Genomic DNA, 47500 nt, shown 5'->3' with positions numbered 1-47500 from the left:
CACATTCGCAAGGTCTTCCCGTGTGTTACAAGCATTAATACCATTACGTACACTCGCATTACCACGAACACCTTTTAAATACCAAGCTGCATGTTTTCTCATCTCTCTTACAGCGACACTTTCGTTCTTTAAGTCAATAAGACGATCTAGATGTAACATACATACATCAATTTTCTCGCGCACTGTTGGTTCCGGCATTAATTCACCTGTCTCCAAATACTTTACCGTACGATAAATCATCCACGGATCTCCAAGAGCCGCACGACCAATCATAACACCATCTACACCAATTTCATCAAGCATACGCTTTGCATCTTGCGGCGTTGCGACATCACCATTTCCGATAACCGGGATATTTACAGATTGTTTTACTTGTTTAATAATATCCCAATCCGCTTTTCCTTCATACATTTGCACTCGTGTACGTCCGTGAACCGCCACAGCTTGGCCACCAGCACGCTCAACAGCCCTAGCATTTTCTATTGCGAAAATATGTTCTTCATCCCAACCGATACGCATTTTAACTGTAACCGGCTTTTCTACAGCATCTACAACCGCTGCTACCATTTCATATATTTTATTCGGATCTAAAAGCCACCTTGCCCCCGCATCACATTTAACGATTTTCGGCACTGGACAACCCATATTAATATCAATTATGTCTGCTGTCGTATATTTATCTACATATTTCGCAGCATCTACAAGAGTTTCTTTCTCTCCACCAAAAATTTGTAAACTTAATGGCTTTTCTCTCTCGTCGATATATAACATATCTAAAGTTCTTTTATTATTAAGTAATATTGCCTTATCACTTACCATTTCAGCACAAACTAAGCCGGCACCAAATTCTTTTACTGTTAAACGGAATGCAGAGTTACACACTCCCGCCATCGGTGCTAGTACAACCGGATTTTTCATCTCGATATTTGCAATCTTTAACAATCAACCTACTCCTTCCTGTACAATCACTTTGGCATTAATTCCTCTATCGAAACATTTAATGCCTTAGCAACTTCTACTACAAAATCTTGAGAAGGCGATCTATTCCCTCTCTCAACTTCACCTAAAACAGATACAGATACCCCTAGTTCTTTAGCAAAACCTTCTTGTGTATAGCCTTTTAGCTTTCGAAAAGCACGAATGCGTCTTCCCCATTTTTCTGCTTCCATACCGTTACTCCCTCTCGCCTTTTCATTTCTTCTACTTGTGAACATGAAATGTTTTGTTTTATGTCTTGATTAATCTCTAACAACGGAACGATAACAAAAGCTCTTTCAAACATCCGCGGATGCGGAACAATAAGATTCTCTGCTTCAATATTCTCTTGATTATAAAGTAAAATGTCAAGGTCGATAGTCCTCGGCCCCCACCTAATTTCCCTTTTTCTTCCTAGGTCATTTTCTACTTTTTGTGTTACTTTCAATAACTCTTGTGGTGATAAATTGGTAGAAATTTTTATAACTAAATTTAAAAAGCAACTTTGGTCAGTATAGCCAACTGGCTCAGTTTCATATACAGATGAAATATCATCAACCTGAATATAAGGATTTTTATTTAAAAACTGAATCGCTTCAGTTAGATACGTATAACGCTCTCCAATATTTGACCCTAATGCAATGTAAGCTATATTGTTCATGGACGTTCTCTCGTAATTTCTACTGCTACAGCACGATAATGACCCGGTATCGGTGGATCCGGCTTAATTACCTTAATTGTACAGCGTGAAATACTTTCATATTGTTTTAATATATCTGCAGCAATATTTTCAGCGATACTCTCCACAAGCTTATACTTTCTATCCTCAACAACTTTTCTACATAATTCGAAAAGCTCTCCATAATTGACCGAATGCTCTAAGTCATCACTTTCCCCTGCACGCTTTAAATCCAACTCCACCGTTAAGTCAACTTTAAATCTCTGACCTAATTTATTCTCCTCTGGGAACACACCATGATAACCATAAAACTCCATATCATGGATATAAATTTTATCCAATTACCTTACCCCCTTACCAATCATCGCATCCATCATTTTAGCCATACGCGCCATTTCTTTCACATCATGGACACGAACAAACTCACAGCCCTTTTCAATACCAAGACAAACGGTAGCTCCTGTTCCCTCAAGGCGTTCCTCCACTGGCAAATCTAATACGTGCCCAATAAAGGACTTTCTCGAAGTACCTAAGAGAACTGGATAACCTAGCACATTTAACTGTTCTAAATTACGCATCGCCTCTAAGTTCTGCTCAGGTGTTTTAGCAAAACCGATACCTGGATCTAAAATAATATTCTCATCTGGCACACCAGCATTTTTAGCAATTTTAATACTGTCATACAAATCAGCAATCATATCCGCCATTAAATTACGATAATTCATATTATCGCGGTTATGCATTAAAATGATGGGTACATCATAATGAGCTGCGACTTCAGCAATTTTTGGCTCCGCCTTCGCTCCCCAAATATCATTAATAATATGAGCACCAGCCTCAATTGCTTGCTTTGCAACTTCAGCTTTATATGTATCGATGGATATAGGCAATTTTACTTCTTTTGAAACTGCTTGAATCATCGGGACAACTCGCTTTATTTCTTCTTCTACTGATACTTTAGCAAAACCTGGGCGAGTAGATTCGCCACCAATATCAATAATATGAGCACCTTGACCTTGCATTTCTTTTGCGTGACGTACCGCAGCATCTACCTCGTTGTAACTCCCACCATCAGAAAACGAATCTGGTGTTACATTTAAAATCCCCATAATTAATGTTTTTTCATTTAAATTCAATGTATATTCGCCGCAGCGCAAATCATAATCCCACTTCAAACTACACATCTCCTCTTCGTAGTTCATTTCTGCTCCATAATTTCTCTCTTTGCATTCCATAAAGGTACATTAAACTTTTTGTAACCACTCCTACTTTACCCGGGAAATCCTGCGCTTCTATACGATAAAGCGGAACAATTTCTTGAATGGAGTTTGTTACGAAGACTTCATCCGCTGAAAGTAGCTCATCTTTTGTAAAGAAACCTTCCTTTACTTCTATATTTAATTCTTCAGCACTCTTTATAATAAACGCACGAGTGATACCATTTAAAATCCCTGTCTCTAACGAAGGTGTATATAAAACATCACCTTTCACAAAAAATAGATTCGAAACAATGCCCTCTGCAACATAACCTGCTTCAGTGAGGAAAATACCTTCCTTACTCACAACATTTCCAATTTCACGCTTCCCTAAAATATTATTTAAATAGTGATGAGACTTCAGGCGAAATGTCCCTTCCGGTGTATTTCGCACTTGTTTTAGAATAACACCTTCTTTTTCCACTACATCCCCTGGAGCTGTTAAAGGTTTTATAAAAACAATAACAGAAGGCTCTTCATACATTTCCGTTTGTAATCCTATTTCATCTATACCCGCCGATACATTAAAACGTACATATGCATGCTTCAATTCATTCTTAGCAAGTAAATCTTTCAAAATAAGCATCACATCATTTTTTGTCATTGTCCATTTAATTTGCAATGTATCCAGCGCCTCTATTAAACGGTTATAATGATCATCCAATAAGAAAGGATGACCATTATAAATACGAAACGTTTCAAAAACTCCAAGACCATATAAATAACCATGATCATAAGGAGAAATTCTCGCTTCACTTGCTTCTACATACTGACCATTTACGTAAATTAACATAATGTCGCACTTGGACTGTATTTACGAATGAAATTCTGCAACAGCTCTTTCCCATGAGAAGTCATAATAGATTCTGGATGGAATTGCACACCCTCTATCGGCAATGTCTTATGACGAAGTGCCATAATTTCCCCTTCCTCTGTCCAAGATGTTACCTCTAAGCAATCGGGTAACGTCTCTTTCTTAACAATAAGGGAATGATAGCGCGTCGCAGTAAACGGATTAGGAATATCCGAAAAAATCGTCTTTCCATCATGATGCATAAGCGACGTTTTTCCATGCATTAATCGCTCTGCACGGACAACCTCTCCACCAAACACTTGTGCAATGGATTGATGCCCTAGACAAACACCAAAAATCGGAATCTTTCCAGCAAAGTATTTAATAACTTCCATACTAATCCCAGCTTCATTAGGACTGCACGGACCTGGAGAAATCATTAGAAAATCTGGTTTCATATTCTCAATATCTGAAATGGTCACTTCATCGTTACGTTTAACAACGAGCTCTTGTCCAAGTTCTCCAAGAAACTGCACTAAATTAAATGTAAAAGAATCATAATTATCAATCATTAATATCATTTCTCTCACCTAACCGTTTCTTCACTACGTTCTTTTGCACGCCATAAAGCAATCGCCTTTTTTAACGACTCTTTATATTCATTTTCCGGATTTGAATCAATTACAATTCCCGCCCCTGCTTGTACATGAGCTTTTCCATCTTTAGCAAGAAGTGTTCTAATTACAATATTCAATTCTGTATCTCCAGAATAACCAATCCAACCGATTGACCCTGTATAAATCCCTCTTCGAACAGGTTCTAATTCCTCAATAATTTCCATCGTACGTATTTTTGGGGCACCAGTAATTGTTCCCCCAGGGAATACAGCCTTCACTAAATCAAAAGCATCTTTATCTTCTTCCACCTCACCACGCACATTAGAAACAATATGCATAACATGTGAGTATTTCTCAATTACCATAAATTCATCTACTTCTACAGTGCCATATTTACAAACACGTCCTAAATCATTTCTTTCTAAATCCACAAGCATTACATGCTCTGCTCTTTCTTTTTCGTTCTCAATTAATTCTCTTGCTAATTCTTCATCCTCTTGCTCATCCGCGCCTCTAGATCTCGTTCCAGCAATCGGTCTTGTACTTACTTCAGTTCCTTGTTTCTTAATTAACAACTCTGGCGATCCACTAACGATTTGAAAATCCCCAAGCTCCAGGTAACCCATATATGGAGATGGATTAATTTCACGAAGACTTGTATAAATTTCTAGTGGGTGTGTCTGTAACGTTCTTTCTTGTCTCGTCGACAAGTTTACTTGGAACACATCACCCGCTCCAATATATTCTTGAATACATTCAACTGCCTTCATAAAGCCAGCTTCAGTAAAAGCAACTGCTTCACTTTTCTTTTCAGGACTTTCAAAGGGCACGGTCACTTCAGGCGCTTCTGTCATCCAAAGACTCTTCCACTCATTTAGCCGTTCTTTCGCCTCTTCATATTTATCTACATAATGCGTAATAACCCATAACACTTGTTCTTTTTGATCATAGACAAATACGTCATCAAATAATAAAAAGAAGATGTCAGGTATATCAATATCATCTTCCGCAAGAGAAGGCAGCTTTTCAATATAACGGATACAGTCATAACTGAAATAGCCAATTGCACCACCTTGAAAAGGCGGATACTCTGGGTTATAGTCCGTCTTCCATTGTTCCATATATTCTTGCATTAAATCTAACGGATTCCCTCGTTTTATTGTTCCCTTACCACTTTCACTTATATGTAACGTTTCATCCTTCCCTCGGATTACCGCTACTGGGTTCAGCCCTACAATGTTATAACGACCGCCACGGCCGCTTTCTAACAAAATATGTTGCGATTTACCCTGAGAAAGAAATTTATATTGCTTAAAGAAATCTAACTGATATGGAATAGAAAGCGCTAAAGATTTTCTTCGTTGCATATCAACACCCCGTCTTCTTTTATCCCACCCTCTTAGATAAACCAGCTCAAACTACATAAGTTATTTATATAGAGATTGATTATACTCGAAGGCTAGTGAAAATAATTTAATTATACTACCTCTTATTTTACATGAAGTTTTCTAGTCATTCACTCTTTTCCTATTTCCAATCCCAAAAGAAAAAGCACCCTTTTTCAAGGATGCTTTTTCAATCGCGTTTAATTAGGATTCAAATTGATAAAGTGGTGTACTTAAATAACGTTCACCGTTACTCGGGATAATAACAAGTACCTTTTTCCCTTTACCTAACTTTTTCGCAACCTCTGTTGCTGCATAAATAACTGCGCCTGAAGAGATACCAACTAAAATACCTTCCTCTTTAGCCACTCTTCTCGCATATTCAAATGCTTGCTCTGTTTTCACTTGAATAATTTCATCATATACTTCTACATCCAACGTCTCCGGAACAAATCCCGCCCCAATTCCTTGGATTTTATGTGGACCTGGCTTCCCACCAGATAATACTGGTGAATCTGCAGGTTCTACTGCATAAATTTTAATATCTTTATACGCTTCCTTCAGTACTTCACCAGCACCAGTAATCGTTCCACCTGTACCAATACCTGCAATAAACGCATCTAATTGGTCGCCCATTTGTTCAATAATTTCTGGACCTGTTGTTAAACGGTGAATTTCTGGATTCGATTGGTTTTTGAACTGTTGTGGTATAAAGTAGCCATGTTCTTTTGCTAATTCAGTCGCTTTACGAATTGCTCCACCCATTCCTTCAGGCCCTGGAGTCAATACTAATTCCGCACCGTAAGCACGTAATAAATTACGACGCTCAATACTCATTGTTTCTGGCATTACTAAGATTGCATTATATCCTTTAGCAGCCGCTACCATCGCTAAACCAATTCCTGTGTTACCACTTGTCGGCTCAATGATTGTATCGCCCTCTTTTAATAATCCCTTTTTTTCAGCATCTTCAATCATAGCTAATGCGATACGATCTTTAACACTACTCCCCGGATTCATAAATTCTAATTTTAAGTATATATCTGCGCTGTCTGATTCTACGATGCGGTTCAACTTAACGATCGGCGTTTTCCCGATTAATTCTGAAACTGATTGTGCCACTCGCATTCCTGTCACTCCTAACACCGAGTATTTTTATTGGTTTTATCTATATTTAGATTTTGTCAGAAAATTCCCTGTTTGTCAATTCATTTGGAGGATTGCTCCTCTTAATTCCCTTATTACAAATTCTCGATTAAATTTGTAATATCTTCTTTAGAGAACTTGTATCGTTCATTACAGAAATGACAGTGAACTTCTGTCTCTTCCTCTTCTTCACGAACTTGCTCTAACTCTGTTTTACCTAAACTAATTAATACACTCTCAATACGCTCGCGTGAGCATGTGCAATTAAATTGAACATCCATTGTTTCTAATACTTTTACTTTATCTTCTCCAAGAACTGCATATAGTAGCTCTTCCGGAGAAAGACCTTGTTCAATCAACGTTGATACAGGTGGAATCTTTTGTAAACGGTCTTCAATAAATGAAATCGTTTCATCTTGCGCACCCGGCATAATTTGAAGGATGAATCCACCTGCCGCTAATATGCTATCATCTCCATTTACAAGAACACCAACACCTACAGAAGAAGGCGTTTGTTCAGAAACTGCAAAATAATACGTAAAGTCTTCTCCTAATTCTCCTGAAACGATTGGAGATTGACCAATAAACGGCTCACGCATTCCAATATCTTTAATTACAGTTACAAACCCCTCTGTACCTACCGCTTGATATACACGTAACTTCCCTTGTTCTGTTCCTTCAAAATCAACATGCGGATTCGTTACATAACCACGTACATCTCCATTTGCATGAGCATCTACTAAGATAGGGCCAATTGGACCGTTACCTTCTACCTTAATCGTTAACTTTTGCTCACCCTTTAACATTGCGCCCATCATTGTACCCGCAGTCAAAGAACGCCCTAGTGCCGCTGAAGCTGTTCTCCATGTATCATGACGTCTTTGCGCCTCACTTACTGTATTTGTTGTACGTACACTATACGCACGCACTTCTCCATCAAATGCTAACGCTTTTACTAAATAATCTTTCATACGTATTTATTCACCTTTCTCATGCTGTAAATTTGCATTACGTTCATATAACATATACAAACCTTTTAACGTTAAAAACGGATCTACAATATCAATTACATTCGATTCTTCGGAAATTAATTTTGCCAATCCACCTGTTGCAATAACTTTAGGTTCTTGTCTAGCTTCTTCTTTCATACGCTTAACAATACCTTCCACTTGTCCAACATAACCATAAAGAATACCAGATTGCATCGCACTTACTGTATTTTTCCCAACAACACTGCTTGGTTTTGTAATTTCGATACGAGGAAGTTTTGCTGCTCTGCTATATAAAGCCTCTGCTGAAATCATAATTCCTGGCGTAATAACTCCACCCATATAATGTTTTTCTTCGTTAATATAACAATATGTAGTAGCCGTACCAAAATCAACAATAATGAGCGGACTTCCATATAAGTGGATTCCTGCTACTGCATTTACAATTCGGTCTGCGCCTACTTCACGCGGATTTTCATATTTAATATTTAGTCCTGTTTTTATCCCAGGCCCTACTACAAGCGGTTTAATTTTAAAATATTTTTCACACATGCGCTCTAAAGCAAACATAATTGGTGGTACGACTGAAGACACAATAATACCTTTCACATCTTCAAACGAAAGACCCTCATGCTCAAGCAATTGCTTTACAAGCATTCCATATTCATCTTCTGTCTTATGACGATCTGTTTCCATGCGCCAATGCTGACGAAGTTCCCCCTCTTCAAACACACCTAGTACAGCATTTGTGTTCCCTACATCCAATACAAAAATCATATTCTCACCACTTATCTTATTTAATCTATATTTGTGCAGTATGTATAAAACTTATAAAAACATCATATCACACATACTTATATAATCAGCTTTCCTATCCTCATCATTTTACAAAAAGATTGCTCTCTATTTCAATTTTTAATACTAGTTTTACTTAAATTACTTTATCCACTAAGTTCTCAATAGTAATTAACAAAGATTTTAACAAACAAAAAAGGAGTGACGATAGTCACTCCTTCACTTCTTACTTATCTTCTTTATCTTCATCGTCTTTCTTCATGTTGATGTTTACTTTCACATCATCTGAAGATGTTGGACGTTCTGGCAATCTGCCGTAATCACATAAATGATTGATTTGCTCTGCATCTAACGTTTCTACTTCAAGTAACGTTTGTGCGATAATATCTAGTTTATCACGGTTTTCAGTAAGAATTTGTTTTGCACGAGCATAACATTCTTTCATAATTGATTGCATTTCCATATCGATTTCATGTGCAATCGCATCACTATAGTTTTGTTCTGAGTGGAAGTCTCTTCCTAAGAACACTTGACCACCTTGCGAGCTACCAAATTGCATCGGTCCAAGTTTGTCACTCATACCAAATTCCGTAACCATACGTCTTGCAATACCAGTCGCACGTTGGAAGTCATTATGAGCACCTGTACTCACTTCACCAAATACAATCTCCTCAGCTACTCGGCCACCAAGTAAACCAGTGATTTTATCAAGTAACTCTGGTTTCGTCATGAAGTAACGATCTTCTTTCGGAAGCATTACCGCATATCCACCAGCCTGACCACGAGGGACAATTGTTACTTTATGAACGACATCTGCTTCATCAAGAACAACACCAATTACAGTATGACCTGCTTCATGGAAAGCAACGATATTACGTTCTTTTTCAGAGATAACACGACTTTTCTTAGCTGGACCTGCAATAACACGATCCGTCGCTTCATCGATATCACTCATATCAATTTTCTTCTTATCTTGACGTGCAGCTACTAAAGCAGCTTCGTTTAATAAGTTTTCAAGATCCGCACCAGAGAATCCTGGTGTACGAGTCGCAATTGCTCTTAAATTAATATGCTCATCAAGTGGTTTATTACGCGCATGTACTTTCAGTACAGCTTCACGGCCATTTACATCTGGACGATCTACTGTAATTTGACGGTCAAAACGACCTGGACGTAATAACGCTGGGTCAAGAATGTCTGGACGGTTTGTCGCAGCAACGATAATAATACCTTCGTTTGCACCGAATCCATCCATTTCAACAAGTAATTGGTTCAATGTTTGCTCACGCTCATCATGACCACCACCAAGACCTGCGCCACGTTGACGACCTACTGCATCAATTTCATCAATGAAAATGATACAAGGAGCATTTTTCTTTGCATTTTCAAATAAATCACGTACACGTGATGCACCGACACCGACAAACATCTCTACGAAGTCAGAACCACTGATAGAGAAGAATGGAACGCCAGCCTCACCTGCAACAGCACGTGCTAATAAAGTTTTACCTGTACCTGGAGGTCCAACTAATAGGACACCCTTTGGAATACGAGCACCAACTTCAGAGAACTTACGAGGGTCTTTCAAGAATTCAACTACCTCAACAAGTTCTTGTTTCTCTTCATCCGCACCCGCAACATCTCTGAAACGAACTTTTTTCTTTTCATCATTATATAACTTCGCCTTACTTTTCCCGAAGTTCATAACACGGCTACCGCCGCCTTGAGCTTGGTTTAATAAGAAGAAGAATAAAATGAAGATGATGACAAATGGAATGATTGAAGTAAAGAATGTTACCCAAGCACTTGTTTCTTCTGCTGGTTGATACTTAACTTCGGCACCTTTCGCTTTATCATTAATTTTCTTTTGTAATTCCTCAGTATTTGGTGCATAAGTAACAAATTGTTCTCCTTGGCTAGAGTTATTAAATTGTCCTTTTACCTCAAATACACCATTTTTCGGTTGAAGTTGCACATTACGCACTTCACCGCTTTCTAGTTTAGTAATGAATTTGTCGTAGCTAACTGATGTCGTTTTTTGTGTCGAACCATTAAAATAGCTCACGATTCCAATTACTACTAAGAATATCAGTAAATAAAAGATGGTATTACGGAAGATACGATTCATTCCTAACCTCCTCTCACGGCATAAACACTATAGTAAATCGTAACATAGAAAAACTTTCCTATACAATTGTGAAGCCCATATTTAATTAATTTGAGTAAACGCTTGGTTTTAATACGCCTACATAAGGAAGATTACGGTATTGCTCTTTATAATCTAATCCATATCCTACTACAAATTCATGTGGAACAGTAAATCCAACATAATCCGCTTTCAGATCAACCTTACGGCCTGTTGGCTTATCTAATAATGTAACAATTTTTACAGACTTCGCTTTACGATATTTGAATAAGTCTACTAAGTAGCTTAGTGTAAGACCACTATCAATAATATCTTCGACGATTAAAATATCGCGACCTTCTACAGAAGTATCAAGATCTTTTAAAATTTTCACTTCGCCTGTTGAAACTGTAGAGTGACCGTAACTAGATACAGCCATAAAATCCATTTCAAGATATGTATCTGTTCTCTTTAATAAATCTGCCATGAATGGCATTGCGCCTTTTAATACACCAATTGCAAGAGGTACTGTGTTTTTATAATCCTCTGCAATAATTGCACCTAGTTCGCGCACCTTTTCTTGTATTTGCTCTTCAGAAATTAATACTTTTTCGATATCTTGATTCATCATTTCATTATCCTCCCGGAAGACTCCTTGCTTTTGTAGTGAATAATCATATATTTATCCTTCTTTGCCATCTCTTTCGAAATTGCAAATGCAGATCGTTTCAACAAGGGTACCCAAATAATAGTCCCACTTGCATCACAAACGACCGGCCATTCTTCTCTTTTTTCTTTCGGTACTTTCGCTTCGATAAAAATAGCTTTTATCTTTTTCGTGCCATTCATACCTTGTATTGACATGCGATCTCCATTTTCTCTAGAACGAATACGAAGTGGATATGATATATCATTATACTTAGCAACAAATACTGTTTCATTCATGTTACTTGGTATATCTTCGCTCACCTCTGTTACAAATTCATCCCCGTTCAATAGCGTAATGGTCCCGGGTACTAATAAATCTTGTGAAAAAGGAGAGACAATCTCTTGTTTAAATCTAAAGCTACACTCCTCGTATGAACGAACAATTTTCAAATCACCCGGAAAATCAAGTGAACCTGAAGGTTGTGTCCGCTTAAAAAACTCAATCAACTTGTCAATATGTATAGAAGAAAGAGAAGATGGAATCTTATATTCATAAAGATAGTTTAATATTAGTTGAATCCCTCTTCTTTGTAAAGGCATAGACATGGATTCAAAGGCAGGAATTGATAAGCTAATTTGTTTATCACTTTTTTTTGTAATTACTTTATTCATTTTCTCAAAAGCTAATTCCTGCAAATAAGCCTCATCCTCTTGCATCTGCACGCTAAATTTTTGGAATTTCTCATGCATTTGTGGATTTTCTTCTTTCAAATGAGGAAGGACATATTTACGTAATCGATTCCTTGTATATACTTCCTTTTTATTACTCGGATCTATACGTGGCATTAAATTTAGCTTATTACAGTAATCAACAATTTCTTCCTTCGTTACGCCAAGTAACGGCCTAATTAAATATCCATTATGAAAAGGACGCTTCACTGCAATTCCTGCATATCCTTTCGGAGTACTCCCTCTTACAAGACGCATTAAAATTGTCTCGACTTGATCATCTCCATGATGTCCAAGAGCAACATATCTCGCATCATATTTCTTCATTATTCTTTCCAAAAATGCATATCTGCATTCTCTCGCAGCAACCTGTGCATTCATTCCGTATTGCTGTTGATATTGTGATACATTAATCCTTATCGTTTCACAAATAATTCCCAGTTCTTCACAAAGGCCCTGCACAAACTGTAAATCCTCATAAGATTCATCACCTCTAAACATATGATCCACATGAGCAACTACAATTTCCAACTGTTTTTCCGCTCTTTTTTCTAATAAATAATATAAAAGCGCTAACGAGTCAGGACCACCAGAAACTCCCACAACAATTGTTGAATCATTCTTTAATACATCATGCTGCTTTACAAAGTCATCTACTTTTTCAACAAATGTATCTTTCAACTTCGCAATCACCTTTCATTAAACAAGAACAGCAACCTTAGTCACCTTGTCTACAATGGTACAACTTTTACAAACATTGTGCAAAAAAAAGATATACAAAAATTACATTTTTATCTTACATCCTCCGTGTATATTCACAAAATTAATAACATTACCTTTTCCCACAAAAAAACCTAGGTATTCACCTAGGTTTTTAAAATCAAATTATAGATAAACATTCCACTTACATTTTACTGCGCTTGCATTCCTACAATCGGAATCGTAGCCCACTTCGGCATATTTTTCTTCACTTTTGCCACTACAATAGTCATATCATCATTTATATAACCATCACAAGAGCGAATCACTTCTTCCATAATGATATCAGCAATTTCTTGCGGGTCTTCGGTTTGCAATTCTTTAATTTTTCGTTTCATCCACAATTCATGATTCTCCACATGCTGTGCTCCTTCAAAAATCCCATCACTCATCATAATAAGAATATCGCCCGTTTTTAATTGTTCACCCACCACATCAACTTCAACATCTTCGATGATTCCCATCGGCAAATTACTTGCTTCAATTTTCAAAATATTATTTGCGCGTTTAACAAAACTCGGCGTTGATCCAATCTTTAAAAACCTTGCACTCGCATCCCGCAAATCTACCATAGCTAAATCTAATGTCGTAAACATTTCTTCTGTCGTTCTCAAAGAAAGAATTGAATTGATAGACTTAATTGCTATTTCTTCATCAATGCCTGATTGGAGTATTTTTTGTAATAATTTCACCGTTTCCTTACTTTCCATATGAGCTCTTTGCCCATTACCCATACCATCACTAATCGCAAGTGCATATTTACCAACACTTAAATCCATCATCGCATAAGAGTCACCCGAAACAAATCCACCGCCTTTTGCAGCTGTAGCCAATCCTGTATCAAGAGAATACGTCTTCGCCGAACCAAATGATATTAAACTATGGCCATTTGGATAAGAAGACTTTTCTTCATGTTTAACGACAATATTTTCTTTAAGGATATCTGAAAGCATCGGTGCAACTAACTTTTCACACTCACCATGTTCATTAGATGCAACTGGAATTAACATTTCAATATCAATACTTCCTCTATCTAAACAATAAATATCAACATGCTCTACTTCGACACCAAAATCTCGGAACGCTTGCATAATCTGTTCTTCCTGCACTTGATGATTTTCACGTTCTCGTTGTATCTCCTTAGCAAAATCCTCCATAACCTTTGATACACCTAATAGTTGCTCCGCTACTATTCTACGATTTTCCTTCATTTGTTTTCGTAATTTTTGTCCCTCATAGAAGTGATCTAATTCACCGGCTACTAAATCCGTCACTTTTTTCCCTCTCACACAATGCTTGTCCCACTCACGAACTAATTTACGATTATGTTGCAGGGTTCCTTCTTCCGTTTCATTCATTATTTGTTTCATATAATCGTACGTTTTATCAAAATTCACTACCCAGCATTGATCCTTTTTAAAGCATGTTTGACATGTTTTCGCAGTAATTGTACTCAAAAACAAATCTGCTTCTGTCTCTTTATCTTCTTCCTCTACATACCCATATACAGAAAAGCTATTAGATAAAGCAGCAAATACATTTGCAAATTGGTTGATTTTATTTGCTGTAACATCACGCATCCTTCTTAAATATTGTTGTTGATCTTGCGAATGCTCTTGTGTACCTGGCATAAATTTAGCAATACGATCCAAAACAAGCTTCGGTGTTAATAAGAAGATAACAATCGCTACACCTGACTCAATTAAAGTTGTTACAATATTTGTCTGTTTGTCTACATATAATGTAATTAAGCTTGTCCCAATTAATAAACCTAAACTAACACCTAAACGCTTTCCTTCTTTTAACAATCCACCAAGCAATCCAGAAAAAGCAAGAAGGCTAAGCTGAGACAAGCTAGACACATTTGCTAAACTTAATATTAGTCCTGTTACAACCCCCACTGTAGACCCTGTGGCAGCACCCGCAATAAATGCAAATACTAGCACTAAATACCTTGTAAAAATATGTTGAATAGAAGCATCATATACAAACCAATCTGTTGTACCCGTTAAAACAGATGCTAGTAATATAATCAAACAAACAATTTCTTCCGTCTCTAATGCCTGTTGTTTTCCTTTCCTTTCCACTAAAAGTGGGACACTTTGTAAAAATATCATAGTTAATACAAAACTAAGCCCAGCCTCAATGGTACTAACGAGTAAATCGTACATGGTGACAGTTTGTTGTGCAAAATATACAACAACTAAGTGTGCGGTTAATGCGGAGATAAATACTTGAAATGGAACAAGTCCAACAGTTTTACGTGTAAATCGACTAAAGAAGATATTATAAATGAAGAAGGTAAAGATAGATGCAAAGGTAAAAAACAAATTATCTATCGATACTGAAAGAGCTCCTCCCATTAGAGCTAAAAATGCTAGCGGCATCTTATCCCGCTTCATAACATAAACAGCAGCAAAAAATGGCAGTGCAAACGGTAAAATATTTGTTAATATATATGCTCGTCCCAAAAGAAAACCAATAACAACAATAATAAATCCCCATCTAAAGAAAACTTGCTCAAATTTTATTCGCAACTTACTCGTCCACTTTATTCCATCAAGCTGACTCTCATTCATTGCCAATGCACTTGTATTCATAGTATTCCTTCCTGCTTTAGGCATATTTTTAACACCACCTGCATAGTTTAATTACTGTCATTATAAAAGATGATTGTTGGTTTTTTTGTCAAAACAACAGTTTTCACTTTTATAATCGTTCGACTTTTTATTCGAAATAACTCTACAGATATACAGGGTATGTAAGTTATTTTCGAGATTTTAATTAAACATTCAGAAAATATAGGGTGATTTTGTAGAAGTGTTGTATATCTTAATTTATTTAACAAAAAAAGATCATGCAAATTTGCATGATCTTTTTAGATGACCCGTACGGGATTCGAACCCGTGTTACCGCCGTGAAAGGGCGGTGTCTTAACCACTTGACCAACGGGCCGTTAAATTAAATATAGCGGCGGAGGGGATCGAACCCCCGACCTCACGGGTATGAACCGTACGCTCTAGCCAGCTGAGCTACACCGCCATGTCGTCTTATTTAACGGACAATTAGTATCTTACATCAGATACTAATTAAAGTCAACACATCTCAAAAACTTTTTTGAAAATATTTTTTACATATAAAAAAGCACCCTGAGACATTACTCTGGGTACCTCTCTATATGTTAAAAACTAAACGTCCTTATTATCCGCGACGCGCGCCACGGCCACCACGTTTAGACTCTGTGTTACGCTTTAAAGAAGTTAAACGATCTTCGCTATCTTTTAAGAAGCGTGCCATCTTTTGCTCAAATGTTTCTTTCGGAGCTCGGTCGTTACCGCCACCGCGATTATCTCTGTTGAAAGAGCGATTATTACGTTGTGGACGTCCAGAACGTTGTTGATCACCACCGCGTTGGTATTCACCACGTGGACGATCTCCTTCTGTTTTTTCACGTTCTTTCGCTTTTTTGATAGATAAACCAATCTTTCCATCTTTTTCAACATTAATAACTTTTACTTCTACTTGGTCGCCCACTTTTAAGTGATCGTTAATATCTTTTACATAGTTATCAGCAACTTCACTAATATGAACAAGACCCGTTAAGCCCTCTGGCAGCTCCACAAAAGCCCCAAAATTTGTAATACCTGTTACTTTACCCTGTAACTTGCTGCCTACCTCGATTGACATAAAAAAAATGCTCCTCCTTAGTGGTTAAAAAGTCAAATTTTACTTTATTATATATAATCCTAAAATATAGTGTCAATAAGACATACTCTACTTAGAAACAGGAAAAATTATCTCCCCTTTACCAGAGAAGAAATAATCCCTTCTAGCAATCTTTAATACGTACTCTTCATCATTTAACTTTTGAACTTCGTCTTTTAGACTTTTTTCTTTATTCGTTAATGAATCCAGTTCTTTTTTCATGTCCTTAACTTTTGCTTCTTTTGCTTTAATGGAACTGTTTTGTTGATAAAACGTTACACTAATACTCGCAATAATTGTAAAAGTAAAGACAAGAAAAACCGCTAAACGGCGATAAAGTCGCTTCCTGTTCTCATCCGTTTGTATTATATGCTCTTTAACAGGATTTGGACTCTGTTTTTCGATTGTTCTTTGTCTCAGTTCCCTCATTTCCGAGGTCCCCCTAACTTCTTTTTTATATGCTCCCATAGTTGGAAGATATGTCCCTTCAATTTTGCTATATATTGCAGGAACCCTATATGTTTCACTATAAAAAGTTTAACACGATTAGGGAGAAGTTTCCATATGAGCGAAGCAATAAATCGAACAGGCCAGAAAAAAACTTTCCATATGAAAAGTAATATCCAAATCACCATTTTCCATAACACATGTCCAATTGAAAGCAGTATACGAAATAAGAATAATATAAATGCAATAAATAGCTGCGCTATAATAATAACAGGTTTTATCATGAGTAGCTGTATAATTCGAACAAAAAAATATGTTGTTTGCATAAAAATATAGATGAGAAAATTTAACAGCTTCATGTATAGTGCCTTCAATAAGCTTTGATATGCCGCAAAACCACATAATAATGCCAAAAACACATATATACGTAGCTCAGCTTCATTTACGAGAAGCAATACATAAAAGACGAATAATGCTTGGACAATCCAAAATAATATATCATGTATAAATACAAGCCAACGTTTACGTTCTTGGCGCTTTAAAAAACGTTGATATGTATCTAAAGACGCTCCAATCCAAGCACCCATCCCAATCATTGAAAGCATTGTATACAACTGAATTGTTAAGCTCATTTAAACAACTTACTAAAGAAACCTTTAGTTTTTTCCCCTTGATTTTCATCAATATACAGCATCTCATTAACTTTCCCTTTAATCGACACAATACCTTTTTCCACATCTAAATTTTTCATTTGTAAATTTTGACCACGAATCGTTAAAAAACCCATTACGGTCTCTAGTAAAAACTCTTCGCTATCAAAACTCTCTACCTGCTTCACACCGGTAATATCGATTATACGCCTGCCACGCATAATAATGTCATGCTCTACAGAAACATTTTGTTGATTAGAAGACGTAGGTGAGTAACCATTATTCACGTAAATCCCCCCATAGGTTTTTACTAGCTAATAGTAATGTATGAGGGGATACATGATTTTAGAACAAGCCTTCTTCCGCTTTTACTTTTTCTTCACGAACTAAGCTATACATATTTGCTGCATCTTCTTTTTTAGTTGTTTCTTTTAATTCATTTATTTTCACAGTCACTATTTTTTGACCAAAACGAATTGTTAATTCATCAGCTACTTTCACATCAGAACTCGCTTTTGCCACTTGACCATTAATAGATATTCTTCCTTGATCAGCTACTTCTTTCGCTAATGTTCTTCTTTTAATTAAACGTGATACTTTTAAAAACTTATCTAGACGCATATCAAATCCCCCTATTAACGCTCTGTTTGTTTCGCTTCTTCCCATAAAACATCTAACTGTTCTAATGATAAATCTTTCATCTCTTTATTCATTTCAGCTACTTTTGCCTCCATGTATAAAAAACGACCAGTAAATTTCTCATTAGTTGAACGTAACGCCTCTTCTGGATCTATTTTGTAATGACGAGCTATATTAACAAATGCAAATAGTAAATCACCAAACTCACCCAGCATCTTTTCCTCATCCATATTTGTAACCTCTTGTTGGAACTCTTGCCATTCTTCCAAAGCTTTCTCTATCATCGGTTGCACATCAACCCAATCAAATCCAACCTTACCAGCTTTCTTCTGAATTTCATAGGCGCGTAGTAACTGCGGCAAACTTTTTGGAACGCCATTTAAAACAGATTCTTTCACGAATCCTTTTTCTTGTTTTTTAATTTCTTCCCAATTTGCAATCACTTCATCAGCGCTGTTTACATCCGTATTTCCAAACACATGCGGATGGCGACGAACCATTTTCTCAGATAGAGTTCGAATGATATCATCTATAGAGAACCAACCTTCATCTTCTCCGATTTGAGCATGAAGCATAACTTGTAATAATATATCACCTAATTCTTCTACTAAGTGATCATCATCCTCTTCATCGATTGCTTCCAACACTTCATAAGCTTCCTCAATTAAATATTTCTTTAATGATTGATGTGTTTGCTTTTTATCCCACGGACAACCATTTGGACCACGAAGTTCCGCAATAATTTCTCTAAGAACATCAAACTGTTGATACAAGGACGCACGCTCCTGAACTGGCGGCACGTACACACTCGTTAAATTATTCAATTCCGTTTCATGATCTAACATGTACAACGGTACCTTCTTTACTTGTTCAAATGAAGTTCCTGCAGCTGTTACGATATACACTTCATAATCATCTGGTAACATCTCCATTAATGTTAATTTCACATCAGATGCAACGAATGCATCATATACTTGGCAAAAGATTAAATGTTGACGCAGTTCTAATTGCCCTCTTTCAAATGATGTAGCATCAAGTAATTGGAATCCTTCAATCGGATCAATCTTTAGACTTGCAAACATAGGATCAAGGAAACTTTGTCCACCCTCAATTCGCACTTCAACATTTGAAACTTCTCCTTTTTCTAACAGTAGCTGAACTGTTCTTTCTGCTACAAGTGGATGCCCGGGAACAGCATAGATAATTTCTGTACCTTCAGCTTGTTCTAGCAATTTATTCGCAATTGTTTCATATACAATTTCAAACGTATCATGCGCTTCATATACAGCATCAAAAGACGTATATTGTACGCCTTCTTTCTCCAATTCTTCTATAACTGGATGTTCCTTCGTTCTAACAAACAGATGGTCTGCTTCTTTTATTTTTCGATATACACCCATCGTTAGCTGATCTAATTCACCAGCTCCTAAACCTAAAATAGTAATGATTCCACTCACAACCAGTCACCTCTATCCACTCTTCTTCAATGAACCTTCTTTTTTCTCTTGTTTCATAACGGTTCCTAATTCTTTTTTTGTAAATACACGTAATTTCAAAATAAAAAACATATATGTCAATCCGCCGATGGCTACACCTAACAACGCTTCAAGCGTCGCGCTTCCTCTATGTTCCGTATTAATTACTAATCCAGACATCTGTAACACACGTGTGAACATCATTAATACAAACCCCATACAGATACCACTAATTACTATCCCTAACATATTTCGCTTATTGATAAGTGACCCTGATACAGCTCTCGTAAGCAACAAACTATTTAATCCAGAGATTATAATTAACGCACATAAAGTCGCAAAAGCTGCACCTTTCACACCAAAATAAGGCATGAATATATAATTTAACGCTAACTTTAAGCAACCTCCAAATACAACAAATAACGCTGGCTTAAACGTTTGCCCTAATCCTTGTAAAATAGAAGCTGTCGTAATTGACAATGAACTAAATAAAATAGATAACGATAAAATAGATAAAACATCTGATCCATCACTGTTTTCAAACAACATAATATTGGTAGGTTGAATAATACAAGTTAGTCCAATAGCTGCTGCAAGTCCAATAACAAATGTTATTTTCATTGCTAACTTTACCTTTTCTTGAATAAAGGAAAGATCTCCTCTTTCCTTCGCCGCTGTAATAATCGGAATAAGTGACAACGAGAAAGAAGTCGTCACAACAGTACCTAATTGCATTAGCGGAATACTTCTATCATAAACACCCTTTAATACCTTTGCATTTTCAACCTGTTCTCCCGCACCAATAAGTAAGCTGTAAAAGGACACTGAATCAGCCATCTGTATAAAAATAAGCACTAAATTACTAACACAAATCGCTAACCCCTGCCAAAAAAGGATTTTAACTATCTTCCTTTTACCCTTAATTCTCGCTGCACTTTTGAAGAATATAGAACGAAAATCTTGACGCATATACAATATAAGTACAATAATCCCAATAAGTCCACCCGCAATTGAGCCTAACATAGCCCCTGAACCAACTGTATATAAATCAAATCCGTGAGCAATTAGGAATAGCGATAAAAATACAATAATAGAAACTCGAATTGTTTGTTCTATTACTTGCGAAACAGCCGTTGGCATCATATTATTGAATCCTTGAAAATACCCTCTTGCTACAGACAAAAATGGCATCAATAAGAATGAAAATGAAATAACACGTAGTAACTTATCTAAGTGTATATCGCCCATAGCTACCGCAATTGTTTCGGCCCCAAAAAACAGTGTAAAGAAGCCTATAAAACCAATCCCTAATAAGAACCAAAAAGATACACAAATAATTTCTTCTGCTTCTTTTTGTTTTCCCCGCTCTAGTCGTTCTGCAACCATTTTCGAAATGATAACAGGAAATCCATAAGTAGCTAAAATTAAACAAAATCCATAAAACGGGTAAATTTGTTGGTAAATATAAAACCCAATATCCCCCGCTATATTTTGATATGGAATACGGTAAAAAGCGCTTAATACTTTTGTAACGAAACTTGCAATCGTTAATATAATAGCCCCACGCCAAAAGGCTTGATACTTCTTCGCTTCCATACAAGAAAACTCCTTTTTCTATTCTCACCTCTCGTATTATATCATAAAGAAAAGAACAAACTCCCTTACCAACACGGGTAATAATGAGTTCCTAAATGTTAAAAATATTCAACGAAAAAAGGTAGCAAAGTGCTACCTTCATTCAATATACATATATTTCCAAATAATTGATTTCTCAAAAAGAAAGATCATAATTAGGAAAGATTGCTACTTCTAAAATCAATATACCCTTACTGTTCCATTTGTTTCGCTAAGAAACTGGCAGCAGTATTAACCGCTTTATGCTCGATCTCGCTTATAATGGCTTCTTTTGAAAAAATAATGACGGCTCCAATCGGATCTCCGTTTGCAACAATCGGTCCAACTGTATAAGAATGAACCTTTTCTGTTACACCATCAATAATGGAAATATCACTTTCATCCGTCATAATAACAGACTTTCGTTCTTCCATCGTTTTTTCAATTAGATCGCCAACACTTTTATTTAAGTATTCTTTTTTCGATACGCCTGATACTGCGATGATAGAATCTCGATCACACACAAGCACATTATGTCCTAAGCTGTCATATAAAGCATCAGCATATTCTTTCGCAAAATCACCTAGCTCACTAATTGGAGAATACTTCTTTAAAATTACCTCTCCATCGCGATCAACAAATATTTCTAGTGGGTCTCCTTCTCGAATACGTAAAGTTCTACGAATTTCCTTCGGGATTACTACCCTGCCTAAATCATCAATTCGACGTACGATTCCAGTTGCTTTCATTCTAATGCTGCCTCACTTTCTACTGATGATCAAAGTGGTGAATTTACCTGTTCATGTAAAAATCACCAACTGTTAGACATAGTATTTTACACATTAGTTCTTCTATGCACGTCGAATTGTATTTTTTTATCTTATTTTAGGCATTTATTACTTCTTTTTTTACATCTGGTAAGCCTTTTAATAAATTTTCAGCAATTGTTAACCACTTCGATGTCTCTAAGCCATTTGTTTTCATAACAATTTTCAATTGTGATCCTTCCATTCCTAAACCGATCATACGTCCAAAACTATTTCCGAGCATGAATAATTTTCCACCATCAATATTTTGACTTGCTTGTTCAGAAAATAGGAATGTTACTTCAAATTTATTCTGCTTAATTAATTCAATTTGTTCTTTCATTGCCAACACTTTAATATTTGCAATTTGTAATAAATAACCAACTTCTTGTGGATAATCGCCAAATCTATCGATCATTTCTTCCTGCAATTCTTCAATATCCTCAATTGCAGAAACACCTCTAAATTGTTTATACATCATAATTTTTTGCTTACTATCTGAAATATAAGCATCTGGTAAATATGCATCTACCTCTAAGTCAATTTCAACATTAACTATATTTTCAGCCCCATCTGTTCCTCTACGCTGTTCAATTGCATCTTTTAACATTTGCGAATATAGATCAAATCCGACAGAATCAATAAATCCATGCTGTTCTGCCCCTAACAAATTACCTGCTCCACGAATAGATAAATCTCTCATCGCAATTTTGAAACCAGATCCAAGTTCCGTGAACTCTTTAATTGCTTGTAGACGCTTCTCTGCAACCTCTGACAGCACTTTGTCACGTTTATATGCAAAGTATGCATACGCAACACGATTAGAACGTCCAACACGCCCACGAAGCTGATACAACTGTGATAATCCCATACGATCTGCATCAAATACAATTAACGTATTTACATTCGGAATATCTACACCCGTCTCAATAATTGTTGTACTTACAAGAACATCATGCTGTCCTTCTAAAAATGATAGCATAACAGACTCTAATTCGCTTTCGTTCATTTTCCCATGTGCGTACGTTACGCGGGCATCTGGAACTAACATCGAAATTTCATCTGCTTTTCTTTCAATATCCTCTACACGGTTATATAGGAAGTAAACTTGACCACCTCTTGCAAGCTCTCGCTCTATTGCCTCTCGCATTAACGCTGGATTATACTCTACTACATACGTTTGGACTGGGAAACGATTTTCTGGTGGTGTCTCAATAACAGATAAGTCGCGCACACCAAGCATAGACATATGAAGCGTCCGCGGAATCGGAGTTGCCGTTAATGTTAATACGTCAACATTTGCCTTCAATTGTTTAATTTTTTCTTTATGTGTTACACCAAATCTTTGTTCTTCATCAATAATAAGAAGCCCTAAATCTTTATACGTAACATCTTTAGATAAAATACGATGTGTTCCGATTACGATATCTACTGTTCCATCCTTTAAGCCCTTAATTGTTTCATTTTGTTGTTTTCTCGTACGGAATCTACTTAATAAGCCTATATTGATCGGATAATCTTGAAAACGCTCTCGAATTGTTTCATAGTGTTGCTGCGCAAGAATCGTTGTCGGTACTAAAATTGCAACTTGTTTTTCATCCATAATTGCTTTAAATGCCGCACGAATAGCCACTTCAGTCTTTCCATACCCTACGTCACCACAAAGGAGCCTATCCATCGGGCGTCCGCGTTCCATATCTTTTTTAATCTCGTCAATAGAACGTAACTGATCCTCTGTCTCTTGATATGGGAAAGAGGATTCGAACTCTTGTTGTTCTGCCGTATCTGGCGTATATGCATAGCCTTTTGAAGCTTCGCGCTCAGCATATAGTTTAATTAGGTCATCCGCAATGTCTTGTACAGATTTTTCAACTTTCGTTTTAACCTTTTTCCAATCATTACCGCCTAATTTATAAACTTTCGGATCCTTACCTTCAGATCCTACATATTTTTGGACTTGATCAATTTGTTCAATTGGAACGTATAGCTTATCATTACCTTGATATTTAATATTTAAATAATCTTTGTGAACACCATTAATCTCTAATGTCTCAATACCTAAAAATTTACCTATACCATGATTTACGTGAACTACATAATCTCCAACTTTTAATTCCGAATAACTTTTAATACGTTCAGCATTCGATAACTTTTGTTTACGTTGTGATTTTTTAACTTTCTTATGAAAAAGCTCCTTTTCAGTAATGACAACAAGCTTTTGCATCGGCATTTCAAATCCTGCATGTAAATCACCTACAGCAATTTGTAACCTTCCAGGCAATAAGATATCTGTACCTTCTACAATATCTGCCTCAATATCATAATCACTTAAAATATGTTGTAATTTTTTCACACGTTCATCATCTGTTCCAAGTACAACAGTCGTAAAATGCCCTTCATTCCATCTATCAATTTCTGTTTTTAACAAATTCATCTGTCCATGGAAATCTTGCATTGTTTTACATGTTACATTAACAATATTTTGCGGATGTGTGTGTGCGATATGACGCAAGAATAACGTTAAATATACAAAACTTCTTTTTTTATGATGAAGAAACCCCTCGAATGGGTGAGAGAAAGATAAATCTTGAATAATTGTTCCTTCACCAAGAAGTGATATATACCATTCCGCCTCTTCTGTTTCAAGATGCGATGCTGTTTCTTGAATACGGGAAATCTCGTCTAAAATTACAACACCGTCTTCTGGTAAATAATCTATCAGACTAGCAGGTTCTTTATAGAAAATAGATAAGTATTTAAACATCTGTTCTATACTTTGCCCGTTTTTCAACATCTCAATTTCATGACTTACCGTCTCAAGCACTGTAGTCTTTAGTTTATCATCAGAAAGTTTTTGCATCGTCTTAGTTAAACCTTCTTCAAGATGCTGAATTCCTGATTTTAATTCTTCCTGTGAAAATAAAAACTCTGTTGCCGGACCAAACCTAACGCTTTCTTTTTTACCTTGAGAACGCTGTTCATCCACATCAAATAATCGAATAGAATCGACTTCTGTATCAAAGAATTCAATACGAAATGGTAGTTCTTCAGTTAAAGGATAAATATCTAATATTCCCCCACGCAAACTGAACTCCCCTGGAGCTTCTACCATCGACTTACGTTCATAGCCAATATGATGTAAAGTATGCAAGAGCGCATCTAAATCAATCTCTTGCCCTAGATTGATTTCAACTTGCTTTTGCTTCCACAATTCTTTTATTGGTAAAAATCTACGCAATCCTGCCACTGGCGCTACAATGATTCCATTCTCTCCCGCAGCCAAGCGATTTAACACTTCTATACGTTGCGCCTTCAATTCTGGACTTGCAACCCCAATTTCCGATGCTATCAGTTCATTCACTGGATATAGCCACACATCTTTTTCACCAAGTAACGCCACTAAATCTTCATGTACTTTTTGTGCTTGGTATAAGTTATGTGTCACGATTAATTGTGATTTTTTTGTTTTTTTATATAAAGCCGCCATTAATAACGAACGAGAAGACGTTGCCATCCCTGATATAAGTTGTTCTTTTAACCCATCTTCTAATCCATTAATAACCGATTGTATCTCTTCATTTTTATAAAATTGCTCTAATAAACCTATCATTTTTAAAACTCCTCTCAACATAAAGAGCAAGTCATTCTATTTTATGCAAATATTTCGGAAAAGGAAAACAGAAAAATGCTTTGGACATGCCAAAGCGACAACATTTTATTGCAGAAATTTTTCATACTCATAATACTCAGGATAAGATGCGAGCGTTTCTTGACACGATTCACAAATCGTTTTTATATATATATTTCCATTCTCATGAAAATGAATCATTTCTACTACTTCTTGCTCTGTTAGTTGAAATAAAACGTCGCTATATACTTTTTCTGCGTTAATGGAGCCTACATTACCTCCGCAGTGTCTGCAATAATAATACCCTTCCATACTAGCCTCCTAAAAATTCAATTACTACTAGTATGGGTAAAACAAAAGAGAAATATTCCCAATCTCATTTTTAACTATTGAAAGTATTCATGATTTGGAGAAAAGGCTTATTTAGCCACTCTTCACATGCATCCGCTGCTTTTTCAATAGAATGGTTAACATCCGGAATCTCTTCAGATGTAAAGCGTCCTAATACATAATCGACTACCTTCATTCCATTTTTCGGGCGATCGATTCCCATACGGATACGTTGAAATTCTTGTGTTCCTAGGTGCGAAATCGTTGACTTTACACCATTATGTCCACCAGCACTACCTTTCATGCGAAGACGCAATTTACCTACAGGAATGTCCAAATCGTCGTACATAACAACGAAGTCCTCAACATCAATTTTATAATAATCCATGAGTGGACGAATACTTTCCCCAGATAAGTTCATGTATGTTAGCGGCTTTAATAAGATTACCTTTTCTCCATTAACAAACCCTGCACCAAATACACCTTTAAATTTTTGTTCATTCAAAGAAATGTTCCAACGCTTCGCAAGTTCATCAATGGCCATAAATCCAATATTATGCCTTGTTAATTCATATTCTCTACCTGGGTTCCCAAGTCCTACTATCAATTTCATTCTTGTACCACTACTTTCTTTTTTCGATACGAAAAGACGTAACCAATTTTGGTTACGTCTCATTCTATCCAATTAATTGAATAATACACTCACAGATTCTTCTTCGTATACACGAATGATTGCTTCTCCGATTAATGGAGCAACTGAAAGTTCATGTACTTTGTCGATTTTCTTCTCTTCTGGTAATACGATAGAGTTCGTTACAACTAACTCTTTAATATTTGAATTTTGAATACGCTCAATTGCTGGACCAGATAATACTGGGTGTGTACAGCAAGCATATACTTCAGAAGCACCGTTCTCAACAAGAGCGTTTGCTGCTAATGTAATTGTACCAGCTGTATCAATGATGTCATCAATTAAAATCGCTGTTTTACCTTCAATATTACCGATAATGTTCATTACCTCTGATACGTTCGGGCGAGGACGACGCTTATCAATAATAGCGATTGGCGCTTTTAGACGATCTGCCATTTTTCTTGCACGAGTTACACCACCATGGTCAGGAGACACGATTACGATATCTTTAAGACCTTTTGTTTCAAAGTAATCTGAAAGAATCGGTACACCCATTAAGTGGTCGATTGGGATATCAAAGAATCCTTGAATTTGTGGAGCATGTAAATCTAGAGTGATTACACGAGTTGCACCTGCTGTTTCAAGCAAGTTTGCTACAAGTTTCGATGTAATTGGTTCACGAGAACGCGCTTTACGGTCTTGACGCGCATAACCATAGTAAGGAATAACAATATTAATTGTTTTCGCAGATGCACGTTTTAATGCATCAATCATAATAAGTAATTCCATGATATGTTCGTTTACTGGGAAGCTTGTAGATTGAATAATGAATACATCGCAACCACGGATACTTTCTTCAATGTTAATTTGAACTTCTCCATCACTAAAACGATCAACAGAACATTTTCCTAGCCCTACTCCAATATGCTTTGCAATCTGCTCAGCAAGTTCCTTATTAGAGTTTAAAGAGAATACTTTCAAATTAGAATTTAGATATTGAGTCGACATCTAGATTAACCCTCCACATTATGATTTTTTCTTATTCAGCAATTGATCAACATAGTCTTCTTTGTTAACTTGACGTGCACGTGCTACCGATAATGCTTTTGATGGAACATTCTCTGTAATTGTAGAGCCTGCTGCCACATAAGCACCATCTTCAACTGTTACTGGAGCAACAAGGTTTGAATTACATCCAATAAATACCCCATTACCAATCACAGTTTTGAATTTATTCTTACCGTCATAGTTCACCGTAATTGAACCACAACCAAGATTCACGTCTTCTCCAACTTGTGCATCCCCGATATAACTCAAGTGTGAAGCTTTACTTCTATTACCAAAGACAGTTTTTTTGATTTCCACGAAGTTTCCAACCCGTACTTCGTCTCCAATAACTGAATCTGGGCGAATATGTGCAAATGGACCAGCCGATACTTCTGTACCAAGCTTACTATCATGTACAGTAGATTGTCGAATTGTCGTACGATCTCCAATTTCACTATCGCGAATTACTGTATGCGGTCCAATTTCACAATCAGAGCCAATTACAGTGTTCCCCTCAATAATTGTTCCTGGATGAAGAACTGTATCACTACCGATAACTGCATCAGCAGAAATATAAGTGTTACTTGGATCAATAATTGTAACACCGTTTACCATGTTCTTTCGGTTGATACGGTTTTTCATAATAATTTCCGCTTGCGATAGAGCGACTCTGTCGTTAACACCTAACGTTTCGTCGAACTGCTCTGTTTGATAAGCTGATACGATATGACCTTCATTTTTTAAAATCTCAATAACATCTGGAAGGTAATATTCACCTTGCACGTTATCATTTGAAACTTTAGAAAGTGAAGCAAATAAAGCCTTATTATCAAAACAATACGTACCTGTATTGATTTCTTTAATAGCTAATTCTTTCTCATTTGCATCTTTATGCTCAACAATCTTTTCAACATGACCATTCTCATTACGAACAATACGGCCATATCCAGCAGGCTCTTCTATGTATGCTGTTAGCACCGTCGCCATTGCTCCTGCTTCTTTATGTTGCTGAAGTAATGCTTCCATTGTTTCAGCAGTTATTAGAGGCGTATCACCACAAATAACTAAAGTTGTTCCTTCTTCATTTGCAAGTACACTTGCAGCTTGATCTACAGCATGTGCTGTACCAAGTTGTTCTGCTTGTAATGCAAATTCACTTACGTTCCCTAGCTGTTCTTGTACCATTTCAGCACCATGTCCAACAACCGTTACAAGTTTCTGCAATCCTAATTGAGATACTTGATCGACTACGTGTTGTACCATAGGTTTCCCACATACAGGATGCAGCACTTTGTATAGCTTAGACTTCATACGTGTGCCTTTACCTGCAGCTAGAATCACTGCAAATCTGTTTGACATATAGACCCTCCATCGCAACCTATTTATCCATTAAAGATATTATCCTAAATCATCATATATTTCAAGAAACACATTTTAACTATTAAATTTTACCATAATTCTTATAAGATGTTTTACTCTTTAGTATCTTTTTTAAGAAATAAGCTATACTATTTAAAATGATTTTGAAAAAATTAGTAGTTTCTTCTTTTTATGTTAATAAATTATGCAGTTTCCAAATATAAAGCAAAAAAAACAAACCCCTGTAAATGCTTACAGGAGTTTGCTACAAAATTATAAGGCTTTTTGTCAAAAGCCCTTTTCATTCGAATTTTACGAAGCACCTGCTTCTTCAAACTCAACCTCTTCTAACTCGCCTAAACGATGATACTCTGTTAAAACCGCATCTTGAATTTTAGAGCGTGTACCAGAATTAATTGGATGTGCAATGTCACGGAACTCTCCATCTGGAGTACGTTTACTTGGCATTGCTACAAATAATCCATTATTACCATCAATTACACGAATATCATGAACAACAAATTCATGGTCTAGAGTAATAGAGGCAATTGCTCTCATGCGGCCTTCTGTGTTTACGCGGCGTAATCTTACGTCAGTCACTTCCATCTTGTGTTCACCACCCTTTTCTAAATAAGCGATATATTTGTATAAATTCCACAAATTTTCTATTTTCCCTTTAATTTTTTAAAAATTTTTAAGATAAAAATTTTTAAAGTAGTTGAATATAGAGATTAGTGGAGGTTATCGCTTACAAAAGGTTACTTAACTAGGGCGATTACTTCAATTTCAACGGAAACATCTTTCGGTAATTTTGCTACTTGCACACAAGATCGAGCTGGTTTATGAGTAGAGAAATAAGAGCTATACACTTCATTCACAGCATTAAAATCATCCATGTCCTTTAAAAATACTGTTGTTTTTACGACTGTATCAAATGAAGCACCTGCTTCCTCTAATACCGCTTGTAAATTTTGAAATACTTGTTCTGTTTGTACTGTTACATCTCCTGTTACAAGCTCCCCATTTGCCGTCAATGGAATTTGTCCTGAGCTATAGAACATGTTATTTACAATAATCCCCTGTGAATAAGGTCCAATTGCTTGTGGTGCCTTGCTTGTTTGAACAACTTTCATACTTTTCACCCTTTTATTATTTATTTTACTCTTTAAAAATAGTGTACGAAAGGCAGTTTGTCCATCTATTTTATAATCTATAAATAAAATAAAAAAAGATAGAGCTATCTGCTCTATCTTTTATTCCGCCTCTACAAGCCCTTCATCAAATGGCGCAAGAGAATAATTCCCTTTTTCCACTTGAATCGTTTTTTCTTTCACATCAACTTCCGATAGACGAATTAATGATACAAAATTATTAATTAGTCGTTCTTCAATATCTGTGGATTCTACTAATACACCAATACCAACAACATTAGCCTTGAACTCTTCTAACATACTCATCATACCTTGAATTGTTCCGCCAGCTTTCATGAAGTCATCAATAATTAAAACATTCGACCCTTCTGGAAGACTGCGTTTTGCTAACGTCATTGTTTGAATTCGTTTAGAAGAACCCGACACATAGTTAATACTAACAGTCGGACCTTCTGTTACCTTATTATCTTTCCTTGCAATTACAACTGGTACATCTAAGTAATTTGCCACTGCATAAGCAAGTGGAATCCCCTTCGTTGCCACCGTCATAACTGCATCAATTGGTTGCCTAGCAAAAACAGAAGCAAACAAACGACCTGCGCCATTAATATGGCGAGGATTACTCAATAAATCTGTCATGTATAAGTAACCGCCAGGCAAAATACGATCTGGGTTTTCAAATAAGCCACAAAGCTCATCAATAATTAGATCTGCCTCTTCTTCACTTATATACGGTATATATTTCACTCCTCCTGCTGCTCCTGGTATCGTTTGCAATGTGCCGACCCCTTGTTGTTCAAACGTTTGCTTAATAATAACTAAATCTTCACTAATGGAAGACTTAGCCGATTGATACCTTTCAGCAAAAAAAGTGAGAGATACTAGCTGACGAGGGTTTTGTAGCAAGTAATAAGTCATATCGACTAATCTTGTACTTCTTCTAATTTTCATACTCTCACCTCAAATCACGAATATTCTAAACAAATCATAACGTATTATACGTCTTTATTCAAGCGTTTCTCGCTCTCCTAATAAACGTACCGCATAGACTTGTTCACAAAATCCTTTTAATCCGTTATAAATGCGATGCATTCGTGAATCATGGTGTACAAGTCCAAATACAGTTGGACCACTTCCACTCATTAATACAGCATCCGCTCCAAATCGCTTCATCTGTGATTTAATACGGGCAACTTCAGGATGCATTCCAAATGTTACATCTTCTAAAACGTTACCAACAGTATCACAAATTCCTTTATAATCACCAGAATTTATGACATCAACCATTTTATCTACATTCGGATGTGTAACTCGATTTAACTTTAAATTTCCATACACATCAGCAGTAGATACACCTATATGTGGTTTCGCTAAAATAACCCAACAAGAAGGCGGAGTCTTTATATGCTCAATTTTCTCTCCTCTTCCAGTGGCAATTGCTGTGCCTCCGTATACACAGAACGATACATCTGATCCAATTTCTGCGCCAAGCTCTGCTAACTCATCAATTGTAAGCCCTAAATTCCATAATTTATTAAGACCACGTAATGTGGCTGCTGCATCACTACTTCCACCTGCTAATCCAGCTGCTACTGGAATCGTTTTTTCAATAGTAATAGATACACCTTTTTTTACATTAAACTTCTCTTTTAATAATTTCGCTGCCTGATAAGCTAAATTTCGTTGGTCGTCTGGGACATACCGATTATGGGATAAAATTTCAATACGGTCTTCTGCTAATTCCGTTAGTTCTAGACGATCTGCTAAATCAATGGTTGTCATAATCATTTTCACTTCATGATATCCGTCTTGTCTTTTTCCCAGTACATCTAACGACAGATTAATCTTTGCTGGTGCTTTCACTAGTAGCTTCAATCTATTCACCCACTCTATGTACTCAATCTTTTATCGTTTATTTTACCATAAATTTATAGTAAGACGATGACACTTCCCTAATTATAACGAAAAGCATTCAGAATGAAACTACTTATGTAAAATGATGGCACCTTTTAGAGTACAAAAAGCCGAGGAATGTCTCCTCGGCTACCGTAGCATAGAAAGTATCTTACAACTACTGGTTTCGTTTCATTAATTGCTGTTCTGCAATTTCTATAGCACGTTTCACCATGTTACCAGCATCTTTCGCACGAATTCCGCCCCATCCTTCTTTCTGAACAACATCATAAAAGCCAAGCTCTTTTGCTAGCTCTTCTTTAAATTGGTTTGACATGACACCTCTTCGTCTACTCAATGCAGAGTCCCTCCTTATTTTGCTACGGTATAGTTAGTATGCAAAATAATATAGCTTTTCATTTATGGGAATATATGTAATGATATACGGATTATAAAATGACCTCATTATGAGGGTCTCCATAAAATGTTAACTCTACTGTCTCTGTTAAAACATCTGCATAACTATAAGATACACGTTGCAACGCATCTTCTTGTTGATCTAATTGTACAACAAAAACGGAACGGTATGTTTCTGCTAGTACACCTGATTGCTCCACAGTTTTTCTTCTTCCACTATTTGCTTTTAACATAAGTCGCTGTCCAAGATGGTGATCTAATTCGCTTTTAATTTCATCTAAACGTTTTGACATATACTTCGCTACACCTCGCTGTAATTTAGATTGAACACTTAAAGCACGATATATCTATCCTAATTATTAACCGCGATTCACAGCTAATATCATCCTGCGTTTGAATAGATAGAAGAAATACTATATTGTAAAAGTATCATTACGTAGTCTGCACGTTCTTACCTCTTTTTATCCAAATTCATTTAAATCCTTCCATACAAAAAAGCAAGATACATATGTATCCTGCTTACTCTTCGTAATGTTGAAAAGGTAATCCCGTTCGTAAAATCCCTCTCGTTTCAATTCCACCTAGTCCCTTTTCACCAGTAATTGTATTACGTACGACATCCCATACATTGACTCTCTCCATAAATGAAGTAAAACTAATTTTACCAACTACATATACAGGATCTAGTGCATGAATATTAATTCTAGATGGTGAACTAGCGAAATTGGCCCCTGCACGAATTAGTGCCTCAAAATGTGATTGACATGCCCCAGCAAAAATAACAAGTTGATCCAATGATGGATATTTTTTTCGCACTTCACGAACAGCCTGTACAAAATGTCTTGAATGCCTATATGCCGCTAAATCTCCCTTCACTCCTTTTGATTTTGTATATGCATCATGCCCTGTAATAACGAGAATGTCTGGGCGAAAGTGATCTATTAAGTCTACTACTTTTTCATGCATCTCCGTTTCTTTACAATGAATACCTTGAACAGGAACGCCAATTTTATTATATAAATCTAAGCACTTGCGCAAATATAAAGGGTCTCCATCTATATGCAATACACGTCCCGGCATTTGAAAATAATTCACCTCACTTGTGTATCCACCCGTTGAAGTATGTTCATGCCTTTGTTTCATCAGTACATAATCTTGTTGAAACAAACGATACGTGCGCTCCATTGTTTCTTTCTCACGCTTCACCCTTTTTTTATGTTCTCTTTGATCTATACTAATTAAATCTTCAAGTGGCGCATCCGCCACCAGTCTAATTTCCTCTCCAAACAATATAGCTATCTCGCCTTTTATTTCTATAATACGAAAAAGAATATCCCTCTTATGAGAATATCGTTCCACTAATTCTCCAACATGTAAAACCATTCTCCTACCTCCAAACTCATTAGGCCATCTTACCTGTTTTTAAAGTATGAATTTAAAGAGAGAAAGGTGACAAAAGGGACAGTTCAAGTTGAACTGTCCCTTTCATATTCTTATGATAATTTATGAAGAACTAATGCATTACTTAATGTTGCAAACTCTTCAATAGATAGCGTTTCGCCTCTTCGCTTTGGATCAATTCCTACTTCTGTTAAAATTCGATCCAATAATTCCTTATCTTTCGGGAAACCATTTAAATTATTTGATAAATTATTCATCAAAGTTTTACGGCGCTGTGCGAAACTTGCTCGTACTACTTCAAAGAAGAATGTTTCATCTGTCACCTCTACAACCGGTTTCGGACGCTTTAGAAGGCGAATAATTGCAGAATCAACATTTGGCTGTGGTACAAACACTGTACGCGGTACAGTCATAACTGTTTCAACTTCTGTATAATACTGAATAGCAATCGATAAAGAACCATACTCTTTCGTTCCAGGTTTAGCAGCTAAACGATCTCCAACTTCTTTTTGCATCATAACAACAAATCCACGAACTGGTAACTTTTCTTCAAGCAATTTAAATAAAATTGGCGTTGTAATATAGTATGGTAAGTTAGCTACTACCATTACATCTTGCCCTTCTTCAAATTGCTCATTAAATACTTCATGTACATCTGCTTTTAGTACGTCTTTATTAATAACTGTAACGTTACCATATGGCGCTAACGTCTCATCTAAAATTGGTAATAGTCTTTGATCAATTTCAAAAGCCACTACTTTTTTAGCACGCTTTGCTAATTGCTCTGTTAATGCACCAATACCTGGTCCAATTTCAATTGCACCACTTTCTGAACCAATTTCTGCATGATCGACAATACGATTTAATACATTTGTATCAATTAAAAAGTTTTGTCCTAAACTTTTTTTGAATGAAAATCCATACTTTTCAACAATGTCTTTTGTACGATTTGGCGTTGCGATATCCTTCATTTTTTTTCCTCCTGTATTACTTGCTTATAAGCTTCTGCAAATGATTCCTTTGAAACTTGAAACATCTGTAATCGTTTATGTAACTGTTTTGCATTTGTATAACCAATCTTTAATAGCTTACCCATTCTTTCTCTGCGGCTCTTTGCCATTTCTCCGCCCACTAAGCCTGCATCGACTAAATCACTCCAACTAATTTCACTTGTGTAAGCTTCCATTTCTTCATGTATATTCTCTAGAGCGCGGCGAATCGACTCATTAGAAGCGTGTTCGATCCCAACACCCTTTTTCCTTTTAGCAAGCGCTTCTTCCTTCGGTAAAAAGGCATGCTTACAGCCAGGAACCTTGTCAGAAATAATTTTTCGAATACGCTCTCCAGGATAATCCGGATCTGTGAAAATAATAACGCCCCTTTTTTGCTGCGCTAATTTAACTTGCTCAATAACATGATCACCGATTGCTGAACCGTTCGTTTCAATTGTATCCGCATCAACAGCACGCTTAATCGCAACTGTATCATCTTTACCTTCTACAACGATAATCTCTTTTATTTTCATGCTTGCCTCCACACTCATTTCGTCTCTACTTAGTAAAACAAAAAAATGACGACTTTTCCATTATTATTTTCCCCATTCTTATATTTTAAAAAATAGAATAGAAAAATCTTTGTTCTCTGTCCTTATTGTAACACTTCATCATTCACATTTATTTTCTTCATCACTTCTACTAGTTTTTCTCAAAATAAAAAAGAACAGGTTTCCCCATTCTTTTTTATTCAACACCAAATAAAACTTTTGCATTTTTAGTTGTCATTTCTGCTACTTCCTCATAAGAAATTCCTTTTAAATTCGCAATTTCTTCTGCCACGAGTTTTACATAACTCGGTTCATTTCGTTTCCCTCGAAATGGATGCGGTGTTAAATACGGACAATCCGTCTCTATTAACAATTTCTCTAATGGAATCTCCGTAGCAACCTCTTTCGGCTTCTTAGCGTTTTTAAATGTAACTGGTCCACCTAACGAAATTAAAAAGTTCATATCAACACATCGCTCTGCTACCTCTACGCTGCCGCTAAAGCAATGCATAATGCCTCCTACTTCAGCTGCATTCTCTTCTTCTAGAATATCAACAATATCTTGAGTTGCATCGCGGTTATGTATAATAATCGGCAATTTTACTTTTTTCGCTAATGCAATTTGTTTACGGAATACTTCTTTCTGTATTTCTTTTGGAGACTTATCCCAGTGATAATCTAAGCCCATTTCTCCAAGTGCAACGACTTTAGGATGAGAAGCAAGTTCTTCTAACCAAGCTAAATGTTCTTCTGTCATGTCGATTGCATCAACTGGGTGCCACCCAACCGCAGCGTAAATAAAATCATAGGCTTCAGCTAATTCCATCGCCTTTTTTATCGTTACTTCATCAAAACCAACAACAACTGTATAAGTAACTCCCGCTTCTTTCATTCGGGCAATAACCTCTTGCAAATCTCCTTCGAATTGCTCTGCATTCAAATGTGAATGTGTATCAAACAACATAATACATAACTCCTTTTATATTGAAATCAAGTTTATTCTACAAAAATAAGTTCTTTAATAACTTAACGATAACAATACTACAATCTTAATGCAAAAATAGAGAGTGTAAAAAGAAAAAAGACGCTTCACACATGTTACACGTGAAACATCTCTTTTCTTGTCTTAATTACTTGATTTTTGTACCATTTGGTAGATTTTGGTCAATTGATGCTAATGACAATACGCCATTCTCTTCACCCGCTAAAATCATACCTTGCGATAATTCACCGCGTAATTTTACAGGTTTTAAGTTTGTTACACAAATAACCTTTTTACCTTTTAAGTCTTCCGGCGAATAGAATTTTGCAATTCCAGAAACAACTTGACGCTTTTCTGTACCTAAGTCTAGTTGAATTTTTAACAGCTTGTCTGCTTTTTTCACAGGTTCAGCAGATAGTACTTCAGCTACGCGTAATTCTACTTTAAAGAAATCATCAATTGTAATTTCTTCTGCCTTCGGTTCTTCTTCTTTTTTCTCTTCTACTTTAGGAGCAGAGCTTTTCATTTGTTCTTTAATGTACTCTACTTCCACTTCCATTTCTAAACGAGGGAAAATTGGGTTTCCTTTTTCTACTTTTGTTCCAGCTGGAATGCAGCCAATTGTAGATAGACTTTCCCAAGATTTATGAGCTTCATCAGTAAGGCCAAGCTGAGCAAACATCTTGCTTGGTGCTACTGTTAAGAATGGCATAAGCATAATACCTGTTTGACGAAGTACTTCTGCTAAATGAGCCATTACAGAGGCTAACTTTTCACGATCATTCTCATCTTTTGCTAATACCCATGGTTGTGTTTCATCAATATATTTATTCGTACGACTAACTAGTTGCCAAATAGATCCTAACGCTACAGAGAACTCCATATTCTCCATTGCTTCTTCTACTTTTTTCAAAGTATCTTGTGCAAACGCTACTAACGTTTCATCAAATTCCGTCACATCTGCTTTAAATGCAGGGATTTCTCCGTTAAAGTACTTATCAATCATAGCTACTGTACGATTTAATAAATTACCTAAGTCATTTGCTAAGTCGAAATTAATACGCTCCACAAATCCTTCTGGTGTAAATACGCCATCAGATCCAAATGGAACTTCACGAAGTAGGTAATAACGTAATGCATCTAATCCGTAACGATCGATTAATGTAACTGGATCTACTACGTTTCCTTTTGACTTACTCATCTTTCCATCCTTCATTAAAATCCAGCCATGAGCAAAGACTTTCTTCGGAAGAGGTAAATCTAATGCCATTAAAATTATCGGCCAATAAATTGTATGGAAACGAACAATTTCTTTCCCAACTAAATGCACATCTGCAGGCCAGAATTTTTTATATTTCTCTTCATTTGCTGTTCCATAACCTAACGCCGTAATATAGTTAGATAATGCGTCAACCCATACGTAAATAACGTGTTTTGGGTTACCAGGAACACGAACTCCCCAGTCAAATGAAGTACGAGAAACTGCTAAATCTTCTAATCCCGGTTTAATAAAATTATTAATCATTTCATTTTTACGAGACTCCGGCTGAATGAAATGTGGATTATCTTCATAGAACTTTAATAGTCTGTCGACATATTTACCCATTCTAAAGAAATAAGATTCTTCACGAACAAGTTCTACATCATGACCACTATCTGGGCTTTTTCCTCCAACTACTTTGTCGCCTTCCATAATTGGCTCTACTAATTGATGCTCTGTATAGAACGTCTCATCTTGTACAGAATACCAACCTTCATATTCATCAAGATAAATGTCACCTTGATCTACTAATTGTTTAAAGATTTTTTCGACAACATCTTTATGACGATCTTCAGTTGTACGAATAAAATCATCATAAGAAATATCCATCTTCTCCCAAAGCTCTTTAATTCCTGCAACAATGTTATCAACATATGCCTGTGGCGTAATATTTAACTCTTCTGCTTTCTTTTGGATCTTCTGTCCATGTTCATCAGTTCCTGTTAAATAATGCACATTATAACCTTGCATACGCTTATATCGTGCCATCGCATCTCCTGCTACTGTCGTATAAGCATGTCCAATGTGTAATTTTCCACTTGGATAATAAATTGGGGTAGTAATATAAAAGGACTTATTTTCCTCTGTCATTGTTTTGGACCTCCCGAATAACCTCATATGTATTTATAAACAGTATATCAAAAACTCATATATAAAGTGAAACTTTAATCAGTAGGGTTTTTGTTCCTCCCCACTAATTATTAGCCTACGTTAATTGGGCTTTTACGAGCAGCCCAAATCTAACTTATCTTCTTTACGCCAACCTAATTTTCAATTTAGGTCTTAATGCTCAATATCTTTATCATCTATTGCTCATATTTCAAAAAAATATACAATATCCACTTTTAATTTATTATTTTTTCAGAAAATAATGTAAATAATTGTGGAATTTCCTCTCAATATATTATATATAAGAAATAAGAAATCTATAAATCTTTTTAAAAAATATAGAATTTAAGAATTGACGGAAATGTAAATGATTGGTATCATATGTCCATAGGGTATTTTGTCGAAAAATGACGAATCTAAAAATAGACTCGAAACTTATAAACTATTTATTTAGGAGGAAAAAAATTATGAAATCTACTGGTATTGTTCGTAAAGTTGATGAATTAGGTCGTGTAGTAATTCCAATCGAATTACGCCGTACTTTAGGTATTGCAGAAAAGGACGCTCTTGAAATCTATGTTGATGACGAAAAAATCATCTTAAAGAAATATAAACCAAACATGACTTGCCAAGTAACTGGTGAAGTATCTGACGGTAACCTTTCTTTAGCTGAAGGTAAAATCATCTTAAGCAAAGAAGGCGCTGAGCAAATCTTAAACGAACTTCAAGATTATATCGAAACAGCAAAATAAGCTTCTCAATTATGAGAAGCTTATTTTTTATCGACATGATAGATTTGATATACATCTCTTTTCGACAAATCTCGATCTTTAGCGACTGTTTTAATCGCTTCTTTTGAATTCATACTTTTTTCATTTATATAATATTCAATATGATCATATACCGAAAGAGATTCCCACCATTGTTCTTCTGGAGCAGGTTCTTCTGTTGAACCAGCTACTAAAATACAAAACTCACCACGTACTTCATTTTGCTTCGTCCACTCAATTGCTTCTTCGATTGTTCCTCGAATAAATTCCTCAAATTTTTTCGTTAACTCTCGACATAATACAATCTCTCTATTTCCCAACACTTCCTGCATCGAAATTAAAGTATCATCTAAACGATGAGGTGCTTCATAAAACATCATTGTAGTTTGTACATAACGAAGCTTTTCTAACTCCATCTTCCGTTCCTTTTTGTTTCTCTGCAAGAAACCATAGAAATAAAACTGCTTTGTTTCAAGACCGGATGCAATTAATGCTGTAAGGGCTGCATTTGCTCCAGGAAGCGGAATTACATGATATTGCTCAGCTACTGCCTCAACGACAATATCGTAACCTGGATCAGAAATACACGGCATACCAGCGTCACTAACAAGTGCTACATTCTTTCCATCCTCTAATTTCTCTAATAGTTTCTTCCCACTTACTTCTTTATTGTGCTCATGATAACTCGTGACAGGTGTTTCAATTTCAAAATAATTACAAAGTTTTTTCGTTTGTCTCGTATCTTCAGCAGCAATTAAATCAACTTCTTTTAAAATTCGGATTGCACGAAATGTCATATCTTCTAGATTTCCAATAGGAGTTGGTACTAAATATAAAACTCCCTTTTCATTTTGTTGAAAGCTTTTTTGTTGCCACATAGCGTTCTCCTTTTTGCATATATGCCTCTTTTTGTTTTCTCGTTAATTGCTTAAAGTAATACTCCGCTTGCATAGCTGTACGCTTATCATCGTGGGTCTCTACATATTTTAAAACGACAGGAAGCCTGACGCGTGTATACTTAGCCCCTTTGCCGCTATTATGAGTCTGAATTCTCTTTTCTATATGGTTTGTATATCCAGCATAATAACTTCCATCAGAGCACTCTACCACATAAAAAAAGTGCTTATTCTTCTCCATATAAAATTGAACGTAGCTCCTTTGTATATTCGTTATTGTTCTCATATACAACGAGAGGCGGTAAAATTTTCAAATCTGCATTTCCATCCTTAATTCCTTCAATTAACAATGTATTTGCTTCTTTTCCAACCTTAGGATAAACAAATTGCACACGCTTTGGTTCAATTTTATATTTACGCATTAATGTGACAATGTCTAGTAATCGCCCTGGACGATGTACAAACGCTACTTTCCCACCTTGTTTTACTAACTGACTACTTGCAGATACAACATCTTCTAATGTACACATAATTTCATGACGAGCTATCGCTAAATGTTCATTCATATTTTTCTCTGAAGTTTGAGGTGTTTGAAAATATGGTGGATTGCATGTAACAACATCATATTGATGACGCCCAAGTTTCTCTGGCATATCTTTCAAATCTCCATGTATGAGGTGAATTCTTTCTTCCAACCCATTGTATTGAACACTTCTTACTCCCATATCATATAAGCGTTCTTGAATTTCCACACCAGTAATATTTCCTTTTGTTCTTGTACTTAATAGAAGGGGAACAACCGCGTTACCTGTACACAAATCAAGTAAATTCCCCTTTTGAATTGGTACCCATGCAAAATCTGCGAGTAAAACGGCATCTAAAGAAAAATTAAATACTGATGGGCTTTGTATAATCTTCATGTCTTGTGCTAATAAGTAATCTAAACGTTCATCTTCATATAAATTCATATACTGCTCCTTTTCTTACCCTTAACCTACCCTATTTCATGTATAAAAAATTACCTTTCCAATTATAATTGGAAAGGTAATTTCACTTTTTATTTAAGAATGAAAGACAGAACAAACAATCTCCCTCTTTACGTACACTTCCATAATGTAGATTGCAAATATGAAAACCTTCTTGATATAGTCTCGCTAAATTGTCATAGCCTTCACCAATATCTGTTTTCGGCTTCACTTCTTTACGTTTTTGAGTTTTTTGTTTTTCTTTATTCTGCACTTCTTCAAAACGGTGTCGCAAATTGTTATTTTCCATTTTTATATGCTGGTTTTCTTCCAACAACTCTGCAAGATGCTGTTTTAACTCTCCCAACTGTTTATATAAATGTCCAATTTGCTCTTCCATACTAGAAACCGATTCAAAAATATCTTTTTTCTCCACAAGCACCCACCTCATTAATCTGTGGTTTGACTCGAAACGACCCCTTTATTCACTAACTCATCTAACGTATATTCTACTATCCGTTCCTTGTCTACTAGTTCCACTTGAATTAATCTTTCTAAAATATTTAATCCGATAACACGGCCAGTACCATGCGGGGTTTGTATACGTTGATCTAAATCAGGAAGTTGTTCCTTTGCTGCCTCATATTCATCATTCTCATATTTTAAGCAACACATTAAGCGACCACATAAACCAGAGATTTTTGCAGGATTTAATGATAAATTTTGATCCTTTGCCATTTTAATGGATACAGGTTCAAAATCCCCTAAAAAAGTAGAACAACAAAGCATACGACCACATGGACCAATACCACCTAGCATCTTCGCTTCATCACGAACACCAATTTGTCTTAGTTCAATTCTTGTTCTAAAAATTGCGGCTAAGTCCTTCACTAGTTCGCGGAAATCGATCCGACCATCCGCAGTAAAATAGAAAATAATCTTATTACGATCGAATGTATACTCTACATCTACAAGTTTCATATCAAGATTATGCTCTACTACCTTTTGTTGACAGACTTGATATGCTTCTTTGGCAGCATGTTTGTTCTCTTCAACAATGGTACGATCATTTTCATTTGCAATACGAATAACCTTTTTTAGCGGTAATACAACATCGTTTTCATCAACTTGTTTTTTGGTAATAACTACTTTTCCGTATTCAATACCTCTTACCGTTTCTACAATGACAAACTCATTTTCAGAGATATCGAACTGGTTTGGATCAAAGTAATATACCTTTCCGGCCTTCTTAAAGCGAACACCTACTACATCATACAAAACGGTCATCCCTCCTGCAACCGCAACACTAACTGTTCGAACACAAGCTGCGCATTTACATTAGCGTTGATTCTATTTTTTGCCTCTAATATATTAAAGAGAGCTGATACAATGCGCTTCTGAGCATAGGAAAACGATTCAAACATCTCTTTCTGCTCATGAAAAACAAGACGATCTTCTTCTCCAAGTTGAACATATAATAAATCCTTATAAATAAGGAGTAACATATCTAAACCTTGCTGTAATTGTTCTTTCTCTCCAAAGTGTTTTCCCCATTTTTCTTGTACAAAAAAAATAGAGGTTTTATCTTTTTCGAGCGCTTCACATAATTTTATCACTAAAGCTCGTGCTTGTGCAAACCATTCATCACTACATAAAGCTAAAGCTTCATCAAAACTATTTGTAAGTTGAGCAGCAAGTGTCGATAAAGATGCTGTAATCCCTTCATCCTGTAATCTTCTAATTAAAGATTCCGTAGGTAACGGTCTAAACGTAACAACTTGGCAGCGAGATAAAATCGTATTTAAAATTTGATGACTTTGTTCAGTAAGTAAAATAGCAGTTGTATCACTACTTGGTTCTTCTAAAAATTTCAAAAGTGTATTTGCCGCATTTGCTGTCATACGATCTGCGTGCTCAATAATATATAATTTTTTATTTGCCTCTAATCCTGTTTTTGAAAACTCTTCTTGTAAATCATGAATTTGCTGCTTCTTAATAGATAATCCGTCTGGTTTTACAATATGTAAGTTAGGGTGGTTACCTGAATCAATTCGCTTACAGTTTGTACATACATGACAGGGCTCTACTCCATTCCGCTCAGAACAGAGGAAACTCTTTGCCATTTGAATTGCTGTCGCAAACTTTCCTGTCCCTTTCCCTCCCTCTAACAAGTAAGCGTGGGATATACGCTCTTTTGCAATGCTATTCATCAACATTTTTACACCGATGGGTTGTATAGCAGAAAGCTGCTCCCACGTCTTCGTCATAATGCATACCTCACTTATTTCATTCTTTCCTTCTATTATAACAATTTATCTTCTATAATCTGAACAACTTCTTCTATAAGTTTTTCCATCGGTTGATCAGCATTTACCAATACAATACGATCCGAGAAACGTTCTACAACTTGTAAATACCCTTCGCGCACACGTTTATGGAAAGAGATATCTTCCATATCTAGTCGATTTACTTCACGTCCTGCATCTTTTTCAATCCGAGCCAAACCAACCTCAGGCTCAATGTCTAGATAAATTGTTAAACTAGGCATACAGTCCTCTGTTGCGAAACGATTTATTTCAAATACCTTATCCATACCCAATCCTCTTGCATAGCCTTGGTATGCTAAAGAGCTATCTATAAAACGATCACATAACACGAGGTAGTTCTCATTAAGTGCTGGCATAACTTTTTCTACTAAATGTTGTCTGCGCGCAGCAGCATAAAGAAGCGCTTCTGTACGTGCTTCCATCATCGTATATTCTTGTTTATGTAAAATCGTCCTAATATCCTCAGAAATTGCAATACCGCCTGGTTCCCTTGTCGCCATTACCTTCTGTGCTTTTTGTTCAAAATATGGCAATAAGCTTTTAATTAACGTTGTTTTACCTGAACCTTCTGGGCCCTCAATTGTTACAAATAATCCCTTCATCCTAAAACCTACTTTCTATATCATACACTTTCATATATTTCGTATTACCTTGAAAACGAGCTCCTGCTCTTTCTAAATACATAATTTGCTCTTTATGCTCTGAAGTAATTCTCTCTCCATACATAATTAATGGAATTCCAGGTGGATACGGAATCACCATTTCCGCCGCTATCATTCCAACAGCCTCTTCTATAGATACTATCTTTGTTTCATATCCGTCTAGTTGTTTATACGTATACGGTAAAAGAGAGAATTCACCATTATAAGTATAACGAATAGATTCCCTCTTGTCTTTCACCTCATAATGTTGCAATGCTACTCGGATCATCTCTATAACCTTCATATATCCCTCATTTACTTGTAAGGGTAAAATAAATAGGACATTGTACGGATCAGCCATCTCTGTATATATACCGACCTTTTCAAATACAGACTGTAATTCGTACCCTGATAACTGACAACGAGTTTGTACGGTGACCTTTAACTCATCTTGCAACGGATATTCTAAAATGGTGATTTGGGGAATAGAACGTAATTGTTCCTTAAATCTTCGTAAAAACTCAACAATTTCACTGTGACCTTTTTCTTTTATACGCGCCATTGTAAAGCGTGCTATATCCAAGGAAGCCATAATTGGATACGATGGACTACTAGATTGTAGCATACTTAAATAAGTAGTAACCTTATCTTCGTCTACTAAATGACTATTTATATGTAAATAGGAACCCATTGTCATTGCGGGTAATGTTTTATGTGCAGAATGAACTACAATATCTGCACCATATGTTAATGCTGACTTCGGAAATGGTTCTCCCAAACATAGATGTGCCCCATGTGCCTCATCTACCAAAACAGGGATTTTATGTGCATGTGCAAAAGCGATGCTTGCCTCTAGATCCATCCCCATACCATAATAATTAGGATGCGTTAAAATAAGTGCTTTCGCATTTGGATACTTTCCAATTGCGTTCTTAATAATTTCATTACGAACTCCCACTGGTACGTTATAAGCTTCATCAATCCATGGATCTAAAAAAATGGGATTTGCTCCTGCAAGTTTTAAACCATTAATAATTGATTTATGACAATTTCTTTGTACAAGAACAATATCATGTTCCCCGCAACAAGACAAAATCATTGCTAAGTTCCCGACTGTTGAACCATTAATTAAAAAATAACTTCTCTTTGTATTATAAACTTCAGCCAATAATTGTTGTGCCTCATCTATACATTCAAACGGACTATGCAAATCATCTAGTCCTGCTAATTCAGTTACATCAATAGATAGAATACCTTTAAACTCTCTTATTGCCTCCTGAGGGAAGTTTAAACCATTCTTATGACCAGGAACATGAAAGGATAACGGCCCTCTTTCTTTAAACTCTATTAACGCCTCATATAAAGGCATACGATTTTGATTCATCTACATCTCTTCCTTATTATTCATTCTCTATCTATTATACAGAACAAAAAAAATAATAGGCATATGCCTATTTAAAAATATGATACTTCTAATTTTCGAAGCTGCTTTAAATAATATATATATTTCGGATCATCTGTCTCTGTATTCACCATATCCTTTTCACATTCATGGCATATTAAATTATTATAAACATATATACCTTCTTTTCTTTTTGTCTCACAAACAATACAAACTTCACTTTGTAATTTCATAATCTTCCCTCCCTATTTAAGTGAACCTATTTTATACTTCTAATCCTTAACAATTTACAGAAAAATATACACCCATCTTTTATATAATATGATTAACTCTTGGGTAACGTGTTTGTATTTCCATTACTTCTTTCCCATTCTTTTTAACAATACAAAAAAACACAAGTCAAATGACTTGTGTTTTTAGTTGCTTGGCGACGTCCTACTCTCACAGGGACAAGGTCCCAACTACCATCGGCGCTAGAGAGCTTAACTTCCGTGTTCGGTATGGGAACGGGTGTGACCTCTCTGCCATCATCACCAAACTATGAAGGCATATTCCTTCAAAACTAGATAACATTTGCTACATATTATATGGTTAAGTCCTCGATCTATTAGTATTCGTCAGCTCCACATGTCACCATGCTTCCACCTCGAACCTATCAACCTGATCATCTTTCAGGGATCTTACTAGCTTACGCTATGGGAAATCTCATCTTGAGGGGGGCTTCATGCTTAGATGCTTTCAGCACTTATCCCTTCCGCACATAGCTACCCAGCTATGCCCTTGGCAGAACAACTGGTACACCAGCGGTGCGTCCATCCCGGTCCTCTCGTACTAAGGACAGCTCCTCTCAAATTTCCTACGCCCACGACGGATAGGGACCGAACTGTCTCACGACGTTCTGAACCCAGCTCGCGTACCGCTTTAATGGGCGAACAGCCCAACCCTTGGGACCGACTACAGCCCCAGGATGCGATGAGCCGACATCGAGGTGCCAAACCTCCCCGTCGATGTGGACTCTTGGGGGAGATAAGCCTGTTATCCCCGGGGTAGCTTTTATCCGTTGAGCGATGGCCCTTCCATGCGGAACCACCGGATCACTAAGCCCGACTTTCGTCCCTGCTCGACTTGTAGGTCTCGCAGTCAAGCTCCCTTATGCCTTTGCACTCTACGAATGATTTCCAACCATTCTGAGGGAACCTTTGGGCGCCTCCGTTACACTTTAGGAGGCGACCGCCCCAGTCAAACTGCCCACCTGACACTGTCTCCCGGGTCGATAAGACCCGTAGGTTAGAATTTCAATACAGTCAGGGCGGTATCCCACCAGCGCCTCCACCGAAGCTAGCGCTCCGGTTTCAATGGCTCCCGCCTATCCTGTACAAACTGTACCAAAATTCAATATCAGGCTACAGTAAAGCTCCACGGGGTCTTTCCGTCCTGTCGCGGGTAACCTGCATCTTCACAGGTACTATAATTTCACCGAGTCTCTGGTTGAGACAGTGCCCAAATCGTTACACCTTTCGTGCGGGTCGGAACTTACCCGACAAGGAATTTCGCTACCTTAGGACCGTTATAGTTACGGCCGCCGTTTACTGGGGCTTCAGTTCAGAGCTTCGCTTACGCTAACCCCTCTCCTTAACCTTCCAGCACCGGGCAGGTGTCACCCCCTATACTTCGCCTTACGGCTTCGCAGAGAGCTGTGTTTTTGCTAAACAGTCGCTTGGGCCTATTCACTGCGG

The 47500-nt window shown here is 36.4% G+C and carries 49 protein-coding genes, 2 tRNA genes and 2 rRNA genes (2 of these 53 cut by a window edge); 1 reads left to right on the top strand and 52 read right to left on the bottom strand.

Annotated elements, in window-relative coordinates; all coding sequences use genetic code 11:
• The 41 genes from dusB to metG form a co-directional block, all read right to left on the bottom strand.
• On the bottom strand, nt 1-942 hold the 5' portion of the coding sequence (dusB, locus tag ACTL4X_RS00425) for a tRNA dihydrouridine synthase DusB (RefSeq protein ID WP_000912251.1). It extends 57 nt beyond the left edge of the window; only the first 942 of its 999 coding nucleotides appear in the window; it begins with the start codon at nt 940-942; its stop codon lies beyond the left edge, outside the window.
• Between the two features lie 23 nt (nt 943-965).
• A complete protein-coding gene (locus ACTL4X_RS00420; protein WP_000387031.1) occupies nt 966-1169 on the bottom strand; it encodes a helix-turn-helix domain-containing protein in 204 nt (67 codons plus the stop codon).
• Nucleotides 1121-1636 (bottom strand): 2-amino-4-hydroxy-6-hydroxymethyldihydropteridine diphosphokinase, encoded by a 516-nt coding sequence (folK, locus tag ACTL4X_RS00415; protein ID WP_001059447.1) that lies wholly within the window; start codon nt 1634-1636, stop codon nt 1121-1123. Before folK ends, ACTL4X_RS00420 begins: the two co-directional genes overlap by 49 nt.
• Nucleotides 1633-1995: a dihydroneopterin aldolase gene (gene folB, locus ACTL4X_RS00410; protein ID WP_000358062.1), complete on the bottom strand. Its 363-nt coding sequence runs from the start codon at nt 1993-1995 to the stop codon at nt 1633-1635. Before folB ends, folK begins: the two co-directional genes overlap by 4 nt.
• Nucleotides 1996-2856, bottom strand: coding sequence for a dihydropteroate synthase (folP, locus tag ACTL4X_RS00405; RefSeq protein ID WP_002164656.1), 861 nt, complete (start codon nt 2854-2856; stop codon nt 1996-1998).
• The gene (gene pabC / locus ACTL4X_RS00400; RefSeq protein WP_000909884.1) at nt 2831-3703 is read right to left on the bottom strand and encodes an aminodeoxychorismate lyase; all 873 of its coding nucleotides are present in this window, start codon (nt 3701-3703) and stop codon (nt 2831-2833) included. The genes folP and pabC overlap by 26 nt, the downstream gene beginning before the upstream one ends.
• The gene (gene pabA, locus ACTL4X_RS00395; RefSeq protein WP_000602297.1) at nt 3697-4284 is read right to left on the bottom strand and encodes an aminodeoxychorismate/anthranilate synthase component II; all 588 of its coding nucleotides are present in this window, start codon (nt 4282-4284) and stop codon (nt 3697-3699) included. Before pabA ends, pabC begins: the two co-directional genes overlap by 7 nt.
• Before the next feature lie 5 nt (nt 4285-4289).
• Nucleotides 4290-5687 carry an aminodeoxychorismate synthase component I gene (gene pabB, locus ACTL4X_RS00390; RefSeq protein ID WP_069357941.1) on the bottom strand — a complete coding sequence of 466 codons (1398 nt, stop codon included), beginning with the start codon at nt 5685-5687 and terminating at the stop codon, nt 4290-4292.
• Between the two features lie 222 nt (nt 5688-5909).
• Nucleotides 5910-6833: a cysteine synthase A gene (cysK, locus tag ACTL4X_RS00385; RefSeq protein WP_001261712.1), complete on the bottom strand. Its 924-nt coding sequence runs from the start codon at nt 6831-6833 to the stop codon at nt 5910-5912.
• Between the two features lie 113 nt (nt 6834-6946).
• Nucleotides 6947-7822 (bottom strand): redox-regulated molecular chaperone HslO, encoded by an 876-nt coding sequence (hslO, locus tag ACTL4X_RS00380; protein ID WP_000656372.1) that lies wholly within the window; start codon nt 7820-7822, stop codon nt 6947-6949.
• Nucleotides 7823-7828: 6 nt separating this feature from the next.
• Nucleotides 7829-8617 (bottom strand): type III pantothenate kinase, encoded by a 789-nt coding sequence (locus ACTL4X_RS00375; RefSeq protein WP_000578368.1) that lies wholly within the window; start codon nt 8615-8617, stop codon nt 7829-7831.
• A 244-nt stretch (nt 8618-8861) separates the two neighbouring features.
• Nucleotides 8862-10763: an ATP-dependent zinc metalloprotease FtsH gene (gene ftsH / locus ACTL4X_RS00370; protein ID WP_001079674.1), complete on the bottom strand. Its 1902-nt coding sequence runs from the start codon at nt 10761-10763 to the stop codon at nt 8862-8864.
• An 85-nt stretch (nt 10764-10848) separates the two neighbouring features.
• Complete coding sequence (gene hpt / locus ACTL4X_RS00365) at nt 10849-11391, bottom strand: hypoxanthine phosphoribosyltransferase (protein WP_000981842.1); 543 nt, start codon at nt 11389-11391, stop codon at nt 10849-10851.
• Complete coding sequence (gene tilS, locus ACTL4X_RS00360) at nt 11388-12818, bottom strand: tRNA lysidine(34) synthetase TilS (protein WP_000655463.1); 1431 nt, start codon at nt 12816-12818, stop codon at nt 11388-11390. Before tilS ends, hpt begins: the two co-directional genes overlap by 4 nt.
• A 230-nt stretch (nt 12819-13048) precedes the next feature.
• A complete protein-coding gene (spoIIE, locus tag ACTL4X_RS00355) occupies nt 13049-15520 on the bottom strand; it encodes a stage II sporulation protein E (RefSeq protein WP_001123539.1) in 2472 nt (823 codons plus the stop codon).
• Nucleotides 15521-15779: 259 nt separating this feature from the next.
• Nucleotides 15780-15851 (bottom strand) — tRNA-Glu (locus tag ACTL4X_RS00350).
• Nucleotides 15852-15864: 13 nt separating this feature from the next.
• Nucleotides 15865-15938 (bottom strand) — tRNA-Met (locus ACTL4X_RS00345).
• A gap of 159 nt (nt 15939-16097) precedes the next feature.
• Complete coding sequence (locus ACTL4X_RS00340; RefSeq protein ID WP_000021451.1) at nt 16098-16583, bottom strand: S1 domain-containing RNA-binding protein; 486 nt, start codon at nt 16581-16583, stop codon at nt 16098-16100.
• Between the two features lie 87 nt (nt 16584-16670).
• On the bottom strand, nt 16671-17030 hold the full coding sequence (gene divIC, locus ACTL4X_RS00335) for a cell division protein DivIC (RefSeq protein WP_001208739.1): 360 nt from the start codon (nt 17028-17030) through the stop codon (nt 16671-16673).
• Nucleotides 17027-17680: a spore cortex biosynthesis protein YabQ gene (yabQ, locus tag ACTL4X_RS00330; RefSeq protein WP_000059772.1), complete on the bottom strand. Its 654-nt coding sequence runs from the start codon at nt 17678-17680 to the stop codon at nt 17027-17029. Before yabQ ends, divIC begins: the two co-directional genes overlap by 4 nt.
• Nucleotides 17677-17985 (bottom strand): sporulation protein YabP, encoded by a 309-nt coding sequence (gene yabP, locus ACTL4X_RS00325; protein ID WP_001059104.1) that lies wholly within the window; start codon nt 17983-17985, stop codon nt 17677-17679. Before yabP ends, yabQ begins: the two co-directional genes overlap by 4 nt.
• A gap of 58 nt (nt 17986-18043) precedes the next feature.
• The gene (locus tag ACTL4X_RS00320) at nt 18044-18319 is read right to left on the bottom strand and encodes an RNA-binding S4 domain-containing protein (protein WP_001234876.1); all 276 of its coding nucleotides are present in this window, start codon (nt 18317-18319) and stop codon (nt 18044-18046) included.
• A gap of 14 nt (nt 18320-18333) precedes the next feature.
• Nucleotides 18334-19794, bottom strand: coding sequence for a nucleoside triphosphate pyrophosphohydrolase (mazG, locus tag ACTL4X_RS00315; protein ID WP_000014239.1), 1461 nt, complete (start codon nt 19792-19794; stop codon nt 18334-18336).
• Nucleotides 19795-19806: 12 nt separating this feature from the next.
• Nucleotides 19807-21408 (bottom strand): putative polysaccharide biosynthesis protein, encoded by a 1602-nt coding sequence (locus tag ACTL4X_RS00310; protein WP_441394972.1) that lies wholly within the window; start codon nt 21406-21408, stop codon nt 19807-19809.
• A gap of 230 nt (nt 21409-21638) precedes the next feature.
• Entirely contained in the window at nt 21639-22175 is a 537-nt protein-coding gene (gene spoVT / locus ACTL4X_RS00305; protein ID WP_000648302.1) for a stage V sporulation protein T, read from the bottom strand.
• Nucleotides 22176-22311: 136 nt separating this feature from the next.
• Nucleotides 22312-25842, bottom strand: a complete 3531-nt coding sequence (gene mfd / locus ACTL4X_RS00300; RefSeq protein WP_000579688.1) for a transcription-repair coupling factor — start codon at nt 25840-25842, stop codon at nt 22312-22314.
• A 105-nt stretch (nt 25843-25947) separates the two neighbouring features.
• Nucleotides 25948-26172 carry an anti-sigma-F factor Fin family protein gene (locus tag ACTL4X_RS00295; protein ID WP_000399438.1) on the bottom strand — a complete coding sequence of 75 codons (225 nt, stop codon included), beginning with the start codon at nt 26170-26172 and terminating at the stop codon, nt 25948-25950.
• Nucleotides 26173-26242: 70 nt separating this feature from the next.
• Nucleotides 26243-26803 (bottom strand): aminoacyl-tRNA hydrolase, encoded by a 561-nt coding sequence (gene pth, locus ACTL4X_RS00290; RefSeq protein ID WP_000767702.1) that lies wholly within the window; start codon nt 26801-26803, stop codon nt 26243-26245.
• A 72-nt stretch (nt 26804-26875) separates the two neighbouring features.
• A complete protein-coding gene (locus ACTL4X_RS00285; RefSeq protein WP_000107420.1) occupies nt 26876-27829 on the bottom strand; it encodes a ribose-phosphate diphosphokinase in 954 nt (317 codons plus the stop codon).
• A gap of 18 nt (nt 27830-27847) precedes the next feature.
• On the bottom strand, nt 27848-29227 hold the full coding sequence (gene glmU, locus ACTL4X_RS00280) for a bifunctional UDP-N-acetylglucosamine diphosphorylase/glucosamine-1-phosphate N-acetyltransferase GlmU (RefSeq protein WP_441394971.1): 1380 nt from the start codon (nt 29225-29227) through the stop codon (nt 27848-27850).
• Nucleotides 29228-29539: 312 nt separating this feature from the next.
• On the bottom strand, nt 29540-29833 hold the full coding sequence (spoVG, locus tag ACTL4X_RS00275; RefSeq protein WP_000454041.1) for a septation regulator SpoVG: 294 nt from the start codon (nt 29831-29833) through the stop codon (nt 29540-29542).
• A 152-nt stretch (nt 29834-29985) separates the two neighbouring features.
• Complete coding sequence (locus ACTL4X_RS00270; RefSeq protein WP_000869815.1) at nt 29986-30360, bottom strand: RidA family protein; 375 nt, start codon at nt 30358-30360, stop codon at nt 29986-29988.
• A 120-nt stretch (nt 30361-30480) separates the two neighbouring features.
• A complete protein-coding gene (gene purR / locus ACTL4X_RS00265; protein ID WP_000702466.1) occupies nt 30481-31329 on the bottom strand; it encodes a pur operon repressor in 849 nt (282 codons plus the stop codon).
• Nucleotides 31330-31383: 54 nt separating this feature from the next.
• Nucleotides 31384-32253 carry a 4-(cytidine 5'-diphospho)-2-C-methyl-D-erythritol kinase gene (gene ispE, locus ACTL4X_RS00260; protein WP_000772104.1) on the bottom strand — a complete coding sequence of 290 codons (870 nt, stop codon included), beginning with the start codon at nt 32251-32253 and terminating at the stop codon, nt 31384-31386.
• Nucleotides 32254-32449: 196 nt separating this feature from the next.
• Nucleotides 32450-32629: an acid-soluble spore protein SspF gene (sspF, locus tag ACTL4X_RS00255; protein WP_002094215.1), complete on the bottom strand. Its 180-nt coding sequence runs from the start codon at nt 32627-32629 to the stop codon at nt 32450-32452.
• Nucleotides 32630-32720: 91 nt separating this feature from the next.
• Nucleotides 32721-32981 (bottom strand): biofilm formation stimulator Veg, encoded by a 261-nt coding sequence (veg, locus tag ACTL4X_RS00250; RefSeq protein WP_000044347.1) that lies wholly within the window; start codon nt 32979-32981, stop codon nt 32721-32723.
• 226 nt (nt 32982-33207) lie between these two features.
• Nucleotides 33208-34071, bottom strand: a complete 864-nt coding sequence (gene yabG / locus ACTL4X_RS00245) for a sporulation peptidase YabG (RefSeq protein WP_000242868.1) — start codon at nt 34069-34071, stop codon at nt 33208-33210.
• Between the two features lie 110 nt (nt 34072-34181).
• On the bottom strand, nt 34182-35060 hold the full coding sequence (gene rsmA / locus ACTL4X_RS00240; RefSeq protein WP_000651548.1) for a 16S rRNA (adenine(1518)-N(6)/adenine(1519)-N(6))-dimethyltransferase RsmA: 879 nt from the start codon (nt 35058-35060) through the stop codon (nt 34182-34184).
• Entirely contained in the window at nt 35057-35614 is a 558-nt protein-coding gene (gene rnmV / locus ACTL4X_RS00235) for a ribonuclease M5 (RefSeq protein WP_000692835.1), read from the bottom strand. The genes rsmA and rnmV overlap by 4 nt, the downstream gene beginning before the upstream one ends.
• A 214-nt stretch (nt 35615-35828) precedes the next feature.
• Nucleotides 35829-36596, bottom strand: a complete 768-nt coding sequence (locus ACTL4X_RS00230; protein WP_000895851.1) for a TatD family hydrolase — start codon at nt 36594-36596, stop codon at nt 35829-35831.
• 166 nt (nt 36597-36762) lie between these two features.
• Nucleotides 36763-38745 (bottom strand): methionine--tRNA ligase, encoded by a 1983-nt coding sequence (metG, locus tag ACTL4X_RS00225; protein WP_441394970.1) that lies wholly within the window; start codon nt 38743-38745, stop codon nt 36763-36765.
• A gap of 485 nt (nt 38746-39230) precedes the next feature.
• On the opposite strand from metG, the gene ACTL4X_RS00220 reads away from it, so the two are divergent.
• The gene (locus ACTL4X_RS00220) at nt 39231-39515 is read left to right on the top strand and encodes an AbrB/MazE/SpoVT family DNA-binding domain-containing protein (protein WP_000843036.1); all 285 of its coding nucleotides are present in this window, start codon (nt 39231-39233) and stop codon (nt 39513-39515) included.
• Between the two features lie 20 nt (nt 39516-39535).
• Here the strand turns inward: ACTL4X_RS00220 and rsmI are convergent, their stop codons facing one another.
• From rsmI to ACTL4X_RS00165, 11 genes are all read right to left on the bottom strand, one after another.
• Entirely contained in the window at nt 39536-40411 is an 876-nt protein-coding gene (gene rsmI, locus ACTL4X_RS00215) for a 16S rRNA (cytidine(1402)-2'-O)-methyltransferase (protein ID WP_000267821.1), read from the bottom strand.
• Entirely contained in the window at nt 40380-40670 is a 291-nt protein-coding gene (locus tag ACTL4X_RS00210; RefSeq protein ID WP_000414350.1) for a GIY-YIG nuclease family protein, read from the bottom strand. Before ACTL4X_RS00210 ends, rsmI begins: the two co-directional genes overlap by 32 nt.
• Nucleotides 40657-41397, bottom strand: a complete 741-nt coding sequence (locus tag ACTL4X_RS00205; RefSeq protein WP_001055366.1) for a tRNA1(Val) (adenine(37)-N6)-methyltransferase — start codon at nt 41395-41397, stop codon at nt 40657-40659. The genes ACTL4X_RS00210 and ACTL4X_RS00205 overlap by 14 nt, the downstream gene beginning before the upstream one ends.
• Before the next feature lie 82 nt (nt 41398-41479).
• The gene (gene yabA / locus ACTL4X_RS00200; RefSeq protein ID WP_000412063.1) at nt 41480-41830 is read right to left on the bottom strand and encodes a DNA replication initiation control protein YabA; all 351 of its coding nucleotides are present in this window, start codon (nt 41828-41830) and stop codon (nt 41480-41482) included.
• A 14-nt stretch (nt 41831-41844) separates the two neighbouring features.
• Entirely contained in the window at nt 41845-42672 is an 828-nt protein-coding gene (locus ACTL4X_RS00195) for a PSP1 domain-containing protein (protein ID WP_000272429.1), read from the bottom strand.
• Between the two features lie 5 nt (nt 42673-42677).
• Nucleotides 42678-43661 (bottom strand): DNA polymerase III subunit delta', encoded by a 984-nt coding sequence (gene holB / locus ACTL4X_RS00190; RefSeq protein WP_000169564.1) that lies wholly within the window; start codon nt 43659-43661, stop codon nt 42678-42680.
• Between the two features lie 35 nt (nt 43662-43696).
• Entirely contained in the window at nt 43697-44323 is a 627-nt protein-coding gene (gene tmk, locus ACTL4X_RS00185; protein ID WP_000677218.1) for a dTMP kinase, read from the bottom strand.
• Between the two features lies 1 nt (nt 44324).
• Nucleotides 44325-45746: an aminotransferase class I/II-fold pyridoxal phosphate-dependent enzyme gene (locus ACTL4X_RS00180; protein WP_001075301.1), complete on the bottom strand. Its 1422-nt coding sequence runs from the start codon at nt 45744-45746 to the stop codon at nt 44325-44327.
• Nucleotides 45747-45817: 71 nt separating this feature from the next.
• Nucleotides 45818-45997, bottom strand: a complete 180-nt coding sequence (locus ACTL4X_RS00175) for a sigma factor G inhibitor Gin (protein WP_000776278.1) — start codon at nt 45995-45997, stop codon at nt 45818-45820.
• A gap of 189 nt (nt 45998-46186) precedes the next feature.
• Nucleotides 46187-46302: ribosomal RNA gene (rrf, locus tag ACTL4X_RS00170) — 5S ribosomal RNA — on the bottom strand.
• A gap of 49 nt (nt 46303-46351) precedes the next feature.
• A 23S ribosomal RNA gene (locus tag ACTL4X_RS00165) occupies nt 46352-47500 on the bottom strand (it continues 1773 nt past the right edge of the window).

It is taken from the genome of Bacillus sp. RE35, from assembly GCF_052146655.1.
In the GTDB taxonomy this organism is placed as follows: Bacteria; Bacillota; Bacilli; order Bacillales; family Bacillaceae_G; genus Bacillus_A; species Bacillus_A cereus.
This window is presented reverse-complemented; position numbering and strand designations above follow the sequence as displayed.

Coding starts and splice junctions, on each gene's coding strand:
- ACTL4X_RS00270 (WP_000869815.1), bottom strand. CDS start 30,360: ATGAAAGTTGTTCAAACAAGCAAGGCACCACAAGCAATTGGACCTTAT.
- hpt (WP_000981842.1), bottom strand. CDS start 11,391: ATGATGAATCAAGATATCGAAAAAGTATTAATTTCTGAAGAGCAAATA.
- ACTL4X_RS00285 (WP_000107420.1), bottom strand. CDS start 27,829: ATGTCGACTCAATATCTAAATTCTAATTTGAAAGTATTCTCTTTAAAC.
- ACTL4X_RS00205 (WP_001055366.1), bottom strand. CDS start 41,397: ATGAATTTATATGAAGATGAACGTTTAGATTACTTATTAGCACAAGAC.
- pabB (WP_069357941.1), bottom strand. CDS start 5,687: ATGCAACGAAGAAAATCTTTAGCGCTTTCTATTCCATATCAGTTAGAT.
- ACTL4X_RS00310 (WP_441394972.1), bottom strand. CDS start 21,408: ATGGAAGCGAAGAAGTATCAAGCCTTTTGGCGTGGGGCTATTATATTA.
- mfd (WP_000579688.1), bottom strand. CDS start 25,842: ATGATAGGTTTATTAGAGCAATTTTATAAAAATGAAGAGATACAATCG.
- spoVG (WP_000454041.1), bottom strand. CDS start 29,833: ATGGAAGTGACTGACGTAAGATTACGCCGCGTAAACACAGAAGGCCGC.
- ACTL4X_RS00340 (WP_000021451.1), bottom strand. CDS start 16,583: ATGTCAATCGAGGTAGGCAGCAAGTTACAGGGTAAAGTAACAGGTATT.
- ACTL4X_RS00210 (WP_000414350.1), bottom strand. CDS start 40,670: ATGGAGAAGAATAAGCACTTTTTTTATGTGGTAGAGTGCTCTGATGGA.
- tmk (WP_000677218.1), bottom strand. CDS start 44,323: ATGAAGGGATTATTTGTAACAATTGAGGGCCCAGAAGGTTCAGGTAAA.
- rsmA (WP_000651548.1), bottom strand. CDS start 35,060: ATGAAGGATATCGCAACGCCAAATCGTACAAAAGACATTGTTGAAAAG.
- divIC (WP_001208739.1), bottom strand. CDS start 17,030: ATGAGGGAACTGAGACAAAGAACAATCGAAAAACAGAGTCCAAATCCT.
- folP (WP_002164656.1), bottom strand. CDS start 2,856: ATGAACTACGAAGAGGAGATGTGTAGTTTGAAGTGGGATTATGATTTG.
- metG (WP_441394970.1), bottom strand. CDS start 38,745: ATGACAGAGGAAAATAAGTCCTTTTATATTACTACCCCAATTTATTAT.
- veg (WP_000044347.1), bottom strand. CDS start 32,981: ATGTCAAAACGTTTAGATGAAATTAAAAGCGAATTAGATCACCATCTT.
- pabA (WP_000602297.1), bottom strand. CDS start 4,284: ATGATATTAATGATTGATAATTATGATTCTTTTACATTTAATTTAGTG.
- ACTL4X_RS00220 (WP_000843036.1), top strand. CDS start 39,231: ATGAAATCTACTGGTATTGTTCGTAAAGTTGATGAATTAGGTCGTGTA.
- pth (WP_000767702.1), bottom strand. CDS start 26,803: ATGAAATTGATAGTAGGACTTGGGAACCCAGGTAGAGAATATGAATTA.
- ACTL4X_RS00420 (WP_000387031.1), bottom strand. CDS start 1,169: ATGGAAGCAGAAAAATGGGGAAGACGCATTCGTGCTTTTCGAAAGCTA.
- purR (WP_000702466.1), bottom strand. CDS start 31,329: ATGAAAATTAGAAGAAGTACAAGATTAGTCGATATGACTTATTACTTG.
- cysK (WP_001261712.1), bottom strand. CDS start 6,833: ATGCGAGTGGCACAATCAGTTTCAGAATTAATCGGGAAAACGCCGATC.
- ACTL4X_RS00375 (WP_000578368.1), bottom strand. CDS start 8,617: ATGATTTTTGTATTGGATGTAGGGAACACAAATGCTGTACTAGGTGTG.
- ACTL4X_RS00320 (WP_001234876.1), bottom strand. CDS start 18,319: ATGCGTCTAGATAAGTTTTTAAAAGTATCACGTTTAATTAAAAGAAGA.
- pabC (WP_000909884.1), bottom strand. CDS start 3,703: ATGTTAATTTACGTAAATGGTCAGTATGTAGAAGCAAGTGAAGCGAGA.
- folK (WP_001059447.1), bottom strand. CDS start 1,636: ATGAACAATATAGCTTACATTGCATTAGGGTCAAATATTGGAGAGCGT.
- ACTL4X_RS00175 (WP_000776278.1), bottom strand. CDS start 45,997: ATGAAATTACAAAGTGAAGTTTGTATTGTTTGTGAGACAAAAAGAAAA.
- rsmI (WP_000267821.1), bottom strand. CDS start 40,411: ATGTGGCAACAAAAAAGCTTTCAACAAAATGAAAAGGGAGTTTTATAT.
- yabQ (WP_000059772.1), bottom strand. CDS start 17,680: ATGAGCTTAACAATTCAGTTGTATACAATGCTTTCAATGATTGGGATG.
- ACTL4X_RS00295 (WP_000399438.1), bottom strand. CDS start 26,172: ATGGAAGGGTATTATTATTGCAGACACTGCGGAGGTAATGTAGGCTCC.
- holB (WP_000169564.1), bottom strand. CDS start 43,661: ATGACGAAGACGTGGGAGCAGCTTTCTGCTATACAACCCATCGGTGTA.
- ftsH (WP_001079674.1), bottom strand. CDS start 10,763: ATGAATCGTATCTTCCGTAATACCATCTTTTATTTACTGATATTCTTA.
- spoIIE (WP_001123539.1), bottom strand. CDS start 15,520: ATGCCTAAAGCAGGAAGGAATACTATGAATACAAGTGCATTGGCAATG.
- yabG (WP_000242868.1), bottom strand. CDS start 34,071: ATGGTTTTACATGTTGGAGAATTAGTGGAACGATATTCTCATAAGAGG.
- spoVT (WP_000648302.1), bottom strand. CDS start 22,175: ATGAAAGCAACTGGAATCGTACGTCGAATTGATGATTTAGGCAGGGTA.
- hslO (WP_000656372.1), bottom strand. CDS start 7,822: ATGAAAGATTATTTAGTAAAAGCGTTAGCATTTGATGGAGAAGTGCGT.
- rnmV (WP_000692835.1), bottom strand. CDS start 35,614: ATGAAAATAAAAGAGATTATCGTTGTAGAAGGTAAAGATGATACAGTT.
- ACTL4X_RS00230 (WP_000895851.1), bottom strand. CDS start 36,596: ATGTTGTTTGATACACATTCACATTTGAATGCAGAGCAATTCGAAGGA.
- ACTL4X_RS00180 (WP_001075301.1), bottom strand. CDS start 45,746: ATGAATCAAAATCGTATGCCTTTATATGAGGCGTTAATAGAGTTTAAA.
- glmU (WP_441394971.1), bottom strand. CDS start 29,227: ATGTCAAACAGATTTGCAGTGATTCTAGCTGCAGGTAAAGGCACACGT.